Source organism: Actinomadura chibensis NBRC 106107 (assembly GCF_001552135.1).
In the GTDB taxonomy this organism is placed as follows: Bacteria; Actinomycetota; Actinomycetes; order Streptosporangiales; family Streptosporangiaceae; genus Spirillospora; species Spirillospora chibensis.
Genome location: NZ_BCQP01000078.1, coordinates 1 through 52,279, shown reverse-complemented (window position 1 = coordinate 52,279; position 52,279 = coordinate 1). Strand labels below are relative to the sequence as shown.

40 protein-coding genes, 2 tRNA genes and 1 pseudogene are annotated in these 52,279 nt (G+C 72.5%); 30 read left to right on the top strand and 13 right to left on the bottom strand.

Going from position 1 to position 52,279, the window contains the following annotated elements:
• Nucleotides 1-152: 152 nt before the first annotated feature.
• A complete protein-coding gene (gene fdh, locus ACH01S_RS37885; RefSeq protein ID WP_148344757.1) occupies nucleotides 153-3,404 on the bottom strand; it encodes a formate dehydrogenase in 3,252 nt (1,083 codons plus the stop codon).
• Nucleotides 3,405-3,467: 63 nt separating this feature from the next.
• Complete coding sequence (locus tag ACH01S_RS37875) at nucleotides 3,468-4,205, bottom strand: VOC family protein (RefSeq protein ID WP_067903982.1); 738 nt, start codon at nucleotides 4,203-4,205, stop codon at nucleotides 3,468-3,470.
• A 95-nt stretch (nucleotides 4,206-4,300) separates the two neighbouring features.
• Between ACH01S_RS37875 and ACH01S_RS37870 the strand changes: the two genes are divergently transcribed.
• The gene (locus tag ACH01S_RS37870) at nucleotides 4,301-4,561 is read left to right on the top strand and encodes a hypothetical protein (RefSeq protein ID WP_067903978.1); all 261 of its coding nucleotides are present in this window, start codon (nucleotides 4,301-4,303) and stop codon (nucleotides 4,559-4,561) included.
• An 88-nt stretch (nucleotides 4,562-4,649) separates the two neighbouring features.
• On the opposite strand, the gene ACH01S_RS37865 is transcribed toward ACH01S_RS37870, so the two are convergent.
• A tRNA-Gly gene (locus tag ACH01S_RS37865) sits at nucleotides 4,650-4,720 on the bottom strand.
• A gap of 131 nt (nucleotides 4,721-4,851) precedes the next feature.
• Here ACH01S_RS37865 and ACH01S_RS37860 point away from each other — a divergent pair.
• Nucleotides 4,852-4,928 (top strand) — tRNA-Pro (locus ACH01S_RS37860).
• A gap of 39 nt (nucleotides 4,929-4,967) precedes the next feature.
• Here ACH01S_RS37860 and alaS read toward each other — a convergent pair.
• Together alaS and ACH01S_RS37850 are read right to left on the bottom strand one after the other, a co-directional pair.
• Nucleotides 4,968-7,592, bottom strand: a complete 2,625-nt coding sequence (alaS, locus tag ACH01S_RS37855) for an alanine--tRNA ligase (protein ID WP_067903975.1) — start codon at nucleotides 7,590-7,592, stop codon at nucleotides 4,968-4,970.
• Nucleotides 7,593-7,771: 179 nt separating this feature from the next.
• Entirely contained in the window at nucleotides 7,772-8,137 is a 366-nt protein-coding gene (locus ACH01S_RS37850; protein ID WP_067903972.1) for a winged helix-turn-helix transcriptional regulator, read from the bottom strand.
• 132 nt (nucleotides 8,138-8,269) lie between these two features.
• Between ACH01S_RS37850 and ACH01S_RS37845 the strand changes: the two genes are divergently transcribed.
• Nucleotides 8,270-8,848, top strand: a complete 579-nt coding sequence (locus ACH01S_RS37845) for a YceI family protein (RefSeq protein ID WP_067903969.1) — start codon at nucleotides 8,270-8,272, stop codon at nucleotides 8,846-8,848.
• Between the two features lie 206 nt (nucleotides 8,849-9,054).
• Here the strand turns inward: ACH01S_RS37845 and ACH01S_RS37840 are convergent, their stop codons facing one another.
• A complete protein-coding gene (locus tag ACH01S_RS37840) occupies nucleotides 9,055-10,902 on the bottom strand; it encodes a glycosyl hydrolase family 18 protein (RefSeq protein ID WP_083981598.1) in 1,848 nt (615 codons plus the stop codon).
• Nucleotides 10,903-11,097: 195 nt separating this feature from the next.
• Nucleotides 11,098-11,592 carry a MarR family winged helix-turn-helix transcriptional regulator gene (locus tag ACH01S_RS37835; protein ID WP_067903966.1) on the bottom strand — a complete coding sequence of 165 codons (495 nt, stop codon included), beginning with the start codon at nucleotides 11,590-11,592 and terminating at the stop codon, nucleotides 11,098-11,100.
• Nucleotides 11,593-11,653: 61 nt separating this feature from the next.
• On the opposite strand from ACH01S_RS37835, the gene ACH01S_RS37830 reads away from it, so the two are divergent.
• Nucleotides 11,654-12,073 carry a cupin domain-containing protein gene (locus tag ACH01S_RS37830; protein ID WP_067903963.1) on the top strand — a complete coding sequence of 140 codons (420 nt, stop codon included), beginning with the start codon at nucleotides 11,654-11,656 and terminating at the stop codon, nucleotides 12,071-12,073.
• A gap of 19 nt (nucleotides 12,074-12,092) precedes the next feature.
• Here the strand turns inward: ACH01S_RS37830 and ACH01S_RS37825 are convergent, their stop codons facing one another.
• A complete protein-coding gene (locus ACH01S_RS37825) occupies nucleotides 12,093-12,737 on the bottom strand; it encodes a LuxR C-terminal-related transcriptional regulator (RefSeq protein ID WP_067903961.1) in 645 nt (214 codons plus the stop codon).
• The gene (locus ACH01S_RS37820) at nucleotides 12,701-13,996 is read right to left on the bottom strand and encodes a sensor histidine kinase (protein WP_246237188.1); all 1,296 of its coding nucleotides are present in this window, start codon (nucleotides 13,994-13,996) and stop codon (nucleotides 12,701-12,703) included. The genes ACH01S_RS37825 and ACH01S_RS37820 overlap by 37 nt, the downstream gene beginning before the upstream one ends.
• Before the next feature lie 251 nt (nucleotides 13,997-14,247).
• Here ACH01S_RS37820 and ACH01S_RS37815 point away from each other — a divergent pair, with 251 nt between their 5' ends.
• A complete protein-coding gene (locus tag ACH01S_RS37815; protein ID WP_067903959.1) occupies nucleotides 14,248-16,800 on the top strand; it encodes a Tex family protein in 2,553 nt (850 codons plus the stop codon).
• A gap of 51 nt (nucleotides 16,801-16,851) precedes the next feature.
• Here the strand turns inward: ACH01S_RS37815 and ACH01S_RS37810 are convergent, their stop codons facing one another.
• Nucleotides 16,852-17,937 (bottom strand): DMT family transporter, encoded by a 1,086-nt coding sequence (locus ACH01S_RS37810; RefSeq protein ID WP_246237189.1) that lies wholly within the window; start codon nucleotides 17,935-17,937, stop codon nucleotides 16,852-16,854.
• Between the two features lie 309 nt (nucleotides 17,938-18,246).
• Between ACH01S_RS37810 and tig the strand changes: the two genes are divergently transcribed.
• From tig to ACH01S_RS37785, 5 genes are all read left to right on the top strand, one after another.
• Nucleotides 18,247-19,746, top strand: a complete 1,500-nt coding sequence (tig, locus tag ACH01S_RS37805; protein ID WP_067903956.1) for a trigger factor — start codon at nucleotides 18,247-18,249, stop codon at nucleotides 19,744-19,746.
• Between the two features lie 280 nt (nucleotides 19,747-20,026).
• Entirely contained in the window at nucleotides 20,027-20,659 is a 633-nt protein-coding gene (locus tag ACH01S_RS37800) for a ClpP family protease (RefSeq protein WP_083981595.1), read from the top strand.
• 97 nt (nucleotides 20,660-20,756) lie between these two features.
• Nucleotides 20,757-21,383, top strand: coding sequence for an ATP-dependent Clp protease proteolytic subunit (locus ACH01S_RS37795; protein ID WP_067903997.1), 627 nt, complete (start codon nucleotides 20,757-20,759; stop codon nucleotides 21,381-21,383).
• A 173-nt stretch (nucleotides 21,384-21,556) separates the two neighbouring features.
• A complete protein-coding gene (clpX, locus tag ACH01S_RS37790) occupies nucleotides 21,557-22,831 on the top strand; it encodes an ATP-dependent Clp protease ATP-binding subunit ClpX (RefSeq protein ID WP_067903954.1) in 1,275 nt (424 codons plus the stop codon).
• Between the two features lie 441 nt (nucleotides 22,832-23,272).
• Nucleotides 23,273-23,722, top strand: a complete 450-nt coding sequence (locus tag ACH01S_RS37785) for a VOC family protein (RefSeq protein WP_083981594.1) — start codon at nucleotides 23,273-23,275, stop codon at nucleotides 23,720-23,722.
• 2 nt (nucleotides 23,723-23,724) lie between these two features.
• On the opposite strand, the gene ACH01S_RS37780 is transcribed toward ACH01S_RS37785, so the two are convergent.
• Together ACH01S_RS37780 and ACH01S_RS37775 are read right to left on the bottom strand one after the other, a co-directional pair.
• Complete coding sequence (locus ACH01S_RS37780) at nucleotides 23,725-24,378, bottom strand: response regulator transcription factor (protein WP_067903948.1); 654 nt, start codon at nucleotides 24,376-24,378, stop codon at nucleotides 23,725-23,727.
• Entirely contained in the window at nucleotides 24,379-25,176 is a 798-nt protein-coding gene (locus tag ACH01S_RS37775; RefSeq protein ID WP_083981593.1) for a sensor histidine kinase, read from the bottom strand.
• A gap of 167 nt (nucleotides 25,177-25,343) precedes the next feature.
• Between ACH01S_RS37775 and ACH01S_RS37770 the strand changes: the two genes are divergently transcribed.
• Together ACH01S_RS37770 and ACH01S_RS37765 are read left to right on the top strand one after the other, a co-directional pair.
• Entirely contained in the window at nucleotides 25,344-27,965 is a 2,622-nt protein-coding gene (locus tag ACH01S_RS37770; RefSeq protein ID WP_067903945.1) for a valine--tRNA ligase, read from the top strand.
• Nucleotides 27,966-28,104: 139 nt separating this feature from the next.
• Nucleotides 28,105-29,037 (top strand): hypothetical protein, encoded by a 933-nt coding sequence (locus ACH01S_RS37765; protein ID WP_067903942.1) that lies wholly within the window; start codon nucleotides 28,105-28,107, stop codon nucleotides 29,035-29,037.
• Here ACH01S_RS37765 and ACH01S_RS37760 read toward each other — a convergent pair.
• Nucleotides 29,009-30,211 carry a folylpolyglutamate synthase family protein gene (locus ACH01S_RS37760; RefSeq protein ID WP_067903939.1) on the bottom strand — a complete coding sequence of 401 codons (1,203 nt, stop codon included), beginning with the start codon at nucleotides 30,209-30,211 and terminating at the stop codon, nucleotides 29,009-29,011. The two genes, ACH01S_RS37765 and ACH01S_RS37760, sit on opposite strands and share 29 nt — an antisense overlap.
• Nucleotides 30,212-30,275: 64 nt before the next feature.
• Here ACH01S_RS37760 and ACH01S_RS37755 point away from each other — a divergent pair, with 64 nt between their 5' ends.
• The 18 genes and pseudogenes from ACH01S_RS37755 to ACH01S_RS37670 form a co-directional block, all read left to right on the top strand.
• Nucleotides 30,276-31,688, top strand: a complete 1,413-nt coding sequence (locus ACH01S_RS37755) for a bifunctional folylpolyglutamate synthase/dihydrofolate synthase (RefSeq protein ID WP_067903936.1) — start codon at nucleotides 30,276-30,278, stop codon at nucleotides 31,686-31,688.
• Nucleotides 31,685-32,041 carry a DUF4233 domain-containing protein gene (locus tag ACH01S_RS37750; RefSeq protein ID WP_067903933.1) on the top strand — a complete coding sequence of 119 codons (357 nt, stop codon included), beginning with the start codon at nucleotides 31,685-31,687 and terminating at the stop codon, nucleotides 32,039-32,041. The genes ACH01S_RS37755 and ACH01S_RS37750 overlap by 4 nt, the downstream gene beginning before the upstream one ends.
• Before the next feature lie 192 nt (nucleotides 32,042-32,233).
• The gene (locus ACH01S_RS37745) at nucleotides 32,234-33,697 is read left to right on the top strand and encodes a hypothetical protein (protein ID WP_067903930.1); all 1,464 of its coding nucleotides are present in this window, start codon (nucleotides 32,234-32,236) and stop codon (nucleotides 33,695-33,697) included.
• A 46-nt stretch (nucleotides 33,698-33,743) separates the two neighbouring features.
• Nucleotides 33,744-34,151 carry a nucleoside-diphosphate kinase gene (gene ndk / locus ACH01S_RS37740; protein ID WP_067903927.1) on the top strand — a complete coding sequence of 136 codons (408 nt, stop codon included), beginning with the start codon at nucleotides 33,744-33,746 and terminating at the stop codon, nucleotides 34,149-34,151.
• Between the two features lie 460 nt (nucleotides 34,152-34,611).
• Nucleotides 34,612-35,646: a rod shape-determining protein gene (locus tag ACH01S_RS37735; protein ID WP_067794123.1), complete on the top strand. Its 1,035-nt coding sequence runs from the start codon at nucleotides 34,612-34,614 to the stop codon at nucleotides 35,644-35,646.
• A gap of 36 nt (nucleotides 35,647-35,682) precedes the next feature.
• Nucleotides 35,683-36,687, top strand: a complete 1,005-nt coding sequence (mreC, locus tag ACH01S_RS37730; protein WP_067903924.1) for a rod shape-determining protein MreC — start codon at nucleotides 35,683-35,685, stop codon at nucleotides 36,685-36,687.
• 1 nt (nucleotide 36,688) lies between these two features.
• On the top strand, nucleotides 36,689-37,288 hold the full coding sequence (mreD, locus tag ACH01S_RS37725) for a rod shape-determining protein MreD (protein ID WP_067903921.1): 600 nt from the start codon (nucleotides 36,689-36,691) through the stop codon (nucleotides 37,286-37,288).
• Entirely contained in the window at nucleotides 37,285-39,357 is a 2,073-nt protein-coding gene (gene mrdA, locus ACH01S_RS37720; protein ID WP_067903918.1) for a penicillin-binding protein 2, read from the top strand. Before mreD ends, mrdA begins: the two co-directional genes overlap by 4 nt.
• The gene (gene rodA / locus ACH01S_RS37715) at nucleotides 39,354-40,538 is read left to right on the top strand and encodes a rod shape-determining protein RodA (protein ID WP_148344758.1); all 1,185 of its coding nucleotides are present in this window, start codon (nucleotides 39,354-39,356) and stop codon (nucleotides 40,536-40,538) included. Before mrdA ends, rodA begins: the two co-directional genes overlap by 4 nt.
• Nucleotides 40,539-40,598: 60 nt before the next feature.
• A complete protein-coding gene (locus ACH01S_RS37710; RefSeq protein WP_067903915.1) occupies nucleotides 40,599-42,521 on the top strand; it encodes a TIGR03960 family B12-binding radical SAM protein in 1,923 nt (640 codons plus the stop codon).
• Nucleotides 42,522-42,721: 200 nt separating this feature from the next.
• Entirely contained in the window at nucleotides 42,722-43,582 is an 861-nt protein-coding gene (locus ACH01S_RS37705) for a TIGR03936 family radical SAM-associated protein (RefSeq protein ID WP_067903912.1), read from the top strand.
• A 211-nt stretch (nucleotides 43,583-43,793) separates the two neighbouring features.
• Nucleotides 43,794-47,072: an Rne/Rng family ribonuclease gene (locus ACH01S_RS37700; protein WP_067903909.1), complete on the top strand. Its 3,279-nt coding sequence runs from the start codon at nucleotides 43,794-43,796 to the stop codon at nucleotides 47,070-47,072.
• Nucleotides 47,073-47,455: 383 nt separating this feature from the next.
• Nucleotides 47,456-47,770 carry a 50S ribosomal protein L21 gene (gene rplU / locus ACH01S_RS37695; RefSeq protein WP_067903906.1) on the top strand — a complete coding sequence of 105 codons (315 nt, stop codon included), beginning with the start codon at nucleotides 47,456-47,458 and terminating at the stop codon, nucleotides 47,768-47,770.
• Nucleotides 47,771-47,782: 12 nt separating this feature from the next.
• Nucleotides 47,783-48,040 carry a 50S ribosomal protein L27 gene (gene rpmA / locus ACH01S_RS37690; RefSeq protein ID WP_067640985.1) on the top strand — a complete coding sequence of 86 codons (258 nt, stop codon included), beginning with the start codon at nucleotides 47,783-47,785 and terminating at the stop codon, nucleotides 48,038-48,040.
• 86 nt (nucleotides 48,041-48,126) lie between these two features.
• Complete coding sequence (gene obgE, locus ACH01S_RS37685) at nucleotides 48,127-49,524, top strand: GTPase ObgE (protein ID WP_067903903.1); 1,398 nt, start codon at nucleotides 48,127-48,129, stop codon at nucleotides 49,522-49,524.
• Between the two features lie 24 nt (nucleotides 49,525-49,548).
• Nucleotides 49,549-50,670 carry a glutamate 5-kinase gene (proB, locus tag ACH01S_RS37680; RefSeq protein ID WP_067903900.1) on the top strand — a complete coding sequence of 374 codons (1,122 nt, stop codon included), beginning with the start codon at nucleotides 49,549-49,551 and terminating at the stop codon, nucleotides 50,668-50,670.
• Complete coding sequence (locus ACH01S_RS37675) at nucleotides 50,667-51,929, top strand: glutamate-5-semialdehyde dehydrogenase (protein WP_067903897.1); 1,263 nt, start codon at nucleotides 50,667-50,669, stop codon at nucleotides 51,927-51,929. The genes proB and ACH01S_RS37675 overlap by 4 nt, the downstream gene beginning before the upstream one ends.
• Nucleotides 51,930-52,011: 82 nt before the next feature.
• Nucleotides 52,012-52,279, top strand: a pseudogene (locus ACH01S_RS37670) (TIGR03767 family metallophosphoesterase); the annotation flags it as partial.

Below are 52,279 nucleotides of genomic sequence, written 5' to 3'. Positions count from 1 at the left end.
CCCGAGCCGTACGCGGCGCGGCTGCGGCTCGGCGCGCCCGCCGTGATGGGACGCGTCGACGACGGCCGCTGCCTGCTCGACCTGCGCGCGGTCCCGCCCGCCGACGACGACGCGATCGAGCGGGCCGTGCGGTCCGCCGCCGGTCTCGCGGGCTAGGTCTCGGTGCCGGTCTCGGCGGTGATCCCGGCGCGGTCCCGGTACGCGCGGACGAGCGCCGCCGCGTCCCGCCCGCGCGGCCGCCGTCCCGGCCGGATGTCGACCGCGAGCGCCTTCGCCTCCTGGATGTGGGTGTTCGGGTCCAGCGCGAGGTGCAGCAGCTCGTTCGCCGCGTCGCCCCTGCTGTAGCCGTTCGGGCCCCAGTGGTAGGGGAGGCCGACCTGGTGGAGCGTCCGCCCGTCCACGGTGAGCGGGGCCATCCGGTCGGTGACGAGGACTCGCGCCTCGACCACGTTGCGCGGGCTGACGATCGTCGCCCAGCCGCCGTGTTCGAGTTCGCGCTCGGCCGCCAGCTCAGGCGACACCTCGCAGAAGAACTCCGGCTGCAGCTCCGCCAGGTAGGGCTGCCAGCGCGACATGCCGCCCGCCGTGTGGTGCTCGGTGAGCCGGTACGTCGTCGCGACGAACGGGAACACGTCCGCGCCCGGCGCGCCGTCGCTCGGCGCGAACCGGTCGTCCGGATGCGGCGGCAGCAGGTGCCGGACGGGGTTGCGCTGCTGCCCGTACAGCGCGTTCGTGAACGGCGACTCCTGCGGCTCGTAGTGCGCGGGGAGCGGGCCGTCCGTCAGCCCGGCCGGGACGTACAGCCACGCCTTGCCGTCCGCCTGCATGATGAACGGGTCGTCCCCGGCGAGCGCGTCCGGGCCTCTCGCGTCGTCCGGCGGCCGGTAGTCGGGCGGACGGTCGGCGACGAAGTCGGGCACGTCGTGGCCCGTCCACTCGCCCTTCTCGGCGTCCCACCAGACGAGGGCCTTGCGGTCGCTCCACGGGTTGCCGTCCGGGTCGGCGGACGCCCGGTTGTACAGGATGCGGCGGTTCATGGGCCACGCCCAGCCCCACTCCGGCGCGACCCAGCTCTGCTCGGAGCCGGGCTTGCGGCGGGCGGGCTGGTTGACGCCGTCCGCGTAGCAGCCGCAGTAGATCCAGCAGCCGCACGACGTGGACCCGTCGTCCTTGAGCTGGGTGTAGGACGACAGCGGGTTCCCGTCCGCGTCCCGGCCGTTGATCTCGGCGAGGACGGCCTCGGCGTCGGGTTCGTCCAGCCTGCCCTGGACCGGGTAGTCCCAGACGAGGTCGAGCAGCGGGCGGTCCCTCTCGTCCGTCGACCCGGCGAGCTTCTCCCGGATGATGCGGCCCAGGTGGTACATGAACCACAGCTCGCTGCGCGCCTCCCCGGCGGGCTCGACGGCCTGGTGGTGCCATTGCAGCATCCGCTGCGTGTTGGTGAAGCTGCCGTCCTTCTCGGTGTGCGTGGCGGCGGGCATGAAGAACACCTCGGTGCCGATGTCCTCGGTGCGCATCTCGCCCGTCTCGATCTCCGGGCCGTCCTTCCACCACGTCGCGGACTCGATCAGCGAGAAGTCGCGGACGACCAGCCAGTCCAGGTTCGCCATCCCGAGCCGCTGGAGCTTCGCGTTGGCCGACCCGACCGCCGGGTTCTCGCCCATCAGGAAGTAGCCCTTGCACAGGCCGTTGATCTGGGCCATCACCGTCTCGTAGGTGCTGTGCGACCCGGTCAGCCTGGGCAGGTAGTCGAAGCAGAAGTCGTTGTCCTCCGTCGCGGCGTCGCCCCAGTACGCCTTCAGCAGGCTGACGATGTAGGAGCGCATGTTGCCCCAGAAGCCCTTTTCCGCCGACTCCGCCTGGACGAACGCGTCCAGGGTCTCGTTGGTGTGGGCGTGCGGCATCGGGATGTACCCGGGGAGCAGGTTGAACAGCGTCGGGATGTCCGTCGAGCCCTGGATGGACGCGTGCCCGCGCAGCGCCAGGATCCCGCCGCCCGGACGCCCGATGTTGCCCAGCAGCGACTGCAGGATCGAGGCCGTCCGGATGTACTGGACGCCGACCGTGTGCTGCGTCCAGCCGACCGCGTACGCGAACGCCGTCGTCCGGTCGGGTCCGGAGTTCTCCGTGACCAGCTCGCAGACCTCGCGGAACCGGTCCTGCGAGACGCCGCAGATCCGCTCGACCATCTCCGGCGTGTACCGCGAGTAGTGCCGCTTGAGCACCTGGAACACGCACCGGGGGTGCTCCAGCGTCAGGTCGCGCTCCGGCGTGCCCTCGCCGATCGCGGCGCCGCCCGAGCCGTGCGCCTCGCCGCGGCCCGCCTCGGATACGGCCGGGGCGCGCTCGTCCCACTGCATGTCCCGCTCGCCGGCCGCCGACTGGACGTTCATCCCCGCGTACTGCCAGGTCGTGTGGTCGTACACGCGCTTCTCCGGGTCCAGGCCGGAGAACACGCCGTCCAGGTCCTCGGTGTCGCGGAAGTCCTCCGACAGGATCACCGGCGCGTTCGTGTACGCGACCACGTAGTCGCGGAAGTACTTCTCGTTCTGCAGGACGTAGTTGACGATCCCGCCGAGGAACGCGATGTCGCTACCGGCGCGCAGCGGCACGTGCGCGTCGGCCACGGCGCTCGTCCGCGTGAACCGCGGGTCGACGTGGACCAGCTTCGCGCCGCGCGCCTTCGCCTCCATCACCCACTGGAACCCGACCGGATGGCACTCGGCCATGTTCGAGCCCTGGATGACGATGCAGTCCGCGTTCTGCAGATCCTGCTGGAAGGTGGTCGCGCCGCCGCGTCCGAACGAGGTTCCCAGACCGGGAACGGTGGAGGAGTGTCAAATGCGGGCCTGATTCTCGATCTGCACCGCGCCGAGCGCGGTGAACAGCTTCTTGATCAGGTAGTTCTCCTCGTTGTCGAGGGTCGCGCCGCCGAGGCTCGCGAGGCCCAGCGTGCGCCGCACCGGGACGCCGTCCTCCTCCTGCTGCCACCCCCGCCGCCGCGCCTCGATCACCCGGTCGGCGATCATGTCCATCGCGGTGTCGAGGTCGAGCGGCTCCCAGTCGGTGCCGTGCGGGCGCCGGTACAGCACCCGGTACTCGCGGGCGGACCCGGTGGTCAGCTGGAGGCTGGCCGAGCCCTTCGGGCACAGCCGCCCCCGGCTGACCGGTGAGTCCGGGTCGCCCTCGATCTGGGTGACCTTGCCGTCCTGGACGTACACGTCCTGCCCGCAGCCGACGGCGCAGTACGGGCAGACGGACTTCACGACCTTGTCGGCCGTGCTCACCCGCGCCTTGATCCGCTCGGAGCCCGCGCTCTTCGCTGCGGCACCCCGCCCGAGCGGGTCGTCCCCGGTGAACTGGCGGTAGACGGGCCACGACCCGATCCAAGTGCGAACGCCCACGTCACACCACCCCTCACCTCGGCGCGCCGTCCCACCTACCCGACGCCCCAGGGGCGAAACACCTCAGCCCCTGCCGAGGACGCAGAACTCGTTGCCCTCCGGATCGGCGAGGACCGTCCACGGCACATCCCCCTGGCCGACGTCGAGGTCGGTCGCGCCGAGGCCCCGCAGCCGGGCCACCTCGGCCTCCTTGTCCTCGACGGGGGACGGCAGCACATCGAGATGGATGCGGTTCCACCACGCCCTCTCGCCGGACTTGCGAAGGAACTCCAGATACGGACCGACGCCCTCGCTCGCACGCAGCACCGCGTGGTCGTCGGTCAGCTCGTGGAGGGTCCAGTCGAGCGCCTCGTCCCAGAACCGGGCGATGGCCCGCGGATCCGCGCAGTCGACGACCACCACGGCGATCGGCCCGGTGTCCCGGTAGACCTCCCGAGGCTCCAGCACGCAGAACACGTTGCCCTCAGGGTCGGCCATGACCTCCCAAGGAACGTCGCCCTGCCCCACATCAGCAGGCGTAGCCCCCAGTTCCCTCAGCCGCGCGACCAACTCCGCCTGATGAGCCTCAGACGTAGTAGCGAGATCAAGATGCACCCGGTCCTTCACCGTCTCCGGATCCGGCACGGTCACGAAATCCACGCAGACGGCCGTCGGATCGGGCCAGGAGAACCCCACGGGCTCGACGTTCGTCACGCCGGGCCCCTCACTGGAAACGCCCCACCCGAGCGCGTCCGCCCAGAACCGTCCGAGCGCCGCGTCGTCCCGAGCCTTGAAATTCACCTGAACAAGCTGCAGCCCCATACGCCCCGATAGTAGGCCCGAGCGCCGGAGCCCGAGCCGTCCCGCCGCTGGCGCCAGTCGCCCGCGCCGCCAACCGCGTACGCCAACATGGAGCTATGGAATCGGCGAAGCTGTCCCCCGATGAAGTCGCCTTTCTGCTCCGTGATCTGTGCGTCGGTCTCGGGTTCTGCCTCTCGCCGGAGGACCAGGGAGCGCTGTGCGACTCGCCGCCTAACGACGTGGACGCCTTCACGGAGGCGGTCTTCCGGGCCGAGGGCCTGGACGCGACCCTCCATAAGCACCTCTACCGCCGAGTTCGAGAAGAAGTGGCCAGAGCCTTCAGAGACGGCTCCGGCATCCCCGGAACGGGACGTTGATACGGCCCGAATGCCATCCAGCAGCGGGTGGTTTGTTCGTGGAAGGCGTCCAGGCGCGCCCGAGCTGACCTGGACCTTTCAAGACGAGAGCGGGCGACGGGAATCGAACCCGCGTAGCCAGTTTGGAAGACTGGGGCTCTACCATTGAGCTACGCCCGCGCGCGAATAAAGGGGTGAGGCCTCTTTCGCCATCCCGTAGCGTACAGGGTTCGCGGGGGTGGGCGGGCCGCCCGGGAGGCCGAGCGGGCCGTGGCGGATGGGGTCTAGACTTCTCGCGTCGTCGTGACGTGCGGGCTGTAGCGCAGTTTGGTAGCGCACCGGCTTTGGGTGCCGGGGGTCGTGGGTTCAAATCCCGCCAGCCCGACCAGTGAACGGGCCGCCCGGTTCTCCGGGCGGCCCGTTCTGGTCAGGGGAGGGTCGCGAGGATCGCGCGGGCCTCCGTCGCCGCCGTGGTGAGCGCCTGGGGGAGGCGGTCGGGGCGGCGGCCGCCCGCGTTCGCCGTCGGGCCCTTGCCGCCCGCGCCGCCGCCTACCTCGCGTGCCGCGGTGGTGAGGACGTCGCGGGCCTGGATGCCGGTGTTCGTCGCGGCGACCAGCGCGGCCTTCCCTTCGGTCGTCGTGCCCAGGATGACGATGCCGCGGGGGCCGCGCCGGGTGAGGACGCCGGTCGCGACGGTGCGCAGGTCACCGCTGGTCAGGGACGGGACCGAACTCGCCAGCAGCCAGCCGCCCGGGACCGGTTCCGCCTGGGAGGCGAGGCGTTCCGCGTGCGCGTCGAGTTCGGCGCGGCGCAGGGTTTCCAGGTGGTGCTGGGTCTCGGCCAGTGTTTCCAGGCGTTGGCGCAGTTTTTCCGGCGCCTGGTCGGGGCGGGTGTTCAGCAGCCCTGCCAGTTCGGTGAGGAGCGCCTGCTGGTGGTCGTAGTGGCGGAGCGCGTCTGAGCCGGTGAGGGCTTCGATGCGGCGCAGGCCGGTGCCGATGGACGATTCGCCGACGATGTGGACGGGCCCCGCCTGGGAGCCGTGCCCGACATGGGTCCCGCCGCACAGTTCGCGGGACGCGTCGCCGATGTCCACGATGCGCACCGACTCGCCGTACTTCTCGCCGAACAGCGCGTACGCCCCCGCCGCCTCCGCCTCGGCGCGGGACGCCTCCCAAACGCGGACGTCGGGATCGTCCAGCAGGTAGTCGTTGACGAGCGTCTGCACGGGCCCGGTCTCGAAGGACGAGAAGTGGGCGAAGTCGAACCGGAGGCGTCCGGGCTCGACGCGGGAGCCGCGCTGCGCCGCGTGGTCGCCGAGGTGGCGGCGCAGCATCGCGTGCAGGACGTGGGTCGCGCTGTGCGAGCGCGCGGTCGCCGCCCGGCGGTCCGCGTCGACGACCGCCTCCGCCGCCGTGCCGGGACGCACCTCGCCGTCCAGGACGCGGACGGTGTGGACGTGCAGGCCGTCCAGGCCGAGCCGGGTGTCGAGGACCTGGAGCGTCGCGGACGAGGTGCGCACGACGCCCGTGTCCCCGACCTGGCCGCCGGACTCCGCGTAGAACGGCGTGCGCGTCAGGATCAGCTCGACCTCGTCGCCCTCCACCGCGCTCGGAAGGGGACCGTCGGAGTCGAGCAGCGCGAGGACGTCCGTCTCCGCGTTCGTCACGGAGTGGCCGACGAAGTCGGTGAAGCCGTGCTCCGCCGTGATCCGCCGGTAGGCGTCCGCGCGCGCGACCGCGTCGCCCTTGCGGCCCCGGCCCGCCCGCTGCGCCCGGCGGCGCTGGTCTTCGAGCAGCTCCGCGAACTCGGTCTCGTCGACGGTGAGGCCCGCCGAGCGCGCCGCGTCGACGGTGAGGTCGATGGGGAAGCCGTAGGTGTCGTGCAGCTCGAACGCGGTGCGCCCGGAGATCGTGCCGCTCGCGCGGGCGATCGCCGCGTCGAGGAGCTGGGAGCCCTGGCGGAGCGTCCGGTCGAAGCCCTCCTCCTCGGCCGACACGACCCGCCGGATCAGGCCCGCCTGCCGGGTCAGCTCCGGCCAGGTCGTGCCGAGGTTCCCGACGACGCTGGCCGTCAGCTCCGGCAGCACCGGTTCGTCGATGCCGAGCTTGCGCGCGTGCCGGACGGCGCGGCGCATCAGGCGGCGCAGCACGTAGCCGCGGCCGTCCCGCGCGGGCAGGACGCCGTCCGCGATGAGGAACGCGACCGACCGCGAATGCTCCGCGACGATCCGGAACGACGTCGACTCGTCGCTTCCGTCGCGCCCCGGGTACTCGCGGCCCGCCATCTCCTGGAGGAGCCGGAACGTCGGCAAGAGCAGGTCCGTCTCGCACACCGTGTCCACGTCCTGGAGGATCGCGGCGAGCCGGTCGAGGCCGAGCCCGGTGTCGATGTTCTTCGCGGGCAGTTCGCCGAGGATCGGATATCCGCCCTTGCCCGTTCCCTCGCCGCGCAGGTTCTGCATGAAGACGAGGTTCCACAGTTCCTGGTAGCGCTCGCCGTCCGCGGCGGGCCCGCCCTCGCGGCCGAAGGACGGCCCCCGGTCGTAATGCAGTTCCGAGGACGGCCCGCACGGGCCGGGAACGCCCATCGACCAGTAGTTGTCCTCCATTCCGAGGCGCTGGATCCGCGCCGCCGGGACGCCGACGCTCCGCCATATCCGCGCCGCTTCGTCGTCGTCCAGGTAAACGGTCACCCAGAGGCGTTCCGGGTCGAGGTTGTAATGGCGTGTGAAGAGCTCCCACGCCCAGGAGATCGCCTCGGCCTTGAAGTAGTCGCCGAAGGAGAAGTTGCCGAGCATTTCGAAGAACGTCGCGTGCCGCGTGGTGCGGCCCACGTTCTCGATGTCGGACGTGCGCGCGCATTTCTGCACGGACACCGCCCGCGAATGCTCCGGCGCCGTCTCGCCGAGGAAGTACGGCTTGAACTGGTTCATGCCCGCGTTCGCCAGCAGCAGCGTCGGGTCGGACGGGATCAGCGGGCTGGACGGCACGACGCGGTGGTCGCGGTCCTGGAAGAAGTCAAGGAATGCCGAGCGAATGTCAGCAGAGCGCATGGGACGGCCTCACGAGGTCGATGGGACGAGGGCGCACACCGCCGAGCCGGGCCGGGCACGACTGCTCGTTCCCCAGCTCGGCGCGGCTAGCTCGCCGTCCCACCTCGTGAAGGCCCATCGCCCACCATGCTACGCGACGCGCACCGCGGCGGCACGTTCATTCCGTGCCCGCGTCGCCGTCACGCCTCCGGACCGGCGTTGCGCGCGTCGTAGGCGGCGCGGGCGGCGTCGATCTCCTCCAGGTGGCTTTCGGCCCAGCAGACGAGGGTGTTGGCCGCGTCCATCAGCGTCGCGCCCATCTCGGTCAGCGAATACTCCACGCGCGGCGGCATCACCGGATAGACCTTGCGCGTGACGATGCCGTCGCGCTCCAATCCGCGCAGCGTGACGGTGAGCATCCGCTGGCTTATCCCGTCGATTTCGCGCTTGAGTTCGGTGAACCGCTTGGTGCGCTCGCCGAGCAGCGCGATGACCTGCAGCGACCATTTGTCGCCGACCCGGTCGAGGGTCTCGCGGGCGCGGCAGCGTTCCGCCGTGTACTCCATTGGTTCTCTCCAGGTGACCAGGGCAGGAAAAAGTGCCTTCTTGTGCCGGGGCCGGGCGCGTCCGCACCATGGAGGCGCGTTCCACGGTTCCTGATCGGAACCGCCTTACCTTTCATAACCTTAGGAGACACGATGACCGCCGAGCTTGTCGAGGTCCCCGGCTACGTCGCCGGCACGTGGACGATCGACCCCGCCCACTCCGGCGTCGGCTTCACGATCCGGCACATGATGGTCAGCAAGGTGCGCGGCCGGTTCGGGACGTTCGAGGGGACGATCACCACCGGCGCCGACCCGCTCGACTCGTCCGTCGCCGCGACCATCGACCTGACCTCGGTCGACACCGGCAACGCCCAGCGCGACGAGCACGTCAGGTCAGCGGACTTCCTGGACGTGGAGAGGTTTCCGACCATGTCCTACCGCTCGACCGGGCTCCGTCCCGGCGGGGACGGCTTCGTCCTCGACGGCGAGCTGACCCTGCGCGGGCTGACCAGGGAGGTCCCGCTGGACCTGGTGGCCGAGGGGTTCGGCCCCGACCCGTTCCGGCAGGACGACCCGTTCAAGGGCGCCCGCGCCGGGTTCACGGCGACCGGCGAGATCAGCAGGCTTGAGTTCGGCGTGGGGGAGGGGACGACCATCCCGGGCGGCGGGCTGGCGCTGAGCGACAAGGTCCAGATCGTCCTGGAGATCCAGGCCGTCCTGCAGACGGACTGACCGCACGCGGCGCCGAACAGGTGCGGGCGCCGCTCCCACCGGCCGGCGGATGGGCGGCGCGGGCGAGGACGCGGGGTGACGGAAAAGGGGCGGGCCCCTGACCGGCGTCCGGTTGGTCAGGGGCCCGATGTCTCGGCTGCACTGAAGGGGCTGGGAGGACCCCCTCTGCGAACAGCTCAGCCGAGACCGCTCGTGACGGACGCGGCTTAGCCGAGACCGTTCTTGATGGCGGAGATGAGCTCACCGTTGGTGGTGTCGCCGCTGAGCTCCCAGAAGAACGCGCCGCCGAGGCCCTCGGCTCCCGCGTACTTCATCTTCCCGCCGATGGTGGCCGGGGTGTCGTAGCTCCACCACTGGTCGCCGCACTTGGCGTAGGCGGTTCCGGCGATGGTGGCGGTGGCGGGGCACCGGGACTTGATGACCTTGTAGTCCTCGATCCCGGCCTCGTAGGTGCCGGGCGCGGGACCGGTCGCGGTGCCGCCGGGCTCGGCCTGCGTGACGCCCGTCCAGCCGCGGCCGTAGAAGCCGAGGCCGAGCAGGAGCTTGCTGCCGGGGACGCCCTTCGCCTTCAGCTTGGCGATCGTGTCGGTGGTGTTGAAGCCCTCGTGCGGGATGCCCGGGTAGGACGTGAGCGGGGAGTGCGGGGCCGTCGGTCCCTTCGCGTCCCAGCCGCCGAAGTAGTCGTAGGTCATGGGGTTGTACCAGTCGACGTACTGCGCGGCGCCCGCGTAGTCGGTGACGTCCATCTTGCCGCCGTTGCTGGCGTCGGCGGTGATGGCGGCGGTGACCAGGTTGCCGGAGCCGAACTTGGCGCGCACCGCGGCCAGGAGCTTCTTGAACGCGTCCGGACCGCTCGTGTCGCAGGAGAGGCCGCAGGCGTTCGGGTACTCCCAGTCGATGTCGATGCCGTCGAACACGTCCGCCCAGCGCTTGTCCTCGACGAGGTTGTAGCAGGAGTCGGCGAACGCGGCCGGGTTCTGCGCCGCCTGGCCGAAGCCGCCGGACCAGGTCCAGCCGCCGAACGACCAGAGGATCTTCAGGTTCGGGTGCTTCGCCTTCAGCTTGCGCAACTGGTTGAAGTTGCCGCGCAGCGGCTGGTCCCAGTTGTCGGCGACGCCGTCGACGCTCTGGTCGGCGCCGTAGGCCTTGTCGTAGTCGGCGTAGGCGTCGCCGATGGTGCAGCGGCCGCCCTGGACGTTGCCGAACGCGTAGTTGATGTGGGTCAGCTTGCTGGCCGAACCACTCGTCTCAATGTTCTTGACGTGGTAGTTGCGCTGGTAGACGCCCCAGTTGGTGTAGTAGCCGATCACCTTGTCGCCGGCGCTGCCGTTGCCGCCGCCCTCGTCGGTGGTGGCCGACACGGAGGCGGACGCGGCGGAGGTGTTCCCGGCGGCGTCCTTGGCCTTGACGCTGAACGTGTACGCGGTCTTGGGAGAGAGGCCGCTGACGGTCGCGCTGGTGCCGGTGGTCGAGGTGGCCTTCGTGCTGCCGTTGTAGACGTCGTAGCCGGACACGGCGACGTTGTCGGTGGAGGCGGTCCACGAGAGCGAGACGCTGGTGGCGGTCTTGCCGGTGACGCGGAGGCCGGAGGGAGCGGAGGGAGCTTCGGTGTCGTCGCCCGGGTCGCCGGGGCCGCCCGGGTCGCCGGAGCCGTCGCACGCCAGGCCGTTGATCTTGCAGCCGGTGAACCAGCCGGAGCCGGTGCCGTTGAAGCCGAAGGTGGCCTTGGAGCCGGCGGCGACCGCGCCGTTCCACCCGAGGCTGCTGAAGGTGTAGTGGTTCCCGGAGACGGTCTTGGTCGCGTCCCACACAGAGGTCACGGAAGTGCCGGAAGGAAGGTCGCCCTCGACCTTCCACCCGCTCAGGGCGGCGCTCGTCCCGTTCGTGACGGTGCACGAGCCACCGAAGCCCGAGCCCCAGTCAGAGGTCTTCGTACAGGTGGCGGTGACCGTCCCCGCCGACGACGCCGGCGGCGCCGAGAGCAGGGCGGTGCCGACCGCCAGAGTAGCTGCGCCGACGAGCGCGATCGCTCGCCGTCCGCCCGGTCTTGACATGATTCTCCGTTCGGTCCGGCCCCCGAAACAAACAGGAATCTCCCAGCAACTCTTAGGAAACTTTCCTAAGAATTGGGTGGATGGTAACCGGGTGGAACGGTGCGTTCAAGGCCCTGCGCGCGCCGTGCTCGCCCCGCGCGGGGTGGTCTAAGCGGCTGCCTGGGCACATATGGGTCGTAACCTCGCAAAGAAATCTCAGCCCGCGCCGAACCAACCCGGGACGTCGAGCCGCCACGGATCGGCGGGCGTGACCTGCCGAAGATCGTGCTCCAGCGCCCGGACGCGGCCCGCGCCGAGCCGGCGGACCCAGTCGTCCCGGATCCGCTCGAAGATCAGCGCGGCGCGGTCGAGCGAGTCGGTCCCGCGCGCGGTCAGCCGGACGATCTTACGCCGCGCGTCCGCCGGGTCGGCGCCGCGCTCGACGTACCCGGCCCGCTCCAGCGACTCGATCATCTTGCCCGCCGCCTGCTTGGACACGCCGAGCCTGCGGCCGAGCTCGACCGCGGTCGTGCCGTGCGGGCCGATGGCCTGGAAGACGAAGCCGTGCATGGGACGCAGGTCGGGGTGCCCCTGCCGGGCCAGCTCGGCGTTCAGCTCGTCGACGATCCCGCGGAAGGCCAGGAAGAGGCGCAGCGGCAGCTCGTACCCGGGCGCGTCTTCGGGCTCGGCGGGATCACGCTCGCTTGACATAAAAGACAACCTCGTTGACTATATGGACAACCACATTGTCTAATTTAGGGGATCGGGGACCATGACGCTCATCCGCGCCGCCGAGAGCCGCCGCACCGAGACGCCCAACGGAACGATGACGACGTTCGCCACGCCCACCCAGGGCGGCACCGAGGGCATCGCCGTCTGGCGCGTCGACTTCGCGCCCGGCCGGACGGGGCCGCTGCACGCCTTCGACACCGAGCAGGTCTGGACGTTCCTCACCGGAACCGCGTCCATCGACCTGGACGGCCGCACGCTGGAGGCGGGCCCCGGCGACACGGTCGTCCTGCCCGCCGACGTGCCGCGCCAGATGACCACCCGGCCGGACGCCGGGTTCACCGCCGTGGTCGCCGCCCACGCCGGATGCCTCGCCTACGACCCGGAGGAGCTCGTGGACGAGACGCGCTGCGCCATCGCCCCGCAGGGCGCCGAGCGGCTCGTCCCGCCGTGGGCTCGCTGACACGGCCGGGCCCGGCGGCTCAGGCGCCCAGATAGGCGAGGACGGCGAGGACGCGGCGGTTGTCGTCCTCGGACTGCGGCAGCCCGAGCTTGCCGAAGATGTTGTTCGTGTGCTTGCTGATCGCCTTCTCGGTGACGAACAGCTTCGCCGCGATCGCCGCGTTGGACCGTCCCTCCGCCATCAGGCCGAGGACCTCGCGCTCGCGGGGGGTGAGCTGCTGCAGCGGCTCCTCGCGGGCGTGCCGGGTGAGGAGCTGGGACACGACGTCCGGGTCGAGGGCGGTGCCGCCGTCGGCGACCCGGCGCACCGCCTCCACGAAGACCTTGACGTCGGACACGCGGTCCTTCAGCAGGTAGCCGATGCCGCCGCCGCTGTCGGACAGCAGCTCCCGCGCGTAGAGCTGCTCCACGTGCTGCGACAGCACCAGCACCGGCAGTCCGGGGATCTCCTTGCGGGCCGCGAGCGCGGCCTTGAGGCCCTCGTCGGTGAACGTCGGCGGGAGGCGGACGTCCACGACCGCCACGTCCGGACGGTGCGTGGTGAGCGCCCGCAGCAGGGAGGGGCCGTTGTCCACGGCCTCGACCACGTCGAAGCCGAAGGCGCCGAGCAGGCGGATCAGCCCGTCCCTCAGGAGGGCGAGATCTTCGGCGATGACAACGCGCACGGCAGCTCCATGGTCACGACGGTCGGCCCGCCGGACGGGCTCGTCACGGCCATCGTGCCATCGAAGGCGGCCAGCCTGCGCTCGATCCCGCGCATACCGGACCCGCGCGCGGGGTCGGCGCCGCCCGTCCCGTCGTCCCCGACGATCATGAGGAGGCGGTCGCCGGTGTGCTCGATCTGGACCCAGGCGCGCGCGGCGCCGGAGTGCTTGACGACGTTCGCGAGCATCTCCGCGACCGCGAAGTAGGCCGCCGACTCGACCGGGGCGTCGGCGCGTCCCGGCAGGTCGACCCGGACGTCCACGGGCAGCGGCAGGCCGAGCGCCAGCGCCCGGACGGCCCCGTCGAGGCCCCGCTCGGCCAGCACCGGCGGGTGGATGCCGCGGACGAGGTCGCGCAGCTCGGTCAGCGCCGTCCCGCTCGCCGCGCGCGCCTCGGCGAGGAGCTGCTGCGCGGTCTCCGGGTCGTGCTTCATCATCTCCTCGGCCAGCCCGATGTTCATGCTCAGCGCGACGAGCCGGGCCTGCGCGCCGTCGTGCAGGTCGCGCTCGATGCGGCGCAGCTCGGCGGCGGACGCGTCCACGGTCTCCGACCGCGTCTCGGTCAACCGCCGCACCCGCTCGGTCAGCGCGGCGCGCGTGGGGGATAGCAGCGCCTGGCAGAACAGCGCGTGCGCCTTCAAGAACATCGGCCCCACCGGGACCGACACCGCGATCAGCCCGGCGCCCAGCACGGCCGACCCCGCGACGCCGACCACGCCGTAGTCCTCCAGCGGCCAGAACGGGCCCCACCCGTAGGCGGTGACGTACGACAGCCACGGCGCGACGAACACGCCCTCAAGGCCGTACAGGGCGAGCCCGCCGCCGAGGATCCCGAGGACGAGCGCGACCGGCACGTTCAGGAACGACCACAGCAGGTCGCGCCAGGTCGCCGGGTCGGTGAGCAGCCACCGGAGCCGCCCGAACGGGCCGAGGCCCCCGGCGGGCTCGGCCCGGTACGGGACGGCGATCCGCACCCCGTACCACTCGTCCGCCCACACCCGCTGCTGGTTGGCGATCGACCTGATCGCGCCGAACACGGCCGGCGCCAGCAGCACCCCCACGCCCAGCGGGATGAAGGCGATCGACAGCACGGCGAGGATGAACAGCGGCAGGTTCACCGTGAACGCCAGGACGATCTGGATCACGCCCCGGACGAAGCCGGCGAAGGCACGCCGCGCGTACCCTCCGAGCCGCTCGGCGAGGCGCTCGCTGTCGCTCACGTGTTCCTCCATGGGGTGCGTTCCCTGGCGTTCCGACCCCATCATTGTGTTCGGTGGCCGTCCAGGGATCGGTGGTGCTAAGCCCCCATTCGCCGGCACCCCCAGGGGGAGTTACCCCTACCCCGCCCCCGTGCGTGATCACTCGGTCACGGGCAGGCGGGAAGGCGGCCGACCCGGCGGTCGACGAGACAACGGGCCCGGTTCCCTGGACAATGCAACGGCGACATCCAGGGGAGAAAGCGAACCAAGCTGTGACAGCGACCATCAGCCAGACGTCCACCGGACACGAGGGCCCGCGGCCCGTCACCCAGCGGATCGCCGAGGAGATCGGCGTCCGCGAGGGCCAGGTGCGGGTCGCGGTGGACCTGCTCGACGGCGGGGCGACCGTCCCGTTCATCGCCCGCTACCGCAAGGAGGCGACGGGGGCGCTCGACGACGCGCAGCTCCGCGCGCTGGAGGAGCGGCTGCGCTACCTGCGCGAGCTGGACGAGCGGCGCGGCGCGATCCTGGAGTCGATCGAGTCGCAGGGCAAGCTCACCGACGAGCTCAAGGCCCAGATCATGGCGGCCGACTCCAAGGCCCGGCTGGAGGACATCTACCTCCCGTACAAGCCGAAGCGCCGCACCAAGGCGCAGATCGCCCGCGAGGCGGGGCTCGAACCGCTCGCCGACCTGCTGCTCGCCGACCCGTCCAACGACCCGGAGGCGGCCGCCGCGGGCTACGTGGACGCCGACAAGGGCGTCGCCGACGCGGCCGCCGCGCTGGAGGGCGCCCGCGCCATCCTCGTCGAGCGCTTCGCCGAGGACGCCGACCTCATCGGCGCGCTGCGCGAGCGCATGTGGAACCGGGGCCGGATGGTCTCCCGCGTCCGCGAGGGCAAGGAGGAGGCGGGCGCGAAGTTCGCCGACTACTTCGAGTTCGCCGAGCCGTTCGCGAAACTGCCCTCGCACCGCGTCCTCGCGCTGTTCCGCGGCGAGAAGGAAGAGGTGCTCGACCTCGACCTGGAGCCGGAGGAGGAGCCGGACGACGCCCCGGCCGCCCGCAGCTCCTACGAGGCCGAGATCGCGCGCCGGTTCGAGATCACCGACCAGGGGCGCCCGGCCGACAGGTGGCTGAACGACGCCGTCCGCTGGGCGTGGCGGACCCGGATCCTCGTCCACCTCGGCATCGACCTGCGCGCCCGGCTCCGCCAGGAGGCCGAGGACGAGGCCGTCCGCGTCTTCGCCGCCAACCTGCGCGACCTGCTGCTCGCCGCGCCCGCCGGGACCCGCTCCACCATGGGGCTCGACCCGGGCCTGCGCACCGGCGTGAAGGTCGCCGTCGTGGACGCCACCGGCAAGGTCGTCGCCACCGACACCATCTACCCGCACGAGCCGCGCAGGAAGTGGGACGAGTCGATCGAGACGCTCGCCCGGCTCGCCCGCGAGCACAACGTCGACCTCGTCTCCATCGGCAACGGCACCGCGTCCAGGGAGACCGACAAGCTCGCCGCCGACCTGATCGCCCGGCACCCCGACCTCAAGCTCACCAAGATCATGGTGTCGGAGGCGGGCGCGTCGGTGTACTCGGCGTCGGAGTACGCGGGCCGCGAGCTGCCCGGCATGGACGTGTCGCTGCGCGGCGCCGTCTCCATCGCCCGCCGCCTCCAGGACCCGCTCGCCGAGCTCGTCAAGATCGACCCGAAGTCGATCGGGGTCGGGCAGTACCAGCACGACGTCTCCGAGGTGAAGCTGTCGCGCTCCCTCGACGCCGTCGTCGAGGACTGCGTGAACGCCGTCGGGGTGGACGTCAACACCGCGTCCGCGCCGCTGCTCACCCGCGTGTCCGGGATCGGGGAGGGGCTCGCGGAGAACATCGTCGCGCACCGCGACGCCAACGGGCCGTTCCGCAGCCGGAGCGGGCTGAAGGACGTCCCGCGGCTCGGCCCGAAGGCGTTCGAGCAGTGCGCCGGGTTCCTGCGCATCCCCGGCGGGGACGACCCGCTCGACGCGTCCAGCGTCCACCCGGAGGCGTACCCGGTCGTCCGGCGGATCCTGGACGCGGCGGGCGCCGACATCAAGGCGCTGATCGGCAACTCCGCCGCGCTGCGGGCCCTCAAGCCGTCCGACTTCGTGGACGACACGTTCGGGCTGCCGACCGTCACCGACATCCTCGCCGAGCTGGAGAAGCCGGGGCGCGACCCGCGTCCGGCGTTCAAGACGGCCACGTTCAAGGAGGGCGTCGACAAGCTCGCCGACCTGGAGCCCGGCATGATCCTTGAGGGGGTCGTCACCAACGTCGCCGCGTTCGGCGCGTTCGTGGACGTCGGCGTCCACCAGGACGGGCTCGTCCACATCTCCGCGATGTCGGACAAGTTCGTGTCCGACCCGCGCGAGGTCGCGAAGCCGGGCGACATCGTCCGGGTGAAGGTGCTGGACGTCGACCTGCAGCGCAAGCGCATCTCGCTCACCCTCCGCCTGGACGACGAGCCCGGCCGCGACCGCCAGGACGGCCGCAGGGGCGGCGGACGCCAGGGCGGCCAGCAGGGCGGGCAGCAAGGTGGGCAGCCGGGCGGGCAGCAGGGCGGCGGCGCCCGCCAGAACCGCGGCGGCGGCCAGAACCAGCGCGGCGGCCAGGGCGGCGGCGGACGCGGCGGCCAGGGCGGTGCGCGCGGCGGTCAGGGCGGGCGCGGCGGCCAGGGCCGCGGGCGCGGGCGCGACGGGCAGGGGAGCGGCGGCTCCTCCGGCGGCGGCGCCATGGCCGACGCGCTGCGCCGGGCGGGCCTCGACAAGGGCCTCCCCGGCGACGGCCGCAAGGGCCGCTGACCCGGGGGGCAGGACCTGCGAAAGGCTGACGGGTACCCGGCCGGGTGCCCGTCAGCCGCCGAAGCCGCGCCAGCGGCCGTCCGACCCGGTCTCGGTCGGAGTCCGCGGCCGGTCGGGGCGCCGCGGCGGCTCCGCCCGGTCGTAGGGCCCCTGACCGAGCGGGCGGCGCGGCTGCGGCAGCAGTGGCCGCCCGGCCCAGTCGTCCGCGGCGGGATCGCCGCCGAACGGGTCCCGGTGGGGCCGCGTGTCGGCGGGCGCCTCGCCGCGCGGCTCGTCCGCGATCGGGCGGTGCCGGGGGAACTGCGCGACGGCGACCGCGCCCAGCACGAGCGCGCCCAGCCGCATCGCCGAGTGCGCCACGTCCTGCGGCCACGGCTCGGCGTACATGAACGTCCCCATCGTCAGCAGGTACGTCTTCGCGGACACCGTCATCACGGTCGCCACGACCGACACCCGGCAGCGCTGGAACGCCATGACCATGATCCCGAACCCGATCCCGGCCGCGACCACCGTCAGGTAGGGCCACGGGGTCGCCGCGATCCCCGCGCTCGTGGCGTGCGGGTCGTCGCTCCACCCCTTGATCGCCAGCTCCGCGGTGCCGACCGGGAAGCCCGAGCCCAGCCCGTAGGCGATGCCGGTCACCGGGCGCGCGTGCCGGCCGTCCGGCCGGTGGTCGCCGAGGGCGAGGATCAGCACCGGCACCAGCACCGCCGGGGCCGCCACGACCGCGATCTTCCACAGCGGCGCGTCCGCCGAGCGGATCGGCTCGTCCCCGCTCAGCGAGGCGGTGAGCAGCAGGATCGCCCCGCCGATCAGCACCACGCTCAGCCACTCGCGGGCCGTCAGCCGCTCGCCGAAGAACACGAGCGCGATCAGCAGCAGCGGGACCGCGCCGGACATGAAGATCGGGACGGCGGTCGACAGCGGCAGCCCGCCGAGCGCGATGATCTGCAGGCCGAGCCCGCCGAGGACGAACGCGAGCGCGACCAGGAAGATCCAGTTGGTGAGGATCGTCCAGGCCATGTGCGGGATCCGGTTGCCCCGGAGCGGGGCCATCCGGTCCGCCGCGAGCTTGAAGACGGCGAACCCGAGGTAGTAGAGACCGGTCGCACTGAAGGCCGCGGCTATCCCGTTCATCCCGGACGAGTATGGGCCTTCCCATGCGTAATGTCACTGCCCGTACGGGATCGTTGACGCGGATTCGCCGGTCTCGCGGGCGTCCGATGTCCGCACACCGCGCCGCTACCCCATAGACTTGGCCGCGCGAAGGCGCGGAGCCGTATTCGGCGTGCCCGCGCCGCTGAGAGACTGACCGGCCGTTGAACGACACGGGCGGGCCGACCGACGAGGGCCGTCCGCGTGCAGGCCGAGGGCCTCGCAGGCAGCATGAAAAGCACGTGTCGACGCCGCGGCCGAAGCAGCGCCCGATCAAGGAGACCGACCCCAGTGAAGACCGATGTCGAGGAGCTGACCCCCACGCGGGTCAAGCTCACCGTCGAGGTTCCGTTCGACGAGCTCAAGCCGAACCTCGACAAGGCGTACAAGGAGATCTCTCAGCAGGTGCGGATCAAGGGCTTTCGGCCCGGCAAGGTCCCGGCCCCGCTGATCGACAAGTACGTCGGCCGGGGAGCGGTCCTGCAGGAGGCCGTCAACGACGCGCTTCCCGGCCTGTACGGCCGCGCCGTCGAGGAGACCGAGATCTTCGTCCTCGGGCAGCCCGACGTCGAGGTGACCGAGCTGGAGGACGGCACCCAGTTCGCGTTCACCGCCGAGGTCGACATCCGGCCGAAGTTCGAGGTCCCCGACTACGACGGCCTTGAGGTCGTCGTCGACGACGCCGAGGTGACCGACGAGCAGGTCCAGGAGACGATCGACAACCTGCGGGAGCGGTTCGCGTCGCTGACCACCGCCGAGCGCGCGGCCGAGGAGGGCGACTTCGCCGTCATCGACCTCGTCGCGCGGATCGACGGCGAGGAGGTCGCGGACGCCTCCACCGCCGGCTACTCCTACGAGGTCGGCAGCGGCTCGGTCGTCGAGGGCCTGGACGAGGCGCTGACCGGGCTCGCCGCGGGCGAGGACAAGACGTTCACCGGCACCCTCGCGGGCGGCGAGCGCGCCGGCGAGGAGGCCGAGTTCACCGTCACGGTGCAGAGCGTCAAGATCAAGAACCTGCCCGACCCGGACGACGAGTTCGCCCAGCTGGCGAGCGAGTTCGACACGATCGAGGAGCTGCGCGAGGACGTCCGCGCGCGGCTCGGCCGCCAGGTGAGGCTGCAGCAGCTCTCCGAGGCGCGCGACAAGGCCCTTGAGGCCCTGCTCGAAAAGATCGAGGTCCCGCTGCCCGAGAAGGTCGTGGACGAGGAGATCAGCCGCCGCAACCAGCAGCTCGAACAGCAGCTCGCCATGTCGGGCATGTCCAAGGAGGACTACCTCAAGGACGAGGAGAAGTCCGAGGAGGAGTTCGACAAGGACGTCGCCGAGGCGGCCCGGCTCGCGGTGAAGGGCGGCTTCGTCCTCGACCAGCTCGCCGTCCAGGAGGAGCTGAACGTCGAGAACGAGGAGCTCTCCGAGTACGTCGTCTCGCAGGCCATGCAGATGGGCGTGCAGCCGCAGCAGCTCGCCGAGTACCTCACGCAGAACGACCAGCTGCCGGCGATCGTGTCCGAGGTGCTGCGCAACAAGGCGCTGAACCTCATCGTCGAGCACGTCACCGTGAAGGACGAGTCGGGCAACGTCATCGACCTCGACGCCATCCGGCGCGAGCTGAACGGCGAGACCGACCAGGCCGAGGACGCCGCGACGGAGGCCACGGAGGCCGACGAGGCGGCCGAGGAGACGGCGGAGGAGACGGCCGAGGCCACTCCCGAGGCGAAGGCCGACGCCGACGCCGAGGCCGCCGAGAAGGACGAGAAGGACGAGAAGGACGCCGACACCAAGGAGTCCTGAGCCGACGCCGCGGTCCTCCGCGGCATCGGGCGCCGTCCGGACGCCCCGCACCCCCGCCCGGGTGCGGGGCGTCCGCCGTTGGGGGGTCCGGTCCGGGTGGGACGCGCCCTCCCCGGGTATGCCGCGATCGCGAGGGTCTCGCGTATTCCGTGACACGCCCGGTGGCGACCGGGTACGCCCCTGGCGAAAAGGCGGCCTCACGGGCTTAAGCGGGCCCGTGCGCGCGTTAATGTCCAATCATCCGAACCGATTAAAAGGACCGGAGGAACACCCGGTGAGCATGCCTCCGACTTTCGACGAGTCGTCGCGGATCCAGGCGCGGGTCGCCGAGGCGCCCCTGTTGCCGCTCGGCGACCAGCTCTTCCAGCGCCTGCTGCGCGAGCGGATCGTCTTCCTCGGCCAGCAGGTCGACGACGACATCGCCAACCGCATCTGCGCCGAGCTGCTGCTGCTGTCGGCCGAGGACGGGCGCCGCGACATCACGCTCTACATCAACTCGCCAGGTGGCTCCGTCACCGCCGGCATGGCGATCTACGACATCATGCAGTACGTCCCGAACGACATCGTCACGGTCGGCATGGGCCTCGCCGCGTCGATGGGGCAGTTCCTGCTGTGCGCGGGGACGCGCGGCAAGCGCTACGCCCTGCCGCACGCGCGCATCATGATGCACCAGCCGTCCGGCGGCATCGGCGGCACCGCCTCCGACATCAAGATCCAGGCGGAGCAGATGCTGTACGTCAAGCGCACGCTCGCCGAGAAGATCGCCGAGCACACCGGACAGGCGCTCGACCAGATCGAGCGCGACTCCGACCGCGACCGCTGGTTCACCGCCGACGAGGCCAAGGACTACGGGTTCGTCGACCACGTGGTCCTCAGCGCAACCCAGGTGCCCTCCGAGGGCCCCGTCTCCTGACGACCTCACTACTTTTCGGAGGCACACAGTGAGCGACCTCTACCGCCCCGGTTTCAGCGATCTGGTCCGTCCCGGCGTCCACGCGGGCGGCTCCCCGATGCCGGTCGACAACCGGTACATCATTCCGTCGTTCGTCGAGCGCACCACGTACGGGGTCAAGGAGATGAACCCGTACAACAAGCTGTTCGAGGAGCGCATCATCTTCCTCGGCGTGCAGATCGACGACGCGTCCGCCAACGACGTGATGGCGCAGCTGATCACCCTGGAGTCGATCGACCCCGACCGCGACATCAGCATCTACATCAACTCGCCCGGCGGCTCGTTCACGGCGATGACGGCCATCTACGACACGATGCAGTTCGTCAAGCCCGACATCCAGACGGTCTGCATCGGCCAGGCCGCGTCCGCCGCCGCCGTGCTGCTCGCCGCCGGGACGCCCGGCAAGCGCGCCGCGCTGCCCAACTCGCGGATCCTGATCCACCAGCCCGCGACCGAGGGCACCTACGGCCAGTCCAGCGACATCGAGATCCAGGCGCGCGAGATCCTGCGCATCCGGGAGCTGCTGGAGAGCATCCTGGCCGAGCACAGCGGCAAGAGCGTCGACCAGGTCCGCAAGGACATCGAGCGCGACAAGATCCTCACGGCGGACGAGGCGAAGGACTACGGTCTCATCGACGACGTCTTCGCCAGCAGGAAGCGCAAGGCCGAGGTAGTGTCGTCCTGAGACGACACGAGGACGTGGGAGACCCCCAGCCCGGGCGTCACACTTCCGGGCGAGGGGCTTTCCAAGTCCGTTGGAGGCGGTAACGTCGAATCCAACGTCGAGAGCCTTCGGGACGCAACCGAGCTGCGCCGCATTCTCCACAGCGGACGGCCCCACGAAAAGGAGACAGTTGGGTGGCACGCATCGGCGACGGTGGTGACCTGCTCAAGTGCTCGTTCTGCGGGAAGAGCCAGAAGCAGGTCAAGAAGCTCATCGCGGGTCCGGGCGTGTACATCTGCGACGAGTGCATCGATCTCTGCAACGAGATCATCGAGGAGGAGCTCTCCGAGACCTCCGACCTCAAGTGGGACAACCTGCCCAAGCCGCGGGAGATCTACGAGTTCCTCGACTCCTACGTGATCGGGCAGGAGACGGCGAAGAAGGCGCTGTCGGTCGCCGTCTACAACCACTACAAGCGGATCCAGTCCGGTGACACCGGCCGCGACGACGCCGTCGAGCTGGGCAAGTCGAACATCCTGCTGCTCGGCCCCACCGGATCCGGGAAGACGCTGCTCGCGCAGACGCTCGCCAAGCTCCTCAACGTGCCGTTCGCCATCGCGGACGCCACGGCCCTGACGGAGGCGGGCTACGTCGGCGAGGATGTCGAGAACATCCTCCTGAAGCTGATCCAGGCCGCCGACTACGACGTCAAGAAGGCCGAGACCGGGATCATCTACATCGACGAGGTCGACAAGATCGCCCGCAAGAGCGAGAACCCGTCGATCACCCGGGACGTGTCGGGCGAGGGCGTCCAGCAGGCGCTGCTGAAGATCCTGGAGGGGACCACGGCGAGCGTCCCGCCGCAGGGCGGCCGCAAGCACCCGCACCAGGAGTTCATCCAGATCGACACCACGAACGTGCTGTTCATCTGCGGCGGCGCGTTCGCCGGGCTGGAGAAGATCGTCGAGTCCCGGGTCGGCAAGCAGGGCATGGGCTTCGGCGCCCAGATCCGCTCCAAGTCCGACTTCGAGGACGGCTCCGCCGTGCTCGGCGACGTCATGCCCGAGGACCTGCTCAAGTTCGGCATGATCCCGGAGTTCATCGGCCGGCTCCCGTCGATCACGTCCGTCCACAACCTGGACCGCGACGCCCTGATCAACATCCTCACCGAGCCGAAGAACGCGCTCGTCCGCCAGTACCACCGGCTGTTCGAGCTCGACGGCGTCGACCTGGAGTTCACCGACGACGCCCTGGAGGCCATCGCCGACCAGGCGATCCTGCGCGGCACCGGCGCCCGCGGCCTGCGCGCCATCATGGAAGAGGTCCTCCTCTCCGTGATGTACGAGGTGCCGAGCCGCCAGGACGTCGCCCGCGTCGTGATCACCCGCGAGGCCGTCCTGGAGCACGTCAACCCGACCCTCGTCCCGCGCGACCGGCCGAAGCGCGAGCCCCGGGAGAAGTCCGCTTAGGACAGGTGTGCTCGCGGAGAGCGCTCGCCTAGTCGCGGACTTCGTGCTGGCCCAGGGGGACGACCCCCTGGAACCCCCGATGTGGGGGGCTCCGCCCCCACGCCCCCCTGCCGGTTGCGGTCGGTGATCCGGATACAGGATCTTGGGGGGTCCATCCTCCAGTGCCGCCTTTGTGACCGGCGGTGGGGTTGGGATGTGGGCCCCGTCCTGCTTGCCGGTTGCAGTCGTGCTTTGGTTGCTAGACGTGAGGGCTACCACGTCGCCTGGTGGTTGCGGTGGGGGGTTCGGTTCGGGGCTTTACCGATCGTGGGATTGAGGGCGGTCGGCGCGGTTTGGGTGTGGAGCGGTCCCATGATCATTTCTTCTCCTGAATCCCGATCGGCCGGGTGGGGGGCGTGGGATCGTGGGGGGATGGGTGTTGGTATTGCGAAGATTCGACAGGTGAAGGTTCCGGTGTCGGATCTGGTGGCCAGTACGGAGTGGTACCGGCGGCTGCTTGATCTGGTGCCCGTGTTCGAGTTCTTCGAGGACGGGGCCGTGCGCGGGGTCGTGTTATGGGAGCCCGACGCCGACCTGCACGTCTCGCTGCGGGACCGGCGGTACTGTGCCGGGGATCTTTCCGGGGCCGAGGTCGTGGCGCTGAAGGTCGAGTCGGCCGAGGCGCTCAACACCATCATCGGGCGGTGCCAGAGCCTCGGCTTCTCCCACGGCGACGTCCAGCACCGCGGGCCCTACGGGGCCGCGCTCGACGTGCCCGACCCCGACGGCACCGTCCTCCGGTTCCTGTACGAGCCCGACACGTACCCGCGGGGGTTCGCGGGGCTTGAGTTCGGCCCGGACGGGACGCCCTCCGCCTACCGGAAGCCGCGGCTGCCCGCGCCGTCCGGCTGAGGTCAGCCCCGGGACTCGCCGAGGCCCGCCTCGCGGGCCACGACGATGGCCTGGGCGCGGTCCGCGACGTGCAGCTTCATGAAGATGTTCGACACGTGGTTGCGGACGGTCTTCTGGCTGAGGAACAGCGTCCCGGCGATCTCGGAGTTGCTGCGGCCCTGCGCGATCAGTTCGAGGACCTCCCGCTCCCGGTCGGTGAGCTCGGGGAACGCGGCGCGCCTCGGGTCGGGCATGTCGGTGAAGTAGGTGAGGACGCGGCGGGCGATCTCCGGTCCGTAGATCGCCTCGCCCGCGGCGACCGCCTTCACCGCGCGGGCGATCTCTTCGGCGCCGGACTCCTTCAGCAGGTAGCCGCGGGCGCCCGCGCGCATCGCCGCGAACACCGAGTCGTCGTCGCGGAACATCGTGAGGACGAGGACGCCGATCCGCGGGCTGGTCCGGGTGATCGTCCGGGTGGCCTCGATGCCGTTGCCGCCCGGCATGTGCAGGTCCATGACGACGACGTCCGGCTGCAGGTCGGCGGCGAGCTTCACCGCCTCCGGACCGTTCTCGGCCTCGCCCGCGACCTCCACGCCCAGCGCCTGCAGCAGCCCCTTCAGCCCCTGCCGGAACACCGGGTGGTCGTCGGCGATGAGGACACGGATGATCTCCGTCATCTACGCCCGTCCCTTCCCCGTGAAGGGACGATCGTACCCGGCGGTGACCTCCGCCGGGGTCAGGGGAAGATGTGCGGTGACGACCGTCCCGCCGCCCGTCCTGGACGTGATGGCGCAGCTCCCGCCGACCTCCGCCGCCCACTCCTTCATCGCCGCCATGCCGCGCCGCGGCCGGGGCTGGCCGCCGTTGCGGGCGGCGTCCGGGAGGCCCGGCCCGGTGTCGGCGACCATCAGGTGGAGCTCGACGTCCCGGTGCAGCCGGACGGTCGCCGTGCTGTCCCGGGCGTGCAGCCGGACGTTCGTCAGCGCCTCCTGCGCGATGCGGTACGCCGCGACCTCGACGGCGGCGGGCAGCTCCAGGTGCTCGCCGTCGAAGCGGACGTCCACCCGCTCGCAGCAGCCGTCGGCGAACGACTCGATCGCGGCGACGAGGCCGAGGTCGTCCAGCGCGGGCGGGCGCAGGCCGTGCGCGAGGTCGCGGATCTCGCCGACCGCCGACGCGAGCCGGTTGCGGACGTCGGCGAGCAGCGGGTCCGTCCGGTCCGGCTCGCAGGCGAGGGTGATGCGCGCGGCGTCCAGCGACATCGCGAGGCTGGCGAGGGTCGGGCCGAGCCCGTCGTGCAGGTCGTGCCGCAGCCGGCGGCGCTCCTCCTCCCGGCTCGCGAGGATCCGCTCGCGCGACCGCTGCAGGTCGGACGTGAGGCGGCGGAGGTGGGGGATGGTCGCGGCACGTGCCGCCACGGCCCCCGCGGTGAACGCGCCGGCCAGCACGGCAGCGCGTGCCAGTGCCGCTCGCATCCCATCCCCCTCCTCCCGCGCCGCCGTTTCGGGTGTTCCCCGCAACCCTTTCCGGCGGGGCGACCCGGTGTCAGGTGACCTGTGTCCCGACCGCGGCGGGAACCCGCGTCCCGGGGCGGGCCGGCGGAGGCGCCGCCACCTCCGCGGTCCCCGTAGAATCGTCAGCCGTGACACAGCCCAGCACTGAGCGCGGCCAGGGGGCCGCAGCGGACGTCGACCTGCCCACCCAGTACCGACCGGCCGACGTCGAGGGCCGGCTCTACGAGCGGTGGGTAGCGGAGGGGCTGTTCACCGGCGACCCGAAGGGCGCGCCGGAGCGTCCCGCGTTCTCCATCGTGATCCCGCCGCCGAACGTCACGGGCTCGCTGCACATGGGGCACGCCCTCGACCACTCCATCCAGGACACGCTGATCCGGCGGAGGCGCATGCAGGGCTACGAGGCCGTGTGGGTCCCCGGCATGGACCACGCGGGCATCGCCACCCAGAACGTCGTCGAGCGCGAGCTCGCCAAGGACGGCGTGTCGCGGCACGACCTCGGCCGCGAGGCGTTCGTCGAGCGGGTCTGGCAGTGGAAGGGCGAGTCCGGCGGCCGGATCCTCGGCCAGATGCGGCGGCTCGGCGACAGCGTCGACTGGACGCGCGAGGCGTTCACGATGGACGACGCCCGCGCCCGCGCCGTCCGCACCATCTTCAAGCGGCTGTTCGACGACGGCCTCATCTACCGCGCCGAGCGCATCATCAACTGGTGCCCGCGCTGCCTCACCGCGCTGTCCGACATCGAGGTCGAGCACGAGGAGGTCGACGGCGAACTCGTCTCGATCCGCTACGGATCGGGCGACGACGAGATCGTCGTCGCGACCACGCGGGCGGAGACGATGCTCGGCGACACCGCCGTCGCCGTCCACCCGGACGACGCCCGCTACGCCCACCTGGTCGGGCGCGAGATCGAGCTGCCGCTGACCGGCCGCCGCATCCCGGTCGTCGCCGACGAGCACGTCGACCCCGAGTTCGGGACGGGCGCCGTCAAGGTGACGCCCGCGCACGACCCCAACGACTTCGAGATCGGGCGCCGCCACTCGCTGCCGTCCCTGTCGGTCATGGACGAGCGCGGCGTCGTCACCGCGTCCGGCCCGTTCGCGGGCCTCGACCGGTTCGAGGCGCGCCCGGCGGTCGTCGCCGCGCTGCGCGAGCAGGGCCGGATCGTCGCGGAGGTCCGCCCCTACAAGCACTCGGTCGGGCACTGCCAGCGCTGCGCGACGGTCGTCGAGCCGCGCGTGTCGCTGCAGTGGTTCGTGAAGGTCGAGTCGCTGGCGCGGGCCGCGGGCGACGCCGTCCGCGACGGCCGCGTGAAGATCCACCCGCCGGAGATGGCGTCCCGGTACTTCGAGTGGGTCGACAACATGCACGACTGGTGCATCAGCAGGCAGCTCTGGTGGGGGCACCGCATCCCGGTCTGGTACGGGCCGGACGGCGAGGTCGTCTGCCCCGGCCCGGACGAGGAGCCCCCCGCGGGGTGGACGCAGGACACCGACGTCCTCGACACGTGGTTCTCGTCCGCGCTGTGGCCGTTCTCGACGCTCGGCTGGCCGGACGAGACGCCCGACCTGAAGCGCTTCTACCCGACGTCCGTGCTGGTCACCGGCTACGACATCCTGTTCTTCTGGGTCGCCAGGATGATGATGTTCGGGCTGTACGCGATGGACGGCGTCCAGCCGTTCGGGACGATCGCCCTGCACGGGATGGTCCGCGACCAGTTCGGCAAGAAGATGTCGAAGTCGTTCGGGAACGTCATCGACCCGCTCGACTGGATCGACGAGTACGGCGCCGACGCGACCCGGTTCACGCTGCTGCGCGGCGCGAACCCGGGCGGGGACGTCCCGGTCGCCGAGCAGTGGGCGCAGGGCTCGCGCAACTTCTGCAACAAGCTGTGGAACGCGACGCGGTTCGCGCTCATCAACGGCGCGCACGTCCGGGGCGGGATGCCCGCCGAGCTGTCGACCGTGGACGCCTGGATCCTGTCGCGGCTCCAGTCGGTCGTCGCGGAGGTCGACGAGCACCTGGAGGGCTACGACTTCGCGAAGGCGTGCGAGGCGCTCTACCACTTCGCGTGGGACGAGGTCTGCGACTGGTACGTCGAGCTGGCCAAGGTGCAGCTCGCCGACGAGCGGGCGGAGGCGACGCGGCGCGTCCTCGGCGAGGTGCTCGACAAGCTGCTGCGGCTGCTGCACCCGGTGATCCCGTTCGTCACCGAGGAGCTGTGGACGTCCCTGACCGGCGGCGCGACGATCGTCACCGCGCCGTGGCCGACCGCCGAGCCGGGCCGCGCCGACCCCGCGGCCGAGGCCGTGGTCGAGTCGCTGCAGCGGCTCGTCACCGAGGTCCGCCGGTTCCGCGCCGACCAGGGCCTGAAGCCGGGCCAGAAGGTCGCGGCGGCGCTGGAGTGGGGCGGTTCGCCGCTCGCCGCGCACGAGGAGGGCGTCCGGTCGCTGCTGCGGCTGACCGTCCCGGGCGAGGGGTTCGCGGCGACGGCGTCGCTGCCGGTGGAGGGCGTCGCGGTGCGGCTCGACACGGCCGGCGCGATCGACGTCGCGGCCGAGCGGAAGCGGCTGGAGAAGGACCTCGCCGCCGCCCGCAGGGAGGTCGAGCAGACGAGCCGCAAGCTCGGCAACGAGGCGTTCATGGCGAAGGCCCCGGAGGCGGTCGTCGCCAAGAACCGGGACCGGCTCGCCCAGGCCGAGGCGGACATCAAGCGCCTTGAGTCGCAGTTGGCCGCGCTGCCCGCGGGCTGAGCCGGGCGAGCGGGCGGAACCGTCGGCGCGGCGGCCCGGCGCGGTCTACGATCCGGGTGGGCCCGCGGGGCTTTGCGGCACATGAACCATCAGGAGTGCAATGGCCGATTCACCACCTCGGTCCGATAGGCCGGACTCGGTGTCCGGTGACGACCCGCGGCGGGCCGAGGACGGGGAGGCGGGCGGCGCGGACGGCGAGCACGGCGAGCACGGCCCCTGGGGCGGTTCGCGCCCCTGGTGGACGGCCGACCCCGGCACCGGCCCGCAGGTCCTCCCGGACAGCTCGGGCCCGCAGATCGTGATCAGCGGCGGGACGGGCGGGACCCCGATCGTCAGCGACGGGACGGGCGGCCACCCGATCATCGGCGGCGGGACGGGCGGCCACCCGGTCGTCGCGGACGGGTCGGGCGCGTTCCCCGCCCCGCCGAACGGCACGGGCCCACTGCCGCCGCTGCCGGGCCCGGTCGCCGGGTCGGCGCGCGGGCCGCGCCTGCTGCTGGCGCTGGGCGGCCTGCTGGTCGCGGGCGTGGTGGTCGCGGCGGGCGTGTTCGCCCTCCGCTCCGAGGGCGGCGGCGAGCAGAACGCCCGCGTCACCGGGCTCCCCGCGTCCAAGAAGGTGATCGAGGCGGGCGGGACGGCGGGCGGGCTGCACCGCGACGCCCTCGTCGGGCCCGCGGCGAGCGCCGCGTACCCGTTCGTCGCGGGCGCGGTCGAGGCGGGCGGGGTCCCGGCCGCCAAGCGCGGCCAGGCCGTCTACAGCGAGGAGCCGGTGCGGCGGGTCAACGTCCTGTTCGTGGGCGGGACGGGCCGGGTCGGCAGCCCCGCCGACTTCCTGCAGAAGGCGCAGCCGACGACGTTCATCGCCGGGCAGGACGCCGACCCCGGCCCCCAGGGCGGGCGGGCCGCGTGCGGCACGTTCGCCGTCCTGGCGCAGACGCACACGTACTGCGCGTGGGCGACCGGCGACTCCTACGGGATCGTCGCGTCGAACGTCCCGTCGGTGAACCCGGAGTTCACGCTGATGGCCGACGTGATGCGGCGGATCAGGAAGGACGTCGAACGGCCGCGGTGACGAACAGCCGCTCGGTGGAGGCGTCCACCGCGCCGAGGACGTGCCCGGTGAAGTAGACGGTCCCGAGGACGACGACGCGGCGGCCGAGCGCCGCGAGCGACTCGCGGGTGACGGCGGCCGCGTCGACGACCTCCCAGCCGGGCGGCAGCGGGCGGGTGAAGCTCAGCCGCGGCCACGGCAGCCGGGCGAACGTCACGGGCAGCCCGTCGAGTTCGGCGACGGCGCCGTCCACGTCCTTGTGGTCGGGGAGGCAGACGACGACGTGGTCGATCTCGCCCCAGGCGCGGCGCGCGGCGGCGAGCGCGGCCGCCACCCCGGTCCGGTCGATGGCCGAGTCGACGAGCAGCCGCGTCGCGGTGCCGGGGACGTCGTGCCAGGACAGCCGCCCCGGCAGGACGATCGACGCCAGCACGTCGCGCAGCGTCTCGGGCGCGGGCTCGGCGATGCCGGGCAGGCGGCGGGCGGCGACGACGCCGAGTTCGGCGTTGGTCCGGCCGAGACCGGCGGGGAGCAGGCCGAGCGGGAGGCCGGAGTCGCCCGGCCGCATCCGCTCGACGTCCCCGAGCGCCTCCGTGACCTCGGCGGACTGCGGCGCGGACACCACGACCGTGTCGGGCCCCGCCACCCCGAGCTTCTCCTTGGCGATCTCCGCCGGGGTGCCGCCGAGGATGTGGGCGTGCTCCAGGAAGATCGGCGTGATCGCGGCGACGTCCGGGCCGAACAGGGACACCTCGTCGGAGCGTCCGCCCATCCCGGCCTCCAGGACGATCGCGTCCGCGTCCACCTCCCGCGCGTGGAGTACGCCGGAGAGGGTGAAGAGCCCGGTCGGCGCGAGGTAGCCGCGCGAGGGCGGCGGCAGCGCGGCGACGGCCTCGTCGAGGACGTCCCGCAGCGCGTCCAGCTCGGCGGCGGACAGGGCGCGCCCGTCCACCCTGATGCGGTCGCGGTCGCTGCGCAGCCCCGGGCTCGTGACCGTGCACACGCGCAGCCCGGCCGCCGCGAGGAAGGCGGACGCGTAGGTGGCGGCCGTCCCCTTCCCCTTGGAGCCGACGACCACGAGGACCGGGACGTCCGGGGCCAGCAGGCCGAGCGCGTCCGCGAGGGCGCGGGCGCGCGCGAGGTCGCGGGTCTCGCCGGGGGCCCGCCGCTCCCATTCCCGGTAGAAGACGTCCATGCCTCCAGTGTGGGGGCGTCCGGGGCGTGGTCGGGCGCCGAGTAGGCTCGTGGCCGTGAGTCAGATGACCGAGCCGTCCGGCTACCGGCGCGCCGTCGGCGCGATCATGGCCCGCGGGGTCGAGTGGGAGATCGATCCGACCCTCGACCGCGTCCGCGACCTGCTCGACGTCCTCGGGGAGCCGCAGCGCGCCTACCCGGTGATCCACATCGCCGGGACGAACGGCAAGTCCAGCACGGCGCGGCTCGTCGAGGCGCTGCTGCGCGAGCGGGGGCTGCGCACGGGCCTGTACACCAGCCCGGAGCTGACCACCCTGCGCGAGCGCATCGCGATCGACGGGGAGCCGATCAGCGAGGACGGCTTCGCCGCCGCGTTCGAGGACGTCCTGCCCTACGTCCAGCTCGTCGACGGCAAGCACCCGGTCGAGCTGTCGTTCTTCGAGGTGCTGACAGCGATGGCGTTCGCGGCGTTCGCGGACGCCCCGGTCGACGTCGCGGTCGTCGAGGCCGGGATGGGCGGCGTCTGGGACGCCACCAACGTCGCGGACGGCGCCGTCGCCGTGATCACCCCGATCGGCCTCGACCACACCCGCTACCTCGGCGACACGCTGGAGGAGATCGCGGGGGAGAAGGCCGGGATCATCAAGCCGGGCTCGGTCGCGGTGCTGGCCCAGCAGCCCGTCGAGGCGGCCGAGGTGCTGCTCCGGCGGGTCGCCGAGACCGGCGCCGCCGTCGCCCGCGAGGGCGTCGAGTACGGCGTGCTCGGCCGCGACGTCGCGGTCGGCGGGCAGCAGCTCAGGCTCAAGGGCCTGCACGGCGTGTACGACGAGATCTTCCTGCCGCTGTTCGGCGACCACCAGGCGAGCAACGCCGCGACGGCCCTCGCCGCCGTCGAGGCGTTCGCGAGCGGCGCGCCGACCGTCGGCGAGCCCAACCTGGAGGCCGCGACCCGGATCGCGCCCGGCGAGTCCTACCTCGGCGGCGAGCAGGGGCAGCTCGACCCGGCGCTGGTGCGCAGCGGGTTCGCGAAGTCGGCGTCGCCGGGCCGCCTTGAGGTCGCGCGGACCGGCCCGACCGTCCTGCTGGACGCCGCGCACAACCCCGCCGGGATGGCCGCGACCGTCAACACGGTCACCGAGTCGTTCGGCTTCACCCGGCTCGCCGGGGTCCTCGCGATCGCGTCCGACAAGGACGTCGCGGGCGTCCTCGACCAGCTCGAACCCGTGCTGGCCGAGCTGGTCGTCACCCGCAACTCCTCGCCGCGCTCGATGCCGCCGGAGGAGCTGGCCGAGATCGCCGAGGGGATCTTCGGCCCCGAGCGGGTGCACGTCGCCGACCGGCTGGACGACGCGATCGACCGGGCCATCGGGCTGGCCGAGGAGACCGGCGAGTACCGCGGCGCCGGGGTTCTGATCACCGGTTCGGTGGTCACCGCCGGCGACGCCCGGACCCTGCTGCGGGTGGAGGAGGGGCGGTGACGGCCACGGACCGGCGCACCGCCGCGCCGAATCCCGCGCGGCGGCTGCTCGCCACGGTGCTGGGCTGCGAGGCCATCGTGATCGCGCTGGCGATCCCGGTGGCGGTGTCGGTGCTGGACGTCGACGGCGCGACCGCCGGGGGCGTCTGCGGCGGGCTGGCCGTCGCGTGCCTGCTGCTCGCCGGGCTGCTGCGGTTCCGGTGGGCCCTCGCGGTGGGGACCGTCCTGCAGGTTCTGATCGTCGCGACCGGGTTCATGGTCCCGGCCATGTTCTTCCTCGGCGTCCTGTTCGGGGCGCTCTGGGGGACGGCCATTTGGATGGGACGCAAGGCGGAGAGCGTCCGGCCGCGCTAAATTCGCCGGGACGGTACGCCGGTCCTTATTCGCCGCCGATCGCGTGAGCGATGCGGGACGCCGGTCAATGCCGGATGACAATACGATCTCGTCCGCCTTTTATTGGCATTTCCGATCTATTTCGCAATTCCGACATACTTCGCTTTCCGGAATGCGCGTCCGGCGGATGACGACCCTGCGAAGGAGCGGGCCGTGTCACTGCAGGCGCTGTCATCGCACACCGGCGGGTCCGCGCCCGGCCGCGCCCGTCCCGTCCCGTGGTCCCCGAGCGCGCCTCGGGAGGGGCGGGCCCGGCGGCGGCTCGCGGCCCTCGGCGCGCTGCTGCTCGCCCTGACCGCCGTGCCCGCCGCCGTCCTCGTCGTCCCGGACGCGGCGGGCAACGTCGTCCCCGCCGCCGCGGACGCCCTCGATCTCGGGGACGGCGGGGTCCCCGCCCTGCTGCTCGCCACCGGGCTGTCCCTGCCCGCGCTGCTCGCCGCCGTCCCGCTCGGCGCGGTCGCCGCGCGCCGGTACCCCGCGCTCGGCGTGCTCGCGGCCGGGCTCGCCCTGCTGCTCGCCGGGCTCGGGACGGCGCGGCTCGCCCACTCGGTCGCGCTCGCCGGGATGGTCCGCGCCGTGCAGGGCGCGGGCGCCGGGATCGTCCTGCCCGCCTCGCTCGTCCTCGTGTGGGAGCGCCGGAGCCGGGCCCTCGCGGCGCTCTGGGCGGGCGTCCTCGCGGGCATGCTGATCGTCGCGATGCCGCTGGCGCTGCGGGCCGTCCCGGCGGGGGACACCGCTGCCGACTGGCGGGACGCGCTCGCCCCCTACGCCTGGCCGGCGGTCGCCGCGGCCGTCGCCGCCGCCGTCCACCTGCCGCTGCGCGGGCGCGGACCGTCCGCGCTGCCCGCCGCCCGGCACGCCGAGCGCGGGCAACTGCTGCTGCCCTTCGCCCCGGCGGCGGGCTTCGCGTTCCTCGCCGTCGTCGCCGCGCACGCCTGGTCGCCCGGCGCGCGGCTCGTCGTCGCCGCGCTCGCCCTCGCCGCCCTGCTCGGCCTCGCCCTCACCGCCCGCCGCGACGCCGCCGCCGGCAGCCCGTTCGGCTGCGCCGTCGTCATGATCGCCGCCGGGGCGCTCTGCCACCCCGTCGCGGGCCCGCTCGCCGGACTCGCCGCCGCCGACGCCCACGGCCGGGACGCCGCCGTCCCGCTCCTCCCGTTCGCCGCCGCTGCCGCCGCCGCCGTGCTCGCCGCGCTCGGCTCCACCCGCCTCCCCGCCCGCCGCGCCGTCCGCGCCGGATCCTGCCTCGTGGCCGCGGCCGTCCCGCTCGGCCTCACCGCCGACGTCCACGACCAATGGACCCTCCTCGGGCCGCTCGTCCTGCTCGGCGCCGGCGCGGGCGGCGCCCTCGCCGCCTCCCTGCGGGACGCCGGAGTCGGCGCCGCCCTCTTCGGCCTCTCGCTCTGCTTCCCCGCCGTGCTCACCGGGCAGCTCTTCGTCCTGTCCCTGCAAGCGGCGCGGCTGCAACGGCTCCGGCCCGCGTCCGAGACCGAACGGGCGCACGCGCTGCTCGACGGCTACCACGGCTGGCTCGCCGTCGCCGCGGCCGCCGCCGTGCTGCTCGCCGCCGTCGCCGCCGCACCGCCCGGCAGGTCCGCCGCAGCGTCCCGCGCCCGGTAGGATTCGCGCGCCGCATGAATCCGAAAGTCTTCGAGGAGAACCACCCGTGTCCGAGCGCACCCTGGTCCTTGTCAAGCCCGACGGCGTCCGCCGCGGCGTCATCGGCGAGGTCATCTCCCGCATCGAGCGCAAGGGCCTGAAGCTCGTCGCGCTGGAGCTCCGCACCCTTTCCCGCGACACCGCCGAAGCCCACTACGAAGAGCACGCCAGCAAGCCGTTCTTCGGCGAACTGGTCGAGTTCATCACCGGCGGCCCGCTCGTCGCCATGGTCGTCGAGGGCCCGCGCGCCATCGAGGCGTTCCGCGCGCTCGCCGGCGCCACCGACCCCGTCAGCGCCACCCCCGGCACCATCCGCGGCGACTTCGCCCTGGAGATCGGCGAGAACATCGTCCACGGCTCCGACTCGACGTACTCGGCGGACCGGGAGATCAAGCTGTTCTTCCCGGAGCTCTGATCTCCCAGGGGGGCGACCCCCTGGAACCCCCGTTGGTCGCGAGGGGCCGTTTCCCGAGTCGCGTTCGCTTTCGGGAAACGGCCCCTCGCTCCGCGGTTCGTGCGGCCTCCGGGCGTGGCCGCCCTCCGGCCGCACGAACCGTGACCCCGGCTGAGGTTCAGGCGTGACCCCGGCTTGGGTTCCTGCGTGGTGCGGGGTGAGGTTCGGTCGGTGGGGCGGGGTGGGGGCGAACCGGCGGGGTTGGGGCGGTCCAATTTCTTCGGGTGGATTGGGGTCACAATCTTGTCGGTGGTCTTGGCACGGCCAAGATCCGTGACCTATGTTTGGGGAACCGGCGCTGGTCAGGGTTCGTTTTTTGGGGGACGCGCGACGGCGGGGTGACTGCCCGCGGACGTGGCCGCACGTTACGATGGACACGCCGCTATACACGCCCGTCAATCATGAAGGGCTCCCTTTCTTCATGGGTAACAAGCTGTCGTTTCTTGGCCGTGACATGGCGGTCGATCTCGGAACCGCCAACACTCTGGTTTACGTGCGCGGGAGAGGGATCGTCCTCAACGAGCCGTCCGTGGTGGCGATCAACACCAACACCGGGAAGATCGTCGCGGTGGGCATCGAGGCGAAGCGGATGATCGGCCGCACGCCGGGCAACATCGTCGCCGTCCGCCCGCTGAAGGACGGCGTCATCGCCGACTTCGACGTCACCGAGCGGATGCTGCGGTACTTCATCCAGAAGGTGCACAAGCGGCGGCACTTCGCCAAGCCGCGCATCGTGGTGGCCGTGCCGAGCGGGATCACCGGCGTCGAGCAGCGCGCGGTGAAGGAGGCCGGATACCAGGCCGGCGCGCGCCGCGTGTACATCATCGAGGAGCCCATGGCCGCCGCCATCGGCGCCGGGCTGCCCGTCTACGAGCCGACCGGCAACATGGTGGTCGACATCGGCGGCGGCACCACCGAGGTCGCGATCATCTCGCTCGGCGGGATCGTCACGAGCCAGTCCGTCCGCGTCGGCGGCGACGAGCTCGACCAGGCGGTCATCTCCTTCTCGAAGAAGGAATACTCCCTGATGCTCGGGGAACGGACCGCCGAGGAGATCAAGATGGCGATCGGCTCCGCCTACCCGGGCGGGGACGAGGAGCCGCACGCGGAGATCCGCGGGCGCGACCTCGTCAGCGGGCTGCCGAAGACCGTGGTGATCTCCGCCGAAGAGGTGCGGCGGGCCATCGAGGAGCCGGTCAACGCCGTGGTGGACGCGGTGAAGACCACCCTCGACAAGTGCCCGCCCGAGCTGTCCGGCGACATCATGGACCGCGGGATCGCCCTCACCGGCGGCGGCGCGCTGCTGAAGAACCTCGACGAGCGCCTCCGCGAGGAGACCGGGATGCCCATCCACCTGGTGGACAACCCGCTCGACTCGGTGGTGCTCGGCACCGGCAAGTGCGTCGAGGACTTCGAGTCCCTCCGGCAGGTGCTCGTGCCGGAGCCGCGTCACTGATACCCCCGGACTGACTGAGAAACGGGAGGTCGGTGGGTGAAGGACACCCGGCGCACCCGCGTCGTCCTCGGCGCGCTGCTCGTCGTGGCCCTCGCGATGATCACCATTGACTACCGCGGCGGCGACGACTCGCCGCTGCGCGGCCTGCGCGACGTCGGCGCCACCGTGTTCGGCCCGGTCGAGCGCGTGTCGGCGGCGGTCGTCCGGCCGGTGGGCGACACGTTCGACTCGATCACCGACGCGCCCGGCGAGCGGCGCCGCGCCGACCGGCTCGAACGGCAGAACCAGCGGCTGCGCGAGCAGCTCCGCGCGCTGAGCCTCGACAAGGACAAGTCCGCCCAGCTCCAGCGGATGCTCGGCACCGCCGGGACGGGCGGCTACAAGGTCCTCGCCGCCCAGGTCATCTCCGCCGGGCAGGGCTTCGAGGACACCGTCACCATCGACGTCGGCAGCCGCAGCGGCGTCACCCGCGACATGACCGTGATGAGCGCCGACGGCCTCGTCGGCCGCGTCACCCGCGTCGGGCCCGCGACCGCGACCGTCCTGCTCGCCACCGACCAGACGTCCTCGATCGGGTCGCGGCTCGAAGCGTCCAAGGAGATCGGGATCGTGCAGGGCCGGGGCCGCCGCGGCTTCGGCGGTGGCGGCGGCACGCCGCTGCGCTTCCAGCTCCTCGACGCGACCGCGCCGATCGCCGTCGGCCAGCGGATCGTGACGCTCGGATCGCAGGGCCAGCGGCCGTACGTGCCGGGCGTCCCGATCGGCGTCGTCGAGCGGATCGACCGCTCCGCCGGGGGCCTCACCCGCACCGCCTACGTCCGGCCGTTCGTCCGGTTCACCAGCCTCGACGTCGTCGCCGTCGTCGTCGCGCCGCCGAAGCAGGATCCGCGGGACGCGGTGCTCCCGCCGAAGCCGCCGCCCCCCACGCCGTCCACGAGCCCGTCCGCGCACCCGTCCGCCACCCCGACCCGGGGCAAGCGGCCCGAGGCGCGGCCGAGCGGAACGAAGAGCCCGTTCGCCAGACCGAGCCGGGGGGACTGACGTGCTGAACCCGCCCGAGGCGTCGCCCGCCGGGCGCGCCGCGGTGGCCGCCGTGGTCATCGTCGTGACGCTGATCCTGCAGGTGTCGGTGGCGAACCGGCTGCCGCTGCCCGGCGGCGTCCAACCCGACCTGGTGCTGCTCGCCGTCGTCGCGCTGGCGCTCGTCGCCGGGTCGATGACGGGGATGGTCGCCGGGTTCCTCGCCGGGCTCGCCGCCGACATCGTCCCGCCCGCCGACCACACCATCGGCCGGTACGCCCTCGTCTACTGCCTGATCGGCTACCTGTGCGGGGTCGCGACCGCCGAGATGGACCGGCAGTCCGTCGTCCCGTTCTTCGCCGTCGCCGCCGGGGCCCTCGCCGGGACCGTCCTCTACGCGGCGACGGGCATGATCCTCGGCGACCCGCGCGCCGAGTGGGCGTCGGTGTCGCGGATGGTCCCGCCGCAGGTGCTCTACGACGTCATCGCGAGCCCGTTCGTCGTGTGGGCGGTGCTGCGCGCCACCCGCCGGTACGAACGCGGCGAGCGAACCCGCGGGGACGGCCTCGCGGTCCCCGCCGCCCGCTACCGCGCGATGTCGGGGCGGGGCGGGACGCTGTGAACCCGCGGACCCACTTCCGACTCGTCGTCCTGTACGTGCTGGTCGGTGCGCTGCTGCTCGTCCTCGTCGGGCGGCTGTGGTCGCTGCAGGTCCTCGAAGGCGAGCACTACCAGGGGATCGCCGCGCAGAACCGCACCCGCGACATCGTCGTCCCCGCCGTCCGCGGCATGATCCTGGACGACCGGGGCCGGCCCCTCGTCCGCAACAGGAGCGCGCTCGTCGTGTCCGTCGACCGGACGACGCTGTCCCGGCGGAAGGACGGCGGCAAGTCGATCGTCAAGCGGCTGGCGGGCGTCCTCGGCGTGAGCCAGGACGAGATCACCAAGCGGATCCGGCTGTGCGGCCCCGGCATCAAGCGCCCCTGCTGGCCCGGCTCGCCGTACCAGCCGATTCCCGTCGAGGACCACGTCGACCCGAAGCGCGCGCTGCAGATCATGGAGCGCCAGGAGGACTTCCCCGGCGTCACCGCGCAGGTCCAGGCCGTCCGCGACTACCCGAACCCGGAGGGCGCGAGCGCCGCGCAGGTGCTCGGCTACCTGCAGCCCGTCACGCAGGAGGAGCTCGACAAGCGCACCGGCCTGAAGGTCACCGGGTACAGCGGCGTCGACCTCGTCGGACGCGCCGGCCTCGAAGCGCAGTACGACGCGGCGCTGCGCGGCGAGCCCGGGTTCCGCAAGGTGCTCGTCGACAGCCAGGGGCGCGTCACCGGCACCGCGGCCGAGCAGCCGCCCATCGCGGGCTCCCACCTCGTCACGAGCATCGACGCGGGCGTGCAGGGCGCCGCGGAGAAGGCGCTCCAGCACGCCATGGAGGGCGCGCGCAAGGCGGGCCACCCGGCCGACGCGGGCGCCGCCGTCGTCATGGACGTGCAGACCGGCAACCTGGTCGCGATGGCCAGCTACCCGACCTACGACCCGAGCATCTGGACGGGCGGCATCTCCCAGGAGGAGTACGACGCGCTGCTCGGCAAGAAGAAGGGCGAGCCGCTGATCTCCCGGGTCACCCAGGGGCAGTTCGCGCCCGGCTCCACGTTCAAGATCTCCTCGGTGTCGGCCGCGGTGAAGGACGGCAACAGCCTGCACGGCACCTACGACTGCCCGGGCTCCTACAACGTCGGCAACCGCGCGTTCCGCAACTTCGAGGGCCAGGGCTACGGCCCGATGAACCTGCACACCGCGCTGGTCAAGTCCTGCGACACGATCTTCTACCGGTTCGCCTACCAGGAGTGGCAGCGCGACGGCGGGATGAAGCCGCGCAAGAACCCGTCCGACCCGATGGTGAAGATGGCCCGGAACTTCGGCTTCGGGTCCCGCACCGGGATCGACCTGCCGAGCGAGAGCTCGGGCCGCATCCCCGACCGGAAGTGGAAGAAGAGCTTCTGGGAGGACACCAAGGAGGCGAACTGCAAGGGCGCCAAGCAGGGCTACCCGCAGGTCGCGAAGACCGACCCGGCGCGCGCCGCCTACCTGAAGGCCGTCGCGACGGAGAACTGCACCGAGGGGTACGTGTGGCGGCCGGGTGACGCGGCGAACTTCTCCGTGGGGCAGGGCGACGTGCTGGTGACGCCGCTGCAGCTCGTCCGCGCGTACTCGGCGGTCGCCAACGGCGGCCGGATGGTGACGCCGCGGCTCGGCGTCGCCGTGATGCGCCCGGACGGCACGGTCGAGCGCCGCCTCGGCGCGCCGCCCGCCGGGCGGCTCCCGGTCGACGGCAAGGTGCTCAAGTACATCCGCGACTCCCTCGGCGACGTCACCAAGGAGGGCACCGCCGCCGGGACGTTCGGCGGGTTCGACTTCAAGACCGTGGACGTCGGCGGCAAGACCGGCACGGCCGAGGTCTACGGCAAGGACGACACCTCCTGGTTCGCCTCGTTCGGACCGCTGAAGAAGCCGCGGTTCGCGGTGGTCGCGATGGTCTCCCAGGGCGGGACGGGCGCGTCCACGGCCGCGCCCGCCGTCCGGGAGATCTGGGAGGCCATGTACGGGACGAACGGCCACAAGCCCATCCTGAAGGACGGCCGCCTCCCCGCCGAGCTGCCGAAGATCACCGGTGAGGGAGCCGCCGAATGATCACCGGCTCCGGCGTCGGCACGGTCGAGGGCTACGCCGTCCGGCGCGGCTGGCGCAGCCGCGTCGCCGGGCTGCGGCGGCTCGACTGGCCGCTGTTCCTCGTCGTCCTCACGCTGTCGGTCATCGGCGCCCTGCTCGTCAGGTCGGCGACCTACCAGCTCCTCACCGACCAGGGCAAGGATCCCGAGGCCTTCCTCAAACGGCACATCCTGAACCTCGTCATCGGGTTCCTGCTCGGCGGGGTCGTGACCGTCCTCGACTACCGGCTGCTGCGCGCCTACGTCCCGATCCTGTACGGGGTGGCGTGCGTGGGGCTGCTCGCCGTGCTCACCCCGCTCGGCGAGACGATCAACGGCTCGCACTCGTGGATCGTGATCGGCGGCGGCTTCCAGGTGCAGCCGTCGGAGTTCGCGAAGGTCGGCCTCGTCGTGCTGCTCGCCATGATCCTCGGCGAGCCGCGGGACGGGGAGATCGGCCCGGGCCGCCGCGACGTGCTGCTCGCGCTCGTGCTGGCCGGGGTGCCCGGCGTCCTGATCATGCTCCAGCCCGACCTCGGCACGACGCTCGTGTTCATCGCGGTCGTGCTCGGCATGCTGGCGATCTCCGGCGCGCAGAAGCGCTGGCTCGCCGGCCTGGTCGGCGGCGGCGCCGCCGCGGCCTTCGCCGTCTGGTTCTTCGGCCTGCTGAAGGACTACCAGATCGACCGGTTCACCGCGTTCCTCGACCCGGACGCCGACCCGCGCGGCGCGGGCTACAACGCCCAGCAGGCCCGTATCGCGATCGGCTCCGGCGGCGCGCTCGGCAAGGGCCTGTTCCACGGCCAGCAGACGGGCGGGCACTTCGTCCCCGAGCAGCAGACCGACTTCGTGTTCACGGTCGCGGGGGAGGAGCTCGGCTTCGTCGGCGCCGCCGTGATCATCGCGCTGCTCGGCGTCGTGCTGTGGCGGGGGCTGCGGATCGCGACGCAGGCCGCCGACCTGTTCGGGACGCTGGTCGCCACCGGCGTGGTGTGCTGGCTCGGGTTCCAGACGTTCGAGAACATCGGGATGACGATCGGGATCATGCCGATCACCGGGCTGCCGCTGCCGTTCGTGTCCTACGGCGGCTCCGCCACGTTCGCCAACATGATCGCCTTCGGGCTGCTGCAGGCGGTCCATGTGCGGCGCAGGCCGTTCGATTAGCGGGTGGCGAACGCGTAGGCTGGGCGCTCATCCCACGTTCCCTGCACGGAGGGTTCCGTCATGCCGGTCGAGTCGCTCTTCCCGCGTCTGGAGCCGCTGCTCCCGGGCGTGCAGAAGCCGATTCAGTACGTTGGCGGCGAGCTGAACTCCCAGCTCAAGGACTGGGACGCCACCGTCGTCCGGTGGGCTCTCATGTACCCGGACGCCTACGAGGTCGGGCTGCCGAACCAGGGCGTCCAGATCCTGTACGAGATCCTGAACGAGCGCGACGGCGTGCTCGCGGAGCGCACGTACTCGGTGTGGCCCGACATGGAGGCCGTCATGCGGGAGCACGGCGTCCCGCAGTTCACCGTCGACGCGCACCGCCCGGTCGCCGCGTTCGACGTGTTCGGCGTGTCGTTCTCCACCGAGCTCGGGTACACGAACATGCTCACGGCCCTCGACCTCGCCGGGATCCCGCTGGAGGCCGCCGACCGCACCGACGACCACCCGATCGTGATCGCGGGCGGGCACGCGGCGTTCAACCCCGAGCCGATCGCCGACTTCATCGACGCGGCCGTCCTCGGCGACGGCGAGGAGATCGCGCTCGGCATCACCGAGGTGATCCGCGAGTGGAAGGACGAGGGCGAGCCCGGGGGCCGCGACGAGCTGCTGATGCGCCTCGCCGCGTCCGGCGGCGTGTACGTGCCCCGCTTCTACGACGTGACGTACCTGCCGGACGGCCGCATCCAGCGGGTCGCGCCGAACCGCCCGGGCGTCCCGTGGCGGATCGAGAAGCACACCGTCATGGACCTCGACCAGTGGCCGTACCCGAAGAAGCCGCTGGTCCCGCTGGCCGAGACCGTGCACGAGCGGTTCAGCGTGGAGATCTTCCGCGGCTGCACGCGCGGCTGCCGGTTCTGCCAGGCCGGGATGATCACCCGTCCGGTGCGGGAGCGGTCGATCACCACGATCGGCGAGATGGTCGACCAGGGGCTCAAGGAGTCCGGGTTCCAGGAGGTCGGGCTGCTCAGCCTGTCCAGCGCCGACCACAGCGAGATCGCGGACGTCGCGAAGGGCCTCGCGGACCGGTACGAGGGCACCAACACCTCGCTGTCGCTGCCGTCCACCCGCGTGGACGCCTTCAACATCACGCTCGCGAACGAGTTCTCCCGCGGCGGCCGCCGCTCCGGGCTGACGTTCGCGCCGGAGGGCGGCTCCGAGCGGATGCGCAAGGTGATCAACAAGATGGTCACCGAGGACGACCTGATCCGCACCGTCACCACCGCCTACGAGAACGGCTGGCGGCAGGTCAAGCTGTACTTCATGTGCGGCCTGCCGACCGAGGAGGACGAGGACGTCCTCGCCATCGCCGACATGGCCAAGCGCGTGATCAAGGCGGGCCGCGAGGCCACCGGGCGCCGCGACATCCGCTGCACGGTCTCCATCGGCGGGTTCGTGCCGAAGCCGCACACCCCGTTCCAGTGGGCCGCGCAGTGCGACCACGAGACCGTCGACCGCCGCCTCCAGGCCCTGAAGGACGCCCTGCGCGGCGACAAGGAGTACGGCCGCGCCATCGGCCTGCGCTACCACGACGGGCAGCCCTCGATCGTCGAGGGCCTGCTGTCGCGCGGCGACCGCCGGGTCGGCAGGGTCATCCGCGCGGTGTGGGAGGACGGCGGCCGCTTCGACGGCTGGAGCGAGCACTTCTCCTACGAGCGCTGGACGGCCTGCGCCGACAAGGCGTTCGCCGACGAGCCCGTCGACCTCGACTGGTACACCGTCCGGGAGCGCGACGAGGTGGAGGTCCTGCCGTGGGACCACCTCGACGCCGGGCTCGACCGCGAATGGCTCTGGCAGGACTGGCAGGACGCCGTCGACGAGACCGAGGTCGAGGACTGCCGCTGGACGCCCTGCTACGACTGCGGCGTCTGCCCGACCATGGGCACGGAGATCCAGATAGGCCCCACCGGAAGGAAACTCCTGCCGCTCAGCGTTAGGTAGCCGAGCGTCCTGGAAGGCTTCCAGGGCCTCCCTGCCAGGGGTTCGATGGCCGGAACCGGGCTCGCGAGCCCGTTGGCCTGCGGCCCTTCGGCCGCTCAGAGGACGGGCGGGGGCGGAACGACGCCCGCCGACCCGTACTCTATAGGGAGACCTTGTTTTTCGACTCGACGCGAGTAGGAAGGACCAGAACCCTGCCACCCATGCCGGAGGGTCCGGCGCCGGCCCCCGTGATCCAGCGTCTGCGCGTCCGCTACACCAAGCGGGGCAGGCTGCGGTTCACGAGCCACCGCGACATATCCCGGGCCGTGGAACGCGCCGTCCGGCGCGCCGGGATCCCTGTGGCGTTCAGCGGCGGATTCACCCCCCACCCGAAGATCTCGTACTCGGGTGCGGCGGCGACAGGGGTGGCCAGTGAGGCCGAGTACCTGGAGATCGGGCTCACCGAGACCCGCGACCCTGCGCGGGTGCGAGCCGATCTCGACGCGGCCCTGCCCCCCGGGCTCGACGTCGTGGACGTCGTGCCGGTACGGGCGGGCCACGGCGGCGACGCGCGGCAGCGGCCGGGCGCGTTCGCCGATCGGCTCGAGGCGTCCGAATGGCGGATCCGGCTGGACGGCGTGTCGCACGACGACGCGGCCGCCGCCGTGGCCGCCTTCATGGCCGCCGAGAACATCGAGGTCGAGCGCCTCACCAAGAAGGGACGGCGCCGTTTCGACGTGCGCGCCGCCGTGTCCGCATGTGAGCTGGACCGGCGCGCCGCGGAGGCGGCGGATGCCCCTTGTGCGATACTTCGAATGGTTGTTCGGCATTCCAACCCGGCCGTACGACCCGACGACATCCTCACCGGACTGCGCCAGGTCGCCGACCTCGCGCCGCCGTCACCCCCACTGGTGACCAGGCTGGCGCAGGGGCCCCTCGACGCGGACACCGGTGGCCTCGCGGATCCTCTGGATCCCGACCGGGAGATCGGCCTGCCGTCCGGCGACGACGCCACGACGGCCGGCGGCCAGGAGCGGCCGCAGCCCGGGGACGCCGCGAGCGCGGATGCCGTCAGCGCCTGACCGTGAGACCGAAGCCGTGGCGACACGGAACCGGTCCCGCAGGGTACGGCGGGCGCACCCCCGACGACTTCGTCGTCGTGGCCGGACCACGGTCCGGTGATGACGGCGCCGATGACTGACTGACGGAGTGCTCTCGCGCGGCGCACCGTTTCGTTCCGCCCCTCGGCGGGACGGGCGGACGCGCCCGGGAGCCTGACGGGAGATTGCCCGGATGCTTGAGAACGAAGCGGATTCGGCCACGGCCGACGGCACGGAGAACGAGAACATCGGCGGCGCGGACGCCGCGGAGAGCGGCGCGAGCGCCCAGTCCCAGGGCGCGGCCGACAACACGCCCGGGGCGGACGACGCCGCGGGCGACACGGCGACCGGGCGGCCCCGGCGCGCGAGCCGTCCCGCCGGGCCGCCGCCGGACGTCGAGGAGACCCGCGCCGAGCCCCCGGCGGCGGAGTCCGAGGCGCCCGCGCCCGGCGACGGCGAGGCGGCGGACGAGCCGCCGAAGCGGGCCACCCGGACGCGCAGCCGCGTCCGCACGCGGAGCGGCAAGGCGGCCGAGACGGCGGAGGCCGTCCCGATGACCGGCGCCGAGACCTCCCCGGACGCCGAGACCGAACCCGAGAGCGAGGCCAAGAGCGAGGCCAAGAGCGAGGCCGCGGAGGCGGCGGAGGGCGCGGGGGAGGCGTCCACCACGCGGCGCACCCGCACCCGGCGGCGCACGACCTCGGCGGCGTCCGCCGCGCCGTCCACGCCCGCCGTCCCGCCGGTTCCGGAGGTGCCCGCCGTCCCGGTCGCGGGGGCGGAGCCGTCCACCGGGCAGGTGTCGGAGACCGAGCCCGCGAGCGGCGTCGGGATCCCGGGCGTCACGTTCCAACCGCCGATGGTCGTCTTCCAGCCGCCGCAGCCGACCGCCGAGCCCGCCGCCCGCCCGGCGAAGGACGAGCGGCCCGACCGCGACGAGCGGGACGAGTCCGCCGACCGCGACACCGGCGACGACGAGCACGACCACGGGCCGTCCGACGAGGACGACTCCGACGACCGCCCGTCCCGCAGGCGGCGCCGCCGCGGCGGGCGCGGCCGGGGCCGGGGCGGCAAGGAGGGCGCCGAGGACGAGGCCCCCGCCGAGGAGCCGAAGGACGAGCAGCCCAAGGACGAGCCCGCCAAGACGGCCAAGGGCAAGAAGGAGGCGGCCAAGAAGGAGGCCGCCAAGAAGGACGCGAAGAAGGACAAGCCCGCCAAGGCCAAGGAGGCCAAGGCCGAGGACGCCGAGCACGACGCCGACGGCGAGGGCGACGACGAGTCCGGGTCCGGGACGAGCCGCCGCCGGCGCCGCCGCAGGCGCCGCTCCGGGACCGACGCCGACGGCTCGGGCGGCACCGACGACCCGCCGAACACCGTCGTGCACGTCCGCACCGCGCGGGAGGCCCGCGCCGCCGCCGAGGACGAGGTCCAGTCGGTGCGCGGCTCGACCCGGCTGGAGGCGAAGAAGCAGCGCCGCCGGGAGGGCCGCGAGCAGGGCCGCCGCCGCCCGCCGGTGATCACCGAGGCCGAGTTCCTCGCGCGCCGCGAGTCGGTCGAGCGGGTCATGGTGGTGCGGCAGGAGGGCGAGCGCACGCAGATCGCCGTCCTGGAGGACGACGTCCTCGTCGAGCACTACGTGAACCGCGCGACGCACCAGTCGTACGTCGGCAACGTCTACCTGGGCAAGGTCCAGAACGTGCTGCCGTCGATGGAGGCGGCGTTCGTCGACATCGGCAAGGGGCGCAACGCCGTCCTGTACGCGGGCGAGGTCAACTGGGACGCCTCCGGCCTGGAGGGCCAGCCGCGCCGGATCGAGTCGGCGCTGAAGTCCGGGCAGTCGGTGCTCGTCCAGGTCACCAAGGACCCGCTCGGCCACAAGGGCGCCCGCCTCACCAGCCAGGTCTCGCTGCCCGGCCGCTACCTCGTGTACGTCCCGGACGGCTCGATGACCGGCATCAGCCGCAAGCTCCCCGACAAGGAGCGCAGCCGCCTCAAGGCGATCCTGAAGAAGGTCATGCCGGAGAACGCGGGCGTGATCGTCCGGACGGCGGCCGAGGGCGCGACGGAGGAGGAGCTGTCCCGCGATGTGTCGCGCCTCGCCGCGCAGTGGGACAACATCCAGAAGAAGGTGAAGACGGCCTCCGCGCCGTCGCTGCTGTACGGCGAGCCCGACCTGACGATCCGGGTCGTCCGCGACATCTTCAACGAGGACTTCTCCAAGCTCGTCGTCTCCGGCGACGAGGCGTGGGACACCGTGTCGGACTACGTCCAGTACGTCGCCCCGCACCTCGCCGACCGCGTCGAGCGCTGGACGGGCCGCCAGGACGCGCTGTCGGCGTTCCGCATCGACGAGCAGATCGCGAAGGCGCTCGACCGCAAGGTGTGGCTGCCGTCCGGCGGCTCCCTGGTGATCGACCGCACCGAGGCGATGACGGTCATCGACGTCAACACCGGCAAGTTCACCGGGCAGGGCGGCAACCTGGAGGAGACCGTCACCCGGAACAACCTGGAGGCGGCCGAGGAGATCGTCCGGCAGCTCCGGCTCCGCGACATCGGCGGCATCGTCGTGATCGACTTCATCGACATGGTGCTGGAGAGCAACCGCGACCTGGTGCTGCGCCGCCTGGTGGAGTGCCTGTCCAGGGACCGGACGAAGCACCAGGTCGCCGAAGTGACCTCGCTCGGCCTCGTGCAGATGACCCGCAAGCGGGTCGGGCAGGGGCTGCTTGAGGCGTTCTCGGAGACCTGCGAGTCCTGCAACGGGCGCGGCATCCACGTCCACCTGACCCCGGTCGAGCCCAAGGCGGAGAAGGCGGCGGGCAAGGAGAGCGGCCGCCGCCGGCGCCGCAAGGGCGAGGTCGAGCGCGCGGTCGAGGAGAAGCTCGCCGAGCACGAGTCGGCGCGGGCGCCCGAGCCGGAGCCGGTCGAGGTCGTCGAGGTGGCCGAGCCGGAGCCCGCCGAGCCCGTGGTGACGCGGCCGCGCCGGTCGCGTCCGGCCAAGCGCCCGGCGGGCCCGCCGCCGGAGATCGACGCCGACGAGCCGCCCGCGCAGGCGGCGGTCGAGGCGGCGCAGGCCGCGGACGAGACGGCGGACACCGCGCCCGGCGCGCTCGACTCCGCCGAGCCCGAGCCCGCCCCGGACGTCCGGCCCGAGCCCGCCGCGGAGGCGGAGGCGGAGGCGGAGGTCGCGGACGCGGCGCCGGAGCCCGAGCCGGTCGCGTCGCCCGCCAACGGCACCGAGCCGCCCGCCGACACGGCATCCGACACGGCAGCCGACGCCGGGCCGGTGCACGCCGACCTGACGGCCGCCGAGTCGAACGGCACCGAGCTGAACGGAACCGCGCCCGCCGCCGAGGCCGCGGCCGAGTCCGGCGAGGAGGAGGCGACGGGTCGTCGCCGCCGCGTCCGCCGGACCCGCGCCACCGCACCGGCGTCCGCCGAGCCGGACGTCACCGCGGACACGTCCTCCGACTGACCCGCGAGATCCGGAACCGGGCGGACGGCACCCGCCGTCCGTCCGGGACCGGGCTCACCGGCGGGCCGCGATCCCGGGCCCCCGGCCGGTCGGCGGATCCGCGGCCTCCCGAGTCGGGTATCATTCTTCGGGTTGGGCACGTCTTGACGTGTCCGGCGACGACGGGCCGCAGGCGCGTCACTCCGAACCCGCATCGCGAACCCCGCTGGGGCGTACGGTGCGTCCCCGCCGATCCGGCGGGGTTGAGCAGAGAGCATCAGAGGGCCCCCTCTGGTGTGCCGCCCTCGGCCCGGTGCCGGGGGTAGGCCCCCGTCCGGGGGCTGGTAGAGCCACGTGTGGGACCGGTTCAGTCCGGAAGCGCGCGAAGACGAAGGGTTTCCGCGGTGTACGCGATTGTCCGCGCAGGCGGCAGGCAGGAGAAGGTCGCCGTCGATGACGTGCTGACCGTCGACAAGCTGGCCGGCGAGGTCGGCTCCACCGTCACGTTCCCGGCCGTGCTGGTCGTGGACGGCGACGACGTGATCAGCGGCTCGGCCGACCTCGCGCGCTACGAGGTGACCGGCGAGATCCTCGGCGCGGTCAAGGGGCCGAAGATCAACATCATGCACTACCGGAACAAGACCGGGTACAAGCGGCGCATGGGTCACCGCCAGCCGTACACCGAGGTCAAGATCACCGGTATCCAGGCCGGGAAGTAAGGGAGCGATCTCATGGCACACAAGAAGGGCGCGTCGTCCAGCCGTAACGGTCGCGACTCCAACGCCCAGCGCCTCGGTGTGAAGCGGTTCGGCGGCCAGGTCGTGAACGCGGGCGAGATCATCGTCCGGCAGCGCGGCACCCACTTCCACCCCGGTCCCGGCGTCGGCCGCGGCGGCGACGACACGCTGTTCGCGCTGGTCGCGGGCGCGGTCCAGTTCCGCCGCTACCGCGGCCGCAACGCGGTCAGCGTCGTCCCCCCGGCGGAATAGTCCGCCTGGGTTTCTGGCTTTTGGAAAGGGCGGACCGTTCGATCGGTCCGCCCTTTCGCTGTTCTGACCGAGGAGAGAGAGTCACCGTGGCCGCTGGAGCGGGATCGGGCGCGCAGTTCGTCGACCGGGTGGTCCTGCACGCCGCCGCCGGGAAAGGCGGCAACGGCTGCGCGTCCATCCACCGGGAGAAGTTCAAGCCGCTCGGCGGCCCGGACGGCGCGAACGGCGGGCGCGGCGGCGACGTCGTCCTCGTCGTCGACTCGGGCGCGGCGAGCCTGCTCGAATACCACCGCCGCCCGCACCGCAAGGCGGGCAACGGGAAGCCGGGCCAGGGCAGCCTCCGGACGGGCGCGGACGGCGCCGACGTCGTCCTCGCCGTCCCGGACGGCACGGTCGTCAAGGAGGGCGACCGCATCCTCGCCGACATGGTCGGGGAGGGCACCCGGTTCGTGGTCGCGCGCGGCGGGCACGGCGGGCTCGGCAACGCGGCGCTCGCGACCGCGAAGCGGAAGGCGCCCGGGTTCGCGCTGCTCGGCGAGCCGGGCGAGGAGCGCGACGTCGTCCTGGAGTTGAAGAGCGTCGCGGACGTCGCGCTCGTCGGGTTCCCGAGCGCGGGCAAGTCGTCGCTGATCGCGGCGCTGTCCGCGGCCAAGCCGAAGATCGCCGACTACCCGTTCACGACGCTGATCCCGAACCTCGGGGTGGTCAGCGCGGGCGACACGACGTTCACGGTCGCGGACGTGCCCGGCCTGATCGAGGGCGCGAGCGAGGGGCGCGGCCTCGGCCTCGACTTCCTCCGGCACATCGAGCGGTCGTCCACGCTGGCGCACGTCCTCGACTGCGCCACGATGGAGCCGGGACGAGACCCGGTCAGCGACTTCGACGTCATCGAGCGCGAGTTGCAGGCCTACGACCGGGTGCTCGGCGACCGTCCGCTGTCGGACCGTCCGCGCATCGTCGTGCTGAACAAGGTGGACGTCCCCGACGGGCGCGAACTCGCGGACATGGTGCGGCCCGAGTTCGAGGCGCGCGGGCTGAAGGTGTTCGAGGTGTCGGCGGCGACGCACGAGGGCCTGCGCGAGCTGTCGTTCGCGATGGCGGCGATGGTGGCCGAGTACCGCGCGTCGCTGCCCCCGGCGGAGCCGACCCGGCTGGTCATCCGCCCGGAGCCGGTCGGCGGCGGCGCCGACTTCGAGGTCCGCGACCTCGGCGACAACACGTACCTGATCACGGGCGCGAAGCCGGTCCGGTGGCTGCGGCAGACCGACTTCGCCAACGAGGAGGCCGTCGGCTACCTCGCCGACCGGCTCGCCCGGCTCGGCGTGGAGGACGCGCTCGCCGAGGCGGGCGCGAGCGCGGGCGCGACGGTCCTGATCGGCACCCCGGACGACTCGGTCGTGTTCGACTGGGAGCCGGAGGTCCCGGCGGGCGACGTCGCCCCCGGCCCCCGCGGCACCGACCGCCGCCTCGACGGATACCGCTAGCCCTCCCGCGGAGGAGACTTCAGGATGAGTGAGCGCGAGGCGGTCGCCAAGGCCCGGCGGATCGTGGTCAAGGCGGGGTCGTCGTCGCTGACCACGCCGGACGGGACGATCGACGCGAACCGCATCGACGCGCTGGTGGACGTGCTCGCCGCCCGCCGCGCCGACGGCACGGAGATCGTGTTCGTGTCGTCCGGCGCGATCGCCGCCGGGCTCGGGCCGCTCGGGCTGACCCGGCGGCCGCGCGAGCTGGCGACGCAGCAGGCGGCGGCGAGCGTCGGCCAGGGCCTGCTGTTCGCCCGGTACACCTCGTCGTTCGCCCGGTACGGGCTGACGGTCGGGCAGGTGCTGCTCACCGCCGACGACATGATGCGCCGCTCGCACCACCGCAACGCGCAGCGCACGCTCGGGCAGCTCCTCGCCCTCGGCGTCCTGCCGATCGTGAACGAGAACGACACCGTCGCCACGGACGAGATCCGGTTCGGCGACAACGACCGGCTCGCCGCGCTGGTCGCGCACCTGACCCGCGCGGACGCGCTGGTCCTGCTGTCGGACGTGGACGCCCTCTACACCGGCGACCCGAGGCGTCCGGACTCAAGGCGCGTGCCCGACGTCCGCGGCCCGGACGACCTGAAGGGCGTCGAGCTCGGCGGGTCCGGCCGGGTCGGCACCGGCGGCATGATCACCAAGGTGGAGGCGGCCCGGATCGCGGGCATCCCGGTCGTGCTGACGAACGCGGCGTCCGCGGCGCGCGCGCTGGCGGGCGAAGGGGTGGGCACGCTGTTCCACCCGGCGGAGGGGCGGCGGATGTCGTCCCGCAACCTGTGGCTCGCCCACGCCACCACCGGCCAGGGGCGCGTCACGCTCGACCCGGGCGCCGTCGACGCGGTCGTGCGCCGCCGCAAGTCGCTGCTGCCCGCCGGGGTGACGGGCGTGGACGGCGACTTCGCCGCGGGCGACCCGGTCGACCTGTGCGACACCGCTGGGCGGGTCGTCGCGCGCGGGCTGGTGAACTACGACGCGTCCGAGCTGCCGGAGCTGATGGGGCGTTCGACGCGCTGGCTGGCCCGCGAGCTCGGCGCCGAGTACGAGCGCGAGATAATCCACCGCGACCACCTGGTCGTCCTTTCGGGAGGGGACACGCGATGAGCGACAGCGAGGCCGAGGAGTTCCTGCGGGTGGCGCGGCGCGCCAAGGCGGCCGCGGCCGGGCTGGCGCCGCTGCCGCGCGCGGCGAAGGACGCGGCGCTGCACCGGATCGCCGACGCCCTGGTCGCCGCCGCGCCGGAGCTCGTGAAGGCGAACGGGGCGGACGTCGCGCGGGCCCGGGAGGGCGGCACGTCCGAGTCCATGATCGACCGGCTGAGCCTGTCGGAGGCGCGGATCGCGGCGGTCGCCGACGCCGTCCGCAAGGTCGCCGCGCTGCCCGACCCGGTCGGCGAGTCGGTGCGCGGGAACGTCCTGCCGAACGGGCTCGACCTGCGCCAGGTGCGGGTGCCGCTCGGCGTCGTCGGCATCATCTACGAGGGCCGCCCGAACGTGACCGTGGACGCCGCCGCGCTGTGCCTGAAGAGCGGCAACGCGGCGCTGCTGCGCGGCTCGTCGTCGGCGCACGAGTCGAACACGGCGCTGGTCGGGGTGATGCAGGAGGCGCTCGCCGGGTCGGACGTCCCGGCGGACGCGGTGCAGCTCGTCCCGGGCACGTCCCGCGCGTCGGTGAAGCACCTGATGCGGGCGCGCGGCCTGGTGGACGTGCTGATCCCGCGCGGCGGCGCGTCGCTGATCAACTCGGTGGTGGAGGAGTCGACCGTCCCGGTCATCGAGACGGGCGTCGGGAACTGCGCCGTGTACGTGGACGCCGCCGCCGACGTCGGCATGGCCGTCGACATCCTGCTGAACGCGAAGACGCAGCGCCCGTCGGTGTGCAACGCGGCGGAGACGGTCCTCGTGCACGCGGACGTCGCGGACGCGTTCGTCCCACGCGCGCTTGAGGCGCTGCGGAACGCGGGCGTCACGGTCCACGGCGATGACCGCATCCGGTCATACGGCGCGGACGTCGTCGCCGCGACCGAGGACGACTGGCGCGCCGAGTACCTGTCCCTCGACATCGCCGCCCGCGTCGTCGACTCCCTGGACGACGCCGTCGCGCACATCCGCGAGTACGGGTCGGGGCACACCGAGGCGATCGTCACGACGTCGCAGCCCGCCGCGCGCCGGTTCGTCGCGCTGGTCGACTCGGCGGCCGTGATGGTGAACGCCTCGACGCGCTTCACCGACGGCGAGGAGTTCGGCTTCGGCGCGGAGATCGGCATCTCGACGCAGAAACTGCACGCCCGCGGGCCGATGGGGCTGCCGGAGCTGACGTCGACGAAGTACGTGGTCACCGGGGACGGCCAGCTTCGCGGGTAGTGCCCGCCCCGGCGGGACGCGCCAGACTAGTGGCATTTCTGCCATTGATGTCGTGTTGACGGTCATGGTGTGATTCACGATTGTGACCCGTGAGTACACCCGCCGCCGCGTCCTGAAGGGCGCCGCCCTCGGCGCCGGGCTCGCCTCCGCCGGACTCGTCGCGTTCCCGTCGCGGCCCGCCCGCGCGGGCGCCCCGGCGCTGCGCGGCCCCGTCGCCGGCACCACCCTCGACCGGACGTACCTGCTCGGCGCCCCCGGCGCGGGCGGGTACCGCCTCGTGACCGCGGGGCCCGGCGAGCCGCACCTGCTCCGCCGCGACCTCGGCGGCGCCGCGTCCGCCCGGCGGGCCG

Bases quoted from the DNA above. Each gene is read 5' to 3' on its own strand.
- ACH01S_RS37875 (WP_067903982.1), bottom strand. From the start codon at position 4,205: ATGGGGCTGCAGCTTGTTCAGGTGAATTTCAAGGCTCGGGACGACGCG.
- ACH01S_RS37870 (WP_067903978.1), top strand. From the start codon at position 4,301: ATGGAATCGGCGAAGCTGTCCCCCGATGAAGTCGCCTTTCTGCTCCGT.
- alaS (WP_067903975.1), bottom strand. From the start codon at position 7,592: ATGCGCTCTGCTGACATTCGCTCGGCATTCCTTGACTTCTTCCAGGAC.
- ACH01S_RS37850 (WP_067903972.1), bottom strand. From the start codon at position 8,137: ATGGAGTACACGGCGGAACGCTGCCGCGCCCGCGAGACCCTCGACCGG.
- ACH01S_RS37845 (WP_067903969.1), top strand. From the start codon at position 8,270: ATGACCGCCGAGCTTGTCGAGGTCCCCGGCTACGTCGCCGGCACGTGG.
- ACH01S_RS37840 (WP_083981598.1), bottom strand. From the start codon at position 10,902: ATGTCAAGACCGGGCGGACGGCGAGCGATCGCGCTCGTCGGCGCAGCT.
- ACH01S_RS37835 (WP_067903966.1), bottom strand. From the start codon at position 11,592: ATGTCAAGCGAGCGTGATCCCGCCGAGCCCGAAGACGCGCCCGGGTAC.
- ACH01S_RS37830 (WP_067903963.1), top strand. From the start codon at position 11,654: ATGACGCTCATCCGCGCCGCCGAGAGCCGCCGCACCGAGACGCCCAAC.
- ACH01S_RS37810 (WP_246237189.1), bottom strand. From the start codon at position 17,937: ATGAACGGGATAGCCGCGGCCTTCAGTGCGACCGGTCTCTACTACCTC.
- ACH01S_RS37800 (WP_083981595.1), top strand. From the start codon at position 20,027: ATGCCTCCGACTTTCGACGAGTCGTCGCGGATCCAGGCGCGGGTCGCC.
- ACH01S_RS37795 (WP_067903997.1), top strand. From the start codon at position 20,757: ATGCCGGTCGACAACCGGTACATCATTCCGTCGTTCGTCGAGCGCACC.
- ACH01S_RS37780 (WP_067903948.1), bottom strand. From the start codon at position 24,378: ATGACGGAGATCATCCGTGTCCTCATCGCCGACGACCACCCGGTGTTC.
- ACH01S_RS37775 (WP_083981593.1), bottom strand. From the start codon at position 25,176: ATGCGAGCGGCACTGGCACGCGCTGCCGTGCTGGCCGGCGCGTTCACC.
- ACH01S_RS37760 (WP_067903939.1), bottom strand. From the start codon at position 30,211: ATGGACGTCTTCTACCGGGAATGGGAGCGGCGGGCCCCCGGCGAGACC.
- ACH01S_RS37755 (WP_067903936.1), top strand. From the start codon at position 30,276: ATGACCGAGCCGTCCGGCTACCGGCGCGCCGTCGGCGCGATCATGGCC.
- ACH01S_RS37735 (WP_067794123.1), top strand. From the start codon at position 34,612: ATGGGTAACAAGCTGTCGTTTCTTGGCCGTGACATGGCGGTCGATCTC.
- rodA (WP_148344758.1), top strand. From the start codon at position 39,354: ATGATCACCGGCTCCGGCGTCGGCACGGTCGAGGGCTACGCCGTCCGG.
- ACH01S_RS37710 (WP_067903915.1), top strand. From the start codon at position 40,599: ATGCCGGTCGAGTCGCTCTTCCCGCGTCTGGAGCCGCTGCTCCCGGGC.
- ACH01S_RS37705 (WP_067903912.1), top strand. From the start codon at position 42,722: ATGCCGGAGGGTCCGGCGCCGGCCCCCGTGATCCAGCGTCTGCGCGTC.
- ACH01S_RS37700 (WP_067903909.1), top strand. From the start codon at position 43,794: ATGCTTGAGAACGAAGCGGATTCGGCCACGGCCGACGGCACGGAGAAC.
- rpmA (WP_067640985.1), top strand. From the start codon at position 47,783: ATGGCACACAAGAAGGGCGCGTCGTCCAGCCGTAACGGTCGCGACTCC.
- proB (WP_067903900.1), top strand. From the start codon at position 49,549: ATGAGTGAGCGCGAGGCGGTCGCCAAGGCCCGGCGGATCGTGGTCAAG.
- ACH01S_RS37675 (WP_067903897.1), top strand. From the start codon at position 50,667: ATGAGCGACAGCGAGGCCGAGGAGTTCCTGCGGGTGGCGCGGCGCGCC.